The sequence below is a fragment of the Microbispora sp. NPDC004025 genome (assembly GCF_053604425.1).
The window spans coordinates 171450-228099 of the sequence record NZ_JBSGHN010000008.1; the positions used below are offsets into that span (position 1 = coordinate 171450).

The 56650-nt window shown below is 73.1% G+C and carries 52 protein-coding genes (1 of these 52 running past the window's edge); 24 read left to right on the forward strand and 28 right to left on the reverse strand.

What is annotated here, in order from left to right; translation table 11 throughout:
* Positions 1-126 precede the first annotated feature (126 nt).
* The gene (locus ACWEQG_RS21530) at positions 127-2352 is read left to right on the forward strand and encodes a M4 family metallopeptidase (protein ID WP_452287062.1); all 2226 of its coding nucleotides are present in this window, start codon (positions 127-129) and stop codon (positions 2350-2352) included.
* A gap of 61 nt (positions 2353-2413) precedes the next feature.
* On the opposite strand, the gene ACWEQG_RS21535 is transcribed toward ACWEQG_RS21530, so the two are convergent.
* Positions 2414-5308, reverse strand: coding sequence for a helix-turn-helix transcriptional regulator (locus ACWEQG_RS21535; protein WP_452287064.1), 2895 nt, complete (start codon positions 5306-5308; stop codon positions 2414-2416).
* 162 nt (positions 5309-5470) lie between these two features.
* Complete coding sequence (locus ACWEQG_RS21540) at positions 5471-6514, reverse strand: helix-turn-helix domain-containing protein (RefSeq protein ID WP_452287066.1); 1044 nt, start codon at positions 6512-6514, stop codon at positions 5471-5473.
* Positions 6515-6647: 133 nt separating this feature from the next.
* On the opposite strand from ACWEQG_RS21540, the gene ACWEQG_RS21545 reads away from it, so the two are divergent.
* On the forward strand, positions 6648-7544 hold the full coding sequence (locus ACWEQG_RS21545) for an alpha/beta hydrolase (RefSeq protein WP_452287068.1): 897 nt from the start codon (positions 6648-6650) through the stop codon (positions 7542-7544).
* 73 nt (positions 7545-7617) lie between these two features.
* Positions 7618-8658: an alpha/beta hydrolase gene (locus ACWEQG_RS21550; RefSeq protein WP_452287070.1), complete on the forward strand. Its 1041-nt coding sequence runs from the start codon at positions 7618-7620 to the stop codon at positions 8656-8658.
* 82 nt (positions 8659-8740) lie between these two features.
* Here ACWEQG_RS21550 and ACWEQG_RS21555 read toward each other — a convergent pair whose 3' ends face one another.
* The 3 genes from ACWEQG_RS21555 to ACWEQG_RS21565 form a co-directional block, all read right to left on the reverse strand.
* Positions 8741-9478, reverse strand: a complete 738-nt coding sequence (locus tag ACWEQG_RS21555; protein ID WP_452287071.1) for a lysophospholipid acyltransferase family protein — start codon at positions 9476-9478, stop codon at positions 8741-8743.
* Positions 9479-9546: 68 nt separating this feature from the next.
* Positions 9547-11289, reverse strand: coding sequence for a thiamine pyrophosphate-binding protein (locus tag ACWEQG_RS21560; RefSeq protein ID WP_452287073.1), 1743 nt, complete (start codon positions 11287-11289; stop codon positions 9547-9549).
* A complete protein-coding gene (locus ACWEQG_RS21565; RefSeq protein WP_452287075.1) occupies positions 11286-12059 on the reverse strand; it encodes a cyclase family protein in 774 nt (257 codons plus the stop codon). The genes ACWEQG_RS21560 and ACWEQG_RS21565 overlap by 4 nt, the downstream gene beginning before the upstream one ends.
* A 99-nt stretch (positions 12060-12158) precedes the next feature.
* On the opposite strand from ACWEQG_RS21565, the gene ACWEQG_RS21570 reads away from it, so the two are divergent.
* The 4 genes from ACWEQG_RS21570 to dhaM all read left to right on the forward strand — a co-directional run bounded on the left by ACWEQG_RS21570 (position 12159) and on the right by dhaM (position 15951).
* Complete coding sequence (locus ACWEQG_RS21570; RefSeq protein ID WP_452287077.1) at positions 12159-13748, forward strand: hypothetical protein; 1590 nt, start codon at positions 12159-12161, stop codon at positions 13746-13748.
* 148 nt (positions 13749-13896) lie between these two features.
* Positions 13897-14889 carry a dihydroxyacetone kinase subunit DhaK gene (gene dhaK / locus ACWEQG_RS21575; protein WP_452287079.1) on the forward strand — a complete coding sequence of 331 codons (993 nt, stop codon included), beginning with the start codon at positions 13897-13899 and terminating at the stop codon, positions 14887-14889.
* A gap of 28 nt (positions 14890-14917) precedes the next feature.
* Positions 14918-15544, forward strand: a complete 627-nt coding sequence (gene dhaL / locus ACWEQG_RS21580; protein ID WP_452287081.1) for a dihydroxyacetone kinase subunit DhaL — start codon at positions 14918-14920, stop codon at positions 15542-15544.
* Between the two features lie 32 nt (positions 15545-15576).
* Entirely contained in the window at positions 15577-15951 is a 375-nt protein-coding gene (dhaM, locus tag ACWEQG_RS21585) for a dihydroxyacetone kinase phosphoryl donor subunit DhaM (protein ID WP_452287082.1), read from the forward strand.
* A gap of 76 nt (positions 15952-16027) precedes the next feature.
* Here the strand turns inward: dhaM and ACWEQG_RS21590 are convergent, their stop codons facing one another.
* Positions 16028-16543 (reverse strand): MarR family winged helix-turn-helix transcriptional regulator, encoded by a 516-nt coding sequence (locus ACWEQG_RS21590; RefSeq protein ID WP_452287084.1) that lies wholly within the window; start codon positions 16541-16543, stop codon positions 16028-16030.
* A gap of 66 nt (positions 16544-16609) precedes the next feature.
* Here ACWEQG_RS21590 and ACWEQG_RS21595 point away from each other — a divergent pair, with 66 nt between their 5' ends.
* The 4 genes from ACWEQG_RS21595 (at position 16610) to ACWEQG_RS21610 (ending at position 19311) form a co-directional block, all read left to right on the forward strand.
* On the forward strand, positions 16610-17002 hold the full coding sequence (locus ACWEQG_RS21595) for an HGxxPAAW family protein (protein WP_452287087.1): 393 nt from the start codon (positions 16610-16612) through the stop codon (positions 17000-17002).
* Between the two features lie 26 nt (positions 17003-17028).
* The gene (locus ACWEQG_RS21600; RefSeq protein WP_452287089.1) at positions 17029-18099 is read left to right on the forward strand and encodes a hypothetical protein; all 1071 of its coding nucleotides are present in this window, start codon (positions 17029-17031) and stop codon (positions 18097-18099) included.
* A 56-nt stretch (positions 18100-18155) separates the two neighbouring features.
* On the forward strand, positions 18156-18737 hold the full coding sequence (locus ACWEQG_RS21605) for a hypothetical protein (protein ID WP_452287091.1): 582 nt from the start codon (positions 18156-18158) through the stop codon (positions 18735-18737).
* 94 nt (positions 18738-18831) lie between these two features.
* The gene (locus tag ACWEQG_RS21610; RefSeq protein WP_363463052.1) at positions 18832-19311 is read left to right on the forward strand and encodes a cupin domain-containing protein; all 480 of its coding nucleotides are present in this window, start codon (positions 18832-18834) and stop codon (positions 19309-19311) included.
* A 139-nt stretch (positions 19312-19450) separates the two neighbouring features.
* Here ACWEQG_RS21610 and ACWEQG_RS21615 read toward each other — a convergent pair whose 3' ends face one another.
* The gene (locus tag ACWEQG_RS21615; protein WP_452287093.1) at positions 19451-20908 is read right to left on the reverse strand and encodes an arabinofuranosidase catalytic domain-containing protein; all 1458 of its coding nucleotides are present in this window, start codon (positions 20906-20908) and stop codon (positions 19451-19453) included.
* 378 nt (positions 20909-21286) lie between these two features.
* A complete protein-coding gene (locus ACWEQG_RS21620; protein WP_452287095.1) occupies positions 21287-21640 on the reverse strand; it encodes a phosphotransferase in 354 nt (117 codons plus the stop codon).
* Between the two features lie 130 nt (positions 21641-21770).
* On the opposite strand from ACWEQG_RS21620, the gene ACWEQG_RS21625 reads away from it, so the two are divergent.
* Positions 21771-22241, forward strand: coding sequence for a hypothetical protein (locus tag ACWEQG_RS21625; RefSeq protein ID WP_452287097.1), 471 nt, complete (start codon positions 21771-21773; stop codon positions 22239-22241).
* A 191-nt stretch (positions 22242-22432) separates the two neighbouring features.
* On the opposite strand, the gene ACWEQG_RS21630 is transcribed toward ACWEQG_RS21625, so the two are convergent.
* A complete protein-coding gene (locus tag ACWEQG_RS21630) occupies positions 22433-22687 on the reverse strand; it encodes a Smr/MutS family protein (RefSeq protein ID WP_346227803.1) in 255 nt (84 codons plus the stop codon).
* A gap of 141 nt (positions 22688-22828) precedes the next feature.
* Positions 22829-23257, reverse strand: a complete 429-nt coding sequence (locus tag ACWEQG_RS21635; RefSeq protein WP_363463056.1) for a CBS domain-containing protein — start codon at positions 23255-23257, stop codon at positions 22829-22831.
* Between the two features lie 165 nt (positions 23258-23422).
* On the opposite strand from ACWEQG_RS21635, the gene ACWEQG_RS21640 reads away from it, so the two are divergent.
* Both ACWEQG_RS21640 and ACWEQG_RS21645 read left to right on the forward strand, forming a co-directional pair.
* Entirely contained in the window at positions 23423-24829 is a 1407-nt protein-coding gene (locus tag ACWEQG_RS21640) for an aminopeptidase P family protein (RefSeq protein WP_452287099.1), read from the forward strand.
* Positions 24830-24927: 98 nt separating this feature from the next.
* Positions 24928-25575 (forward strand): 4'-phosphopantetheinyl transferase family protein, encoded by a 648-nt coding sequence (locus tag ACWEQG_RS21645; RefSeq protein ID WP_452287101.1) that lies wholly within the window; start codon positions 24928-24930, stop codon positions 25573-25575.
* On the opposite strand, the gene ACWEQG_RS21650 is transcribed toward ACWEQG_RS21645, so the two are convergent.
* Positions 25555-26496: a cation diffusion facilitator family transporter gene (locus ACWEQG_RS21650; protein WP_452287103.1), complete on the reverse strand. Its 942-nt coding sequence runs from the start codon at positions 26494-26496 to the stop codon at positions 25555-25557. The genes ACWEQG_RS21645 and ACWEQG_RS21650 overlap by 21 nt on opposite strands.
* A gap of 38 nt (positions 26497-26534) precedes the next feature.
* Between ACWEQG_RS21650 and ACWEQG_RS21655 the strand changes: the two genes are divergently transcribed.
* The 3 genes from ACWEQG_RS21655 (at position 26535) to ACWEQG_RS21665 (ending at position 29358) form a co-directional block, all read left to right on the forward strand.
* On the forward strand, positions 26535-27002 hold the full coding sequence (locus ACWEQG_RS21655; RefSeq protein WP_363463060.1) for a MarR family winged helix-turn-helix transcriptional regulator: 468 nt from the start codon (positions 26535-26537) through the stop codon (positions 27000-27002).
* Positions 27003-27127: 125 nt separating this feature from the next.
* Positions 27128-27775: an LppX_LprAFG lipoprotein gene (locus ACWEQG_RS21660; protein WP_452287105.1), complete on the forward strand. Its 648-nt coding sequence runs from the start codon at positions 27128-27130 to the stop codon at positions 27773-27775.
* Entirely contained in the window at positions 27772-29358 is a 1587-nt protein-coding gene (locus ACWEQG_RS21665) for an MFS transporter (protein WP_452287107.1), read from the forward strand. The genes ACWEQG_RS21660 and ACWEQG_RS21665 overlap by 4 nt, the downstream gene beginning before the upstream one ends.
* A gap of 30 nt (positions 29359-29388) precedes the next feature.
* Here the strand turns inward: ACWEQG_RS21665 and ACWEQG_RS21670 are convergent, their stop codons facing one another.
* Positions 29389-29856, reverse strand: a complete 468-nt coding sequence (locus ACWEQG_RS21670) for a MarR family winged helix-turn-helix transcriptional regulator (RefSeq protein WP_452287110.1) — start codon at positions 29854-29856, stop codon at positions 29389-29391.
* Between the two features lie 62 nt (positions 29857-29918).
* Between ACWEQG_RS21670 and ACWEQG_RS21675 the strand changes: the two genes are divergently transcribed.
* From ACWEQG_RS21675 to ACWEQG_RS21690, 4 genes are all read left to right on the forward strand, one after another.
* On the forward strand, positions 29919-30296 hold the full coding sequence (locus ACWEQG_RS21675; protein ID WP_452287112.1) for a cupin domain-containing protein: 378 nt from the start codon (positions 29919-29921) through the stop codon (positions 30294-30296).
* A gap of 52 nt (positions 30297-30348) precedes the next feature.
* Positions 30349-30765, forward strand: a complete 417-nt coding sequence (locus tag ACWEQG_RS21680) for a cupin domain-containing protein (protein ID WP_452287114.1) — start codon at positions 30349-30351, stop codon at positions 30763-30765.
* A gap of 202 nt (positions 30766-30967) precedes the next feature.
* Positions 30968-31426: a DUF6220 domain-containing protein gene (locus ACWEQG_RS21685; RefSeq protein ID WP_363463066.1), complete on the forward strand. Its 459-nt coding sequence runs from the start codon at positions 30968-30970 to the stop codon at positions 31424-31426.
* Positions 31423-33354: a multicopper oxidase family protein gene (locus ACWEQG_RS21690; protein ID WP_452287116.1), complete on the forward strand. Its 1932-nt coding sequence runs from the start codon at positions 31423-31425 to the stop codon at positions 33352-33354. Before ACWEQG_RS21685 ends, ACWEQG_RS21690 begins: the two co-directional genes overlap by 4 nt.
* A gap of 9 nt (positions 33355-33363) precedes the next feature.
* Here ACWEQG_RS21690 and ACWEQG_RS21695 read toward each other — a convergent pair whose 3' ends face one another.
* From ACWEQG_RS21695 to ACWEQG_RS21705, 3 genes are all read right to left on the reverse strand, one after another.
* A complete protein-coding gene (locus ACWEQG_RS21695) occupies positions 33364-34011 on the reverse strand; it encodes a response regulator (RefSeq protein ID WP_452287118.1) in 648 nt (215 codons plus the stop codon).
* Positions 34002-35249, reverse strand: a complete 1248-nt coding sequence (locus tag ACWEQG_RS21700; RefSeq protein WP_452287120.1) for a sensor histidine kinase — start codon at positions 35247-35249, stop codon at positions 34002-34004. Before ACWEQG_RS21700 ends, ACWEQG_RS21695 begins: the two co-directional genes overlap by 10 nt.
* Positions 35250-35620: 371 nt before the next feature.
* On the reverse strand, positions 35621-36718 hold the full coding sequence (locus tag ACWEQG_RS21705) for a glycoside hydrolase family 11 protein (protein ID WP_452287122.1): 1098 nt from the start codon (positions 36716-36718) through the stop codon (positions 35621-35623).
* A gap of 493 nt (positions 36719-37211) precedes the next feature.
* On the opposite strand from ACWEQG_RS21705, the gene ACWEQG_RS21710 reads away from it, so the two are divergent.
* Complete coding sequence (locus ACWEQG_RS21710) at positions 37212-38525, forward strand: phosphatase PAP2 family protein (RefSeq protein ID WP_452287123.1); 1314 nt, start codon at positions 37212-37214, stop codon at positions 38523-38525.
* Between the two features lie 12 nt (positions 38526-38537).
* On the opposite strand, the gene ACWEQG_RS21715 is transcribed toward ACWEQG_RS21710, so the two are convergent.
* From ACWEQG_RS21715 to cmk, 4 genes are all read right to left on the reverse strand, one after another.
* Positions 38538-41753 carry a tetratricopeptide repeat protein gene (locus ACWEQG_RS21715; RefSeq protein ID WP_452287125.1) on the reverse strand — a complete coding sequence of 1072 codons (3216 nt, stop codon included), beginning with the start codon at positions 41751-41753 and terminating at the stop codon, positions 38538-38540.
* Positions 41754-41902: 149 nt separating this feature from the next.
* The gene (locus tag ACWEQG_RS21720; protein ID WP_452287127.1) at positions 41903-42313 is read right to left on the reverse strand and encodes a hypothetical protein; all 411 of its coding nucleotides are present in this window, start codon (positions 42311-42313) and stop codon (positions 41903-41905) included.
* Positions 42314-42390: 77 nt separating this feature from the next.
* Positions 42391-43821 carry a ribosome biogenesis GTPase Der gene (gene der, locus ACWEQG_RS21725; protein ID WP_452287129.1) on the reverse strand — a complete coding sequence of 477 codons (1431 nt, stop codon included), beginning with the start codon at positions 43819-43821 and terminating at the stop codon, positions 42391-42393.
* Positions 43822-43964: 143 nt separating this feature from the next.
* Entirely contained in the window at positions 43965-44612 is a 648-nt protein-coding gene (gene cmk / locus ACWEQG_RS21730) for a (d)CMP kinase (protein WP_452287281.1), read from the reverse strand.
* A gap of 214 nt (positions 44613-44826) precedes the next feature.
* On the opposite strand from cmk, the gene ACWEQG_RS21735 reads away from it, so the two are divergent.
* On the forward strand, positions 44827-45942 hold the full coding sequence (locus tag ACWEQG_RS21735; protein ID WP_452287131.1) for a MerR family transcriptional regulator: 1116 nt from the start codon (positions 44827-44829) through the stop codon (positions 45940-45942).
* Positions 45939-47312 carry an MFS transporter gene (locus tag ACWEQG_RS21740; RefSeq protein ID WP_452287132.1) on the forward strand — a complete coding sequence of 458 codons (1374 nt, stop codon included), beginning with the start codon at positions 45939-45941 and terminating at the stop codon, positions 47310-47312. The genes ACWEQG_RS21735 and ACWEQG_RS21740 overlap by 4 nt, the downstream gene beginning before the upstream one ends.
* On the opposite strand, the gene ACWEQG_RS21745 is transcribed toward ACWEQG_RS21740, so the two are convergent.
* From ACWEQG_RS21745 to ACWEQG_RS21785, 9 genes are all read right to left on the reverse strand, one after another.
* Positions 47269-48363, reverse strand: a complete 1095-nt coding sequence (locus ACWEQG_RS21745) for a prephenate dehydrogenase (RefSeq protein ID WP_452287134.1) — start codon at positions 48361-48363, stop codon at positions 47269-47271. The two genes, ACWEQG_RS21740 and ACWEQG_RS21745, sit on opposite strands and share 44 nt — an antisense overlap.
* Before the next feature lie 126 nt (positions 48364-48489).
* Positions 48490-48849 carry a chorismate mutase gene (gene aroH / locus ACWEQG_RS21750; RefSeq protein WP_452287136.1) on the reverse strand — a complete coding sequence of 120 codons (360 nt, stop codon included), beginning with the start codon at positions 48847-48849 and terminating at the stop codon, positions 48490-48492.
* 117 nt (positions 48850-48966) lie between these two features.
* Entirely contained in the window at positions 48967-50955 is a 1989-nt protein-coding gene (locus ACWEQG_RS21755; protein WP_452287138.1) for a pseudouridine synthase, read from the reverse strand.
* On the reverse strand, positions 50955-51608 hold the full coding sequence (gene scpB, locus ACWEQG_RS21760; RefSeq protein WP_363467860.1) for an SMC-Scp complex subunit ScpB: 654 nt from the start codon (positions 51606-51608) through the stop codon (positions 50955-50957). The genes ACWEQG_RS21755 and scpB overlap by 1 nt, the downstream gene beginning before the upstream one ends.
* A gap of 87 nt (positions 51609-51695) precedes the next feature.
* The gene (locus ACWEQG_RS21765) at positions 51696-52571 is read right to left on the reverse strand and encodes a segregation and condensation protein A (protein WP_452287140.1); all 876 of its coding nucleotides are present in this window, start codon (positions 52569-52571) and stop codon (positions 51696-51698) included.
* A 28-nt stretch (positions 52572-52599) separates the two neighbouring features.
* Positions 52600-53487, reverse strand: a complete 888-nt coding sequence (locus ACWEQG_RS21770) for a ParA family protein (protein ID WP_142557039.1) — start codon at positions 53485-53487, stop codon at positions 52600-52602.
* A gap of 99 nt (positions 53488-53586) precedes the next feature.
* Positions 53587-54525, reverse strand: coding sequence for a site-specific tyrosine recombinase XerD (locus tag ACWEQG_RS21775; RefSeq protein ID WP_452287142.1), 939 nt, complete (start codon positions 54523-54525; stop codon positions 53587-53589).
* Positions 54526-54560: 35 nt separating this feature from the next.
* Positions 54561-55172, reverse strand: a complete 612-nt coding sequence (locus ACWEQG_RS21780) for an NUDIX domain-containing protein (RefSeq protein ID WP_452287144.1) — start codon at positions 55170-55172, stop codon at positions 54561-54563.
* Between the two features lie 50 nt (positions 55173-55222).
* A protein-coding gene (locus ACWEQG_RS21785; RefSeq protein ID WP_346227772.1) for a CTP synthase crosses the window boundary here: on the reverse strand, positions 55223-56650 show its 3' portion. 243 nt of this gene lie beyond the right edge of the window; only the last 1428 of its 1671 coding nucleotides appear in the window; the start codon falls outside the window, past its right edge — the gene reads right to left on this strand; its stop codon occupies positions 55223-55225.

Sequence of the window (56650 nt, forward strand, 5' to 3'; positions counted from 1 at the left end):
CATTTCTCTCATCACCCCCCAGTTCCCACGGCGTCGGCCGCCCGGGCTCATCTCCCGGCCGCGCGACCGCCGGTGCCCGCCCATAAGGCGGGACGCCGCGTGGGAGGCAGAGAAAGGAAGACGCCCATGAGGCGCACAGCACTGCTCGCGGCGGCCGCCGCACTGGCCGTGACCGGCGTCGTGGCACCCCCCACCGCCGCCGCCGCGAAGCCCCCGCCCGGCAGCGAGACCGCGGTGAGGTCCCTCGCCGACGACCCGGCGCAGCGGGCCGCGGCCGCGGCCGACCAGGCCGTAGCGAGCGGCCTGGACGACCTGCGTGTGTCCCCCAGCGAGACCTACCGGCGCACCGCCGTGACGGCGGGCGGCGGCATGTTCTACGTCACCTACGAGCGCGCGTACAAGGGCCTGCCCGTGGTGGGCGGCGACGCGGTCGTGGTCACCGACGCCAACGGGCGGGTGCGCGACTCGGAGGCGGCCTCCGGCGCCCTCCCCCTGGGCGTGCCGACCTCGCCGACGGTAGCCGCCGAGACCGCCACGGCGACGGCGAAGACCGTGCTGTCGCGCGTCGACGACAGCGCCGCACCGCGCCTGGTGGTCCTGGCATGGGGCGCCCAGCCCCGCCTGGCGTGGGAGGCCGTGGTCTCCGGCATCGCCGACGGCAAGCCGAGCATCCAGCACGTCTTCGTCGACGCGACGACCGGTGAGATCGCCGACTCCTACGACCAGGTGAGGGCCGGCACCGGCAACGGCTACTACTACGGCACGGTCACCATCAACACCAGCGGCTCCGGCACGTCGTACTCGATGACCGACTCCACCCGCAGCGGCCTCAGATGCGGCGGGCAGAACGGCTCGGCCTACACCGGCACCGACGACTCCTGGGGCAACGGCGGCGGAACCAACCTGGAGACCGCCTGCGTGGACGCGCTCTACGGCGTGCAGCGCGAGTGGGACATGCTGCGCGACTGGCTCGGCCGCAACGGCATCAACGGCAACGGCGGCGGCTTCCCCGCCCGCGTCGGCCTCAACCAGGTCAACGCGTACTGGAACGGCAGCTACACCAACTTCGGCCACTCGCAGGACAACGCCCGCCAGGCCACTCCGATCGACGTCGTGGCGCACGAGTTCGGCCACGCCATCTTCCAGACGACCCCCGGAAGCGCCGGCTCGGGCAACGAGAACGGCGGCCTGAACGAGGCCACAGGCGACATCTTCGGAGCGCTCACCGAGGCGTACGCCAACAACCCGAACGACCCGCCGGACTACCAGGTGGGCGAGGAGGTCGACCTCGTCGGCGACGGGCCGATCCGCTACATGTACAACCCGTCCCTCGCCGGCGATCCCAACTGCTACTCCTCCTCGATCCCGAGCACGGAGGTCCACTCCGCGGCCGGTCCGCTGAACCACTGGTTCTACCTGCTCGCCGAGGGCTCGTCCCCGGGCGGCGGCAAGCCGAGCAGCCCGATCTGCTCCGGCGGCTCCTCGGTGACCGGCATCGGCATCCAGAAGGCCGGCAAGATCTACATGGGCGCGCTGATGCGCAAGACCTCGACCTGGAAGTACGTCAACGTCAGGACCGCGTCGCTGGCGGCGGCGGTCGAGCTGTACGGCGCGAGCAGCGCCGAGTGCGCGGCCACCAAGGCGGCGTGGAGCGCCGCCGGCGTGCCGGCGCAGTCGGGCGAGCCGAGCTGCAGCTCCTCCGGCAGCGACTTCTCCCTGTCGCTCAGCCCCACCGCGGGCACGGTGACGCCCGGTCAGTCGGCGACCGCCACGGTCGCGACGGCCACCACCTCGGGCAGCGCGCAGACGGTGAGCCTCAGCGCCTCCGGGCTTCCGTCCGGCGCCGGCGCGAGCTTCAGCCCGTCGTCGGTGAGCTCGGGCGGGTCCTCCACGCTGACCGTCTCCACCAGCGCCTCGACCCCGCCCGGCACCTACACCGTCACCGTCACGGGCAGCGGATCGTCGGGCAGCCACACCGCGGCGTACACGCTGACGGTGTCGGGCACTTCCGGCGGGCGCACGTTCACCAACGGCACCGACTACACGATCAGCGACCTGACCACGATCAACAGCTCGATCACCTCGACCGCCACGGGGACGGCGGTCTCCCCGGTGCAGCTGAGCATCACGATCTCGCACACCTGCGCCGAGGACCTGCGGATCAGGCTCCGCGGCCCGAACGGCACCTACTACACGGTCAAGTCCAGCGGCGGACTGAGCTGCACGTCGTTCGGCACCCGCGCCTACTCCGTCCCGGTCACCCAGACGGCGGCGGGCACCTGGACCCTCGAGGTCCGTGACCAGTACACCTACGACACCGGCTACCTCGACTCCTGGAGCATCACGCTCTGAGTGACGGCGGCGCGGCCCCCGGGACCACGCGGTCCCGGGGGTTTCCGCGTCCGGGGGCCGGTCAGGAGGGCGGCGCGATCTGGGTCCGCGACCGGACGCCGAGCTTGCGCAGCACGGTGGCGACGTGGGTCTCGACCGTGCGCGTGGACAGGAAGAGCACGTCGGCGATCTCCCGGTTGGTCCGGCCGAGCGCGACGAGCCGGGCCACCTCCCGCTCCCGCTGCGACAGCGCGCCGGCGCCCCGCCGCCCGCCGCGCGGCAGCGGGACGTCCACCCCGATGTCGCGCAGGGCCCGCCGACACCGGGCGGCGTCGTGGGTCGCGCCGAGCCGGCCGTACCACTGCGCGGCCTCCCGGAACCCCGCCGCCGCGGCCCCGTCCCCCAGCGCGAGCCCGGCCCGCGCCTCAGCCTCGGCCGCCCGCGCCGCCGCGTACGGCTGCGGCAGCGCGGCGTACGCCTCGCGGGCCCGGGCGAAGAAGGCGGCGGCGTCGGCATGCCGCAGCTCGGCGGCGGCGAGCGCGCCCCGGGCGGCGTGCAGCGCGGCGTGCGCCGCGGGCGCCACCCGGTCCGCGATCCCGGCGGCGTACTCGTCCACCAGCTCGGCCGCCGTCCCCGGCCGTCCGGCCCGGGCGAACGCGGCGACGGCGGCCGGGACCAGGCTCGCCCCCCACACCCACACGCCCTTGCGGCGCAGCCGGGCGACCGCCCGCCCGGCCTCCGCGGCCGCCTCGTCCACCGCCCCGCGGGCGAGAAGCAGATCGACGAGCCCTCCGGCGGCGGCCGTCACGACCGGGACGTTGCGGGCGTCCGGGGCGTCCAGCCCGGCGCGGTGGAGCTGCCTGACCGCCTCCTCCCATTCGCCCCTGGCCAGGGCCAGCGATCCGAGCACCAGCCAGAGGTCCACCGCGATCAGCGGCGTCTCCGTGGCCGACTCCCCCAGGGACGCCGCCCGGTCGCGGAGCCCGTCCCACCGCCCGGTGAGCCACTCCCTGCGGATCACGGAGGCGTCGAGGAGGAAGGCGGGATACTGCGCGCCGGTTTCCATTGCGAGCCGCCGGCCCTCCCGGGCGAACCGCTCGGCCGCCGCGTAGAGCCCCACGGTGGTCGCCGAGTCGTGGAGGTTGCAGTACGCCCTGGCGACCTCCCGCCGGACCGCCGGACGCGGATCGGCGACCGGCAGCCGCGCGGCGACGTCGAACGCGCCGGGAGAACCGGTCGTCATCTCGAAGGAGGCCCGGTTGGCCAGGACCGCGGCCGACAGCTCCGGGTTGTCGGCGGTGGCGACGAGCGCCTCGGCGCGGGCCATCCACTCCGCGTGCTCCGCCAGCGACTCGACGCCCCATTCGGGCATCGCGATGCTGGCCCAGCCGCGGGCGGCCAGCGTCGGCCGGTCGCCCAGCTCGGCCAGGGCGGCCAGGATCTCCGGACGCCCCGCGGCGGCGTCGCCCGCCTGGTTGGACAGGACGACGCCCAGGTTGAGGCGCACCTCGCCGCGCACGTCCCGGGACAGGAAGTCACCCCGCAGCACCTGGCGCAGCAGCCGCACCACCCGCTGGTGCGACAGGCCCGTCGCCGCCAGGCGGCTCAGCATCAGCACCAGCGGACCGCGGCCGGTGGCCGGGAGATCGGGGTCGTCGAGCATGCCCTCGATCACCTCGACGGCGAGGGCGGTGTCGCCCAGCGCGGCGGCCTGCCGGGCGGCGGCGGTCCCGTGGCGCACCCAGGCGGCGGTGTCCCCGGCACGCCGGGCGTGGAAGGCCAGCTGCACCAGCGGCGGCGCGTCCGTGGCGGCGAGCGCGGCCATCGCCCTGACGTGCGCCGACCGGCGCTCCGGACCCGGGACGGCGTCGTAGACGGCCTGCTGGGCGAGCGCGTGGCGGAAGCCGTACCGGCCGCCCGGGTGCTCGTGCAGGACCCCGGCGCGCAGCGCCTCGGCCAAGCCGGCGGAGCCCGGCCCGAGCGTGCTCAGCCCGGCGGAGCCCGGCCCAGAGGTGCCCGGCCCGGTGGAACCCCCGGCGACCGCGGTGATCGTCTCCTCGTCCGCGGGCAGCCGCAGCACCGCCGCCGCCCGGACCGCGCTCGCCGCCGCCGGGGACAGCCCCGCCATCCGCTCGGCCATCGCCTCGCGCAGCAGCAGCGGGACGCCGGCGCGGTCGACGGCACGGTCGAGCGAGTCAGGGTCGTCCGCGCCGGGCAGTCCGGCGGGCAGCGATCGGACCAGCTCCTCCACCACGAACGGGATGCCCGCCGTGCGCTCGTGCAGCCGCGCGACGAACCCGGGGGCCAGGTCGGACCGCTCCAGCAGCGCGCCGACCAGGCTTGCCACAGCCGGCACGTCCAGGGGCGCCAGCCGTACGACCACGTTGGCCGTGTCCGGCTGGTGCCGGTAGGCCCGGCCGAGCGGCGGCCCGGCCGTGCCGTCCCGCCGGCAGGTCGCGACCACCGCCAGCCCCTGCGGCGGCTGACCGGCCAGGAAGCGCAGCAGGTCGAGCGTGCCGTCGTCGGCCCAGTGCAGGTCCTCGACGACGAGCACGGCCGGTCCGACGGCCGCCAGCAGGGCGCGTATGGCGCGGAACACCCGGTGGCGCTCGGCCCGCGGGTCGTCCAGGGGCTGGGGCGGCGGCGGCAGCGCGCCGGCCAGCTCGGGAAGGTGGCCGCGGAGCGCACCGGCGACCGGGTTGAGCCGGTGCGCCGCAGGAAGCCGTCCTCTGATGTCCCGCAGCGCCTCGAAGACCGGCCCGTACGGGAACGGCTCGCGGATCTGGTGGCAGTAGCCGAGCAGGACGGCCCTGTCGCCGGACGGCAGGCGGTCGAGCGCGGCGCGTACGAGCCGGGTCTTGCCGATGCCCGCCTCGCCCTCCACCAGCACGACCGCGGGCGGCCGGGTCACCGCGTCGATGAGGGTCCGCAGTTCAGCGGCGCGTCCGACCAGCGGGGGCGAGGGCACGATGCTCATCCACGGCTCCAACCTACGGATTGCGGCCCCCGTATCGGCTACGGCTCAGTTATCCCCGCCCCTTGACCCGTGGTCAACCCTCCGGCGTAACGGCCGTGTTGCGGAAGCGGACAGACGTCACGGGCACTGCTCGCGGACGCGGGGTGGCGAGGCGGAGCGGGCTCAGCCGGTCAGCAGCCGCCAGGTGGTAAGGGCGATCCCGGCCCGGGTCAGTCCGGCCGGTTCGGTGAGGTCGATGCCGAGGGTCCGCCCGATCCGGCCGAGGCGCCGGGCGACGCTGCTGTGGTGCAGGTGGAGAAGGTCGGCGGCACGGCGCAGGGAGCCGGTGCCGCAGCAGACGTCCAGGGTCTCCAGATCCTCCGGGTCGGCGGCCAGCCGGGCGATCGCGGCCACGTCGGGATTGCCGAGCGCGGCGTCCCGGGGGATGTCGGCCAGGAGCGCCAGCGCGCCCAGGTCGTCGTAGTGGACGACCGGCCGCCGCGCAGTGGTGAAGCGGAGCGCCGTACGGGCCCGTGACCAGGAACAAACCGGGCTCTCGGCGGCGCCGACGCCCGCGCGTACGCCTGCCGGAAAGCGAGCCGTGTCCACGGTGGCGGCCACAATGACGCCCACGTCGGCGAGTGACGCCGCCTTCACCGGGTGATCCGGGCAGATCAGGCCGCCGACCCGGTCGAGCGGGAGCTGCGAGCGGACGGCGACGACGAGGACGGGCACCCCGGCGGGGAATCCCAGGAGCCGCAGGGCCCGGGCGCGGGCCGCCTCGTCACTGCCCGCGCTGATCGCGAGCTCGACGAGGGCGGGATCGGCCATGGTGGTGCGGGCCGGGCCGTACCGCTCGGCGACCGCCGCGGCGGCGATGGCGAGCCGGTTCAGCAGCACCTCGTCCAGAGGGCCGGGCGGGCCGGGGCGCTCCAGCCACACCGCGCCGATCTCCTCCTCGTCGAGCACGATCGGCGCCGTGCTCGACGGCGGTGCCGGCGGCGACGGCGGTTCGGGCGCCCGCCTGCCGTCGGGCGCCATGCGGACGGCCGGCCCCGCGCCCTGGAGCCTGATCCCGGCCACGCACTCGGCCAGGCCCGCCGAGGCCCGGGCGAGCGCCGGCAGATCCACCCGCCGTCGCATCAGCGTGTCGTAGAACGCGACGACGCGGGCCACTCCTTGGACGTGCGGATCCAGCTGTGACAGCCGGTCGGCCAGAGCCTCCATGCCCCAAGGCTAGGTCGTGTCTCCCTGGAGCCGCCCTCGACCGGGAGATCGCGCCGGTCGGCGCGCGATCCGGGTGGGATGCGCGACGACCGGCGGATGATCCCCGGAGGCGGCGACCGCGAGGATGGCCGGCATGGATCCCGAGCTGGAAGCCTTCATCCCCTTTCTCGCGCCCGTCGACCTGGACGACCCCGTCGCCACGCGGGAGAGCCTCGCCGAGCGGGCCGCCGCGCGACCGGTGCCGGACGTCGCGGGCATGGAGATCGAGGACCGCACGGTGCCCGCCGCCCCGGACGTGCCGGTGCGGATCTACCGCCCGCGCGAGGCCCGGGGCGCGGTCGTCTGGATGCGCGGCGGCGGATGGGTCTTCGGCGATCTGGACACCGAGCACCTGTGGGCCACCCTCATCGCCGGCGCCTCGGGTGCGGTGGTGATCTCGGTGGACTACCGCCGCGCCCCCGAACACCGCTTCCCCGCGGCCCTGGACGACGCCTACGCCGTGCTGACCTGGACCGCCCGGAACGCCGCGTGGCTCGGCGTCGACCCGGCGCGGATCGCGGTCGGAGGGCACAGCTCCGGCGCGAACCTCGCCGCCGCGCTGGCGTTGCGGGCACGCGACGAGCAGGGGCCGCCGATCCGCTTCCAGCTGCTCAACGAGGCCACGCTGGACGACCGGCAGCGGACGTGGTCGCGGCGCACCTTCACCGGCACACCGTGGTCGACACGCGATCGCGTGGCCGCGGCCTGGCGGTACTACCTGGGCTCCGCGCCCGCCACGCCGTACGCCGCGCCGGCGCGGGCCACGGACCTGTCGGGCCTGCCGCCCGCCTACATCGCGACCGCGGAGTTCGACCCGAACCGCGACGAGGACATCGACTACGCGCTGCGCCTGCTGCGGGCGGGGGTGCCGGTCGAGCTGCACCAGTGGCCCGGCACCTTCCACGGCTCGCTGGCGATCCTGTCCGCCGAGGTGTCGCAGCGGCAGATCGCCGAGCTCGGCGCCGCGCTGCGCCGCGCTCTGGCCGCATGAGGCCGGCCGCCGGCCGGGCTGACGCACGTACGGACCGGCCGTGAGCGGAACCAACCGATCGAGAGGACCTTCGATGAGCGAAGTCACCGGCACCGAACGGCCGCCCCTGGGCATCCGGTTGCTGCACGCCCTGGGCACTGAGCCCGACTGGACGGCGATGACGGCCGAGGAGCTGGCCGCCCTGCGCGAGGCCGTCAACCGCAAGCGGGCGTCCCGTCTGGCGCGGCTGGTCACCGGGTTCCCGGACCGCGATGCCGAGATCCGGTGGCAGGAGGTGGCACTGCCCGGCCGCGGGCTCCGGGTCCGGGTGTACCGGCCCTCGGCCGGGCCCGGAGGCGGACGCGGCGGTGAGGGCGGTGGTGGGGGCGGCGTCGGAAGCGGTGGGGGCGCGGACCCGACCGCCCTGCCGCTCGTGCTGCACGTGCACGGCGGTGGCTTCGTGGGCACGGCCGTGCAGAGCGACTGGGTGAACAGTCATCTCGCCGCCCGGCTGCCCGCGGTCGTCGTCTCGGTCGAGCACCGTCTCCTCGACGAGCGGACCCCGCTGGCGGCGGCCGTGGACGACGGCTGGGACGCGCTCCGGCACGTGGTGGCGCACGCCGCGCGGTGGGGAGTCGACCCGGCGCGGATCGCGGTCTTCGGCGAGAGCACCGGCGCGCTGGTCACCGCCCTGGCCGCGATCCGGGCCAGGCGGTCGGGGCCGGCTCTGCGGGCGCAGGTGCTGGTCAACCCCGCCGTCGACCTGACCCCGGAGGGGTTCGAGCACCCCTCGATGAGGGAGCACGCCGACAGCCCGGGCCTCACCATGCCGCAGATGCGGCTGTTCCGGCGGCTCGCCGTGCGGCCGGGAGCCGACCCTCGTGCGGTGTCGCCGCTGCACGCCGACGATTTGCGCGGCCTGGCCCCGGCGCTCGTGGTGGTGCCGACCATCGATCCGGTGGCCGACCAGGGCCGCTGTTACGCCGGACGGCTGCGGGCGGCCGGGACGCCCGCGCGGCTCATCGAATACCCCGGAGCGACACACGCCTTCCTCAGCATGCCGGGCGTGGTGCCGCACGCGAAGGCCGCGCGGGCGGAGATCGCCGAGTTCCTCCGCGAGACCCTGGCCGCGTGACGGGCGCCTGACGGTCGTCGTACAGGCACCTGACAGCGTGGCCGCCGCCGGTCCCGGGCGACGGCGCGAGGGCGGGCGGCGGCTACGCGCGGCGCGGCCGGGCGGCGGCGTCCAGGGCGGCGGCCTCCTCGGGGGTGGGCGCCGTGCCGCCGAGGTGCGCGGGCTGCCACCACACGCCCCGCGGCTGGTCGGGATAGGTCCGCTGGGCCTCGTCGAGCAGGTCCGACATCCGCCGCCGCAGGTCGTCGGTGAGCGCGGCGATGTCGTCGCCCGGCATCGGGCGCATGGGCTCGCCGACCAGGATCGTGATCGGGACGTGCCGCTGGAGCAGTTTGCGGGGGCGGCCCTTGGTCCACAGCCGCTGGCCGCCCCACAGGGCGACCGGGATCACGGGCACCCCGGCCTCGGCCGCCATCCGGATCGGGCCGTTCTTGATCTCCTTGATCGTGAACGACCTGCTGATCGTCGCCTCGGCGAAGTTGCCGACGATCTCGCCGTCCTTGAGGGCCCGTACGGCGGCGTCGTAGGCTCCCGCCCCGGCCGACCGGTCCACCGGGATGTGGTGCATGCCGCGCATCAACGGGCCCGACACCGGATGGTCGAAGACCTCCTTCTTGGCCATGAACCGGACCAGCCGTCCGGCGGGGTGGGCGGCGAAGCCGGCGAAGATGAAGTCGAGGTAGCTGACGTGGTTGCTCACCAGGACCGCGCCGCCGCTGCGGGGTATCCGCTCCGTGCCCTCCAGGTGGAACCTCAGGTCGAGCAGTTTGAAGGCGGTCAGCGCGGTCCTCAGGACCGGCGGGTACACGATCTCAGCCATGCTGAAACCGTAACCTACTCACGCGTAACCTAACCGGGGCCGAAGGTCCTCTTCGCACGACCGGGCCGTCAGTGGCCGCGGAAGGCCTCCTCCAGCCACCACGACGGGCGGTCGGCGGTGACCTTCGCGTGGACGAGCAGGGGCTTGTCGCGCGGCCCCTTCAGCCACTCGGCGACGCCGGACAGGTCCTCCTCCCCCCGTACGGTCACCGCCTCGAAGCCGAAGCCCCGGGCGATCGCCGCGATGTCGGCGGGCGGGAAGGTGACCGTGCCGAGCGGGAACCCGCCGGGGCCGAAGTGGTGGACCTCCGCGCCGTACCCGTCGTCGTCGTAGACCACGACCACCATGGGCAGGCCGAGCCGTACGACCGTCTCCAGCTCGGCGACGCCCATCAGGGCCCCGCCGTCGCCGAGCGCGGCGACGGCCAGCCGGTCGGGCCGCGCGACGGCCGCGCCGATCGCGGTGGCCAGGCCCAGCCCGATCGACTGGAACGCCTGGGTGAAGCAGAACGCGCCGCCGTCCGGGACCGTGAGGAACATCGACGGATATCCCATGAAGTTGCCGGAGTCCACGGCGACCAGTCGCTCCTGCGGGAGCAGGTCGTCGAGCCCGATGGTCAGCGTGCGGGGGTCGATGCGTCCCCCGGCGCTCAGGTCCTCGTACGGCACGTCGCGCCAACGCCCCTCGCGGACGATGCGCTCGGCGATCTCCGGGGCGCGGTATCCGCGCCTGCCCGCTTCGCCGTCGGCTACGCCCTCGCCGAGCAGGGCGGCGACCGCCCGCGCGGTCTCGCGTACGTCGCCGACCACGCCGAGGTCGATCTCGCGGTGCACGCCCAGCGCGTCGGGGTCGAGGTCCACCTGGACGACCTTGGTCTCCGGCCCGATCAGCGCGCCGTGCCGGGTGGTCCACATGGTGAACGAGCAGCCCCAGCCGACGACGAGGTCGGCATCGCGGATCAGCTCGGCCGCGAGCGGGGTGGCGAACCCGCCGCTCACGTCGAGGTCCCAGGGACTGCCGTGGAAGTTGCCCTTGGCGACGGCCGATGTGGCGAACAGCGCCCCCACCCGCTCGCCGAGCGCCTCCAGCTCCCGCCGCGCGCCCCGGGCTCCCCGGCCGGCCACGAAGACCGGGCGCCGCGCCTCGGCCAGCAGCCGGGTGAACCGCGTCAAGGCGTCGGACGGCTCCGCCGGGAGCCCCTCCACCTCCTCGTCGTCCCCTGAATCGACGGGGAACGTCAGCCCCCACGCCGCCGGCACGCGGCTCGCCACGTCGCGGTGCCCGCGGCCGGCCAGCAGTTCGCGCACGGCCTCGGCGGCCTCCTCGGGCAGCGTCTCGGCCTGCACGTCCAGCGGCAGGTTGAGCACCACGGTCCGGCGCCCGAGCAGGGCGGCGAGGAAGGCCATCACGGTGTCGTCCACGACCGTCTCCGCCGACCCGACCCGGGCGCAGTGCGCGCCCACGGCCTCGGCGAGCGCGGTCTGGTCGACGCGGAAGTTGGAGGTGGGCGAGGTCACCTCCGGGGCGAGCACCAGCAGCGGGGTACGGCTCTTGGCCGCCTCGGTGACGCCGGTCAGCGCGTTGGTCAGGCCGGGCCCCTGGTGGACGGTGAGCACGGCGACCGTGCCGCTCATCCGGGCGTAGGCGTCGGCCATCGTCGCGGCCCCGCCCTCGTGCCGCGCCGCGACGTACCGCACGCCGTGCTCGACGAGGGCGTTGGTGACGTGGAAGTTGCCGCTGCCGACGACGCCGAAGGCCGCCCGTACGCCGAGGGCGGCGAGGGCCGCGCCGACGGCCTCCGCGACGTTCACCGCTCCACCAGCGCGAGCACGCGCACCGGGCTGCCGGAGCCGCCGACGATCGGCAGCGGGCCGGCGACCACGACCGCGCCCGTCGCCGGTAGCCGGTCGAGGTTGCGCAGCTGCGTCAGGCCGTACTTCCCCGCGCCGAGCAGGTACGAGTGGCACGGGAACGCGGGGTCGAAGGAGTGGGCGGCGCCCGCGTCGGTGCCCACGGTCTCCACGCCGATGCCCGCGATCGGGGTCTCCTCGGCCAGGAAGCGGGCGCAGGCGGGCGACATGCCGGGCGTGTGCGGCCCCGTCTCGTCGGCGTTGAGGAATTCCGCCTGGTCGTGGGCGCGCACGTCCCAGCCGGTGCGGTACAGCAGCCAGCCGCCGTCCGGCAGCGGCCCGTGCTCGGCTTCCCACGCCTTCACGTGGTCGATCTCCAGCAGGAAGTCGGGGTTCGCGGCCGACTCGGCGCTGAAGTCGAGCACCACGGCGGGGGCGATCAGCTTGGCGGGGGCCACCTGCGACACGTCCTCGCCGTCACGCGCGGTCACCCAGTGGACGGGCGCGTCGAAGTGCGTGCCGGTGTGCTCGCCCGTGGTGAAGTTGTTCCAGTACCAGCCCGGTCCGCGGTCGTCGTACCGGCTGATCTCCTGCAGCGAGAACGGCACCGTCTGCCCGAACGGCTCCGGCAGCAACAGGATCGGTGTCTTGTCGCTCAGCGGCGCGGTGAGGTCGAGCACCTCGATCCCCCCGCTCCGGATGCCGTCCACCAAATCCCGCAACACCGACACTGCGCCTCCCAACAGTCAGGACACCCCTGCGATACTCCTACACCTCCGCCCCCGAACGCCATATCCCGGTGAAATGCAACGCCCGCACCCGCCCGCGCGATGAACCGTACAGGGGGCCTGATCACCGATCCACGCGGGAGGACGCGGATGGCGCGGGCGGCCTATCGGATCCGCACGACAGCCGGGGCGTGGCTCGGCCATCCCGCGACGCTTGCCGCGATCGCCGTGCTCCTCGTCAACGACCACCTGCTCAAACGCCTGTGGCCGGGCGTGGTCACCGGCAAGCTGAGCGACGTCGCGGGCATGCTGGTCGCCCCGCCGCTGCTCGCGCTCGCCGCGGCCCTCGCCGTCCGGCGCCCCGTCGCCGCCGCCCGGGGCGGCGTCTCGCGGAGCGGTGCCGGCGCGCCCGGCGAGGCGGACAGGCGGGCCGCCCTGGCCGCGATCCTGCTGACCGCCGTGCTCTTCACGGTCGTCAAGACCACGGCGGCGGGGGCCCGGGCGGCCGAGGACGTCTGGGCGCTTTTCACCCCCTCCGCCCGCGTCGTCGCGGACCCCTCCGACCTGCTCGCCCTGCCCGCTCTCGGCCTCGCGTGGCTGGTCCGGCTGCGCGCCGTGGAGACCGCCGACCGTCTGCGGCGCGCCGTACGCCGGGCCCGGCTGCTGGTCGCCCTGCCCGCGGCCGTCCTCGCGGTCACGGCCACGGCCGCGCCCTACGACCCGCCGTCCGCCGGGCACGTGGAGGCGCACGACGCCGTGATCGTCGTGTACACCAACGGCTACAGCCGTCTGGGAGTCGCGACGAGCGACCAGGGCCGGACCTGGCATCGCTGGACCAGCCCGCCCTCGGAGAAGTCATCGCGGACCACGGCCTGCGTCCCCGGCGAGCCGAGGCGCTGCTACCGGGTGGTCCCGCCTCTGCTCCTGGTCGAGCAGTCCGACGACGCGGGAGCCACCTGGACGACGGCCTGGCAGGTCCCCGCCGCCCGGCAGCACTACCTGTACCGGAACCTCGACCCGTACGAGGGCGACCGCACCGACAGGGCGCAGTCCATGGCCGTCGCGGTCCTGCCGGTGCCCGGGGGGCACCTCGTCGCCGTGGCCAACGGCCGCGACGGCGTAGCGCTGCGCGACGTCGCCGGACGATGGCACCGGCTCGGCCTCCGGGGATACGAGGACCTGTCCGAGCAGGCGGCCATCCCCCTGTCGGCGCCCGGAGAGCGTATCGAGGCGGAGACGGGGACGGCTTACCTCGTCGCGCTCACCGTGTTGCTGGCCGCGCTCTGGTTCGCCGGCGGCTGGCGCAGGTCGCCGATCGGGTTCGCGATCTCCGGGGTCCTCGCCTGGGTGGGCCTCTACATGACGGTGAAGGGCCCGCCGGGACTCTACGGGCTGCCGTTCGCGCTCCTCGGCCTGCCGCTCGTGATAATCGGGTGCACCGCGCTGGCCTGCATCGCCGCGTACTCCCGCACCCGGGGACTGGCGTCGATCGCCGCGGCACCGCTGACCTACGCCGCGGTCTACCTGCCGTATCGGGGCTGGAGCGCCGGCTGGCCCGCCGACTACGGCACCGCCACGCTGCTGGCGGCCGTGCTGTGCTGCGCAGCCGTCGCCCTCGGCGCCTATCCCGTGGTCCGGGCCCGAGGCGGCTACCGCGCGGTCGCGCAGACCCTGCGTTCCCGCATGCGCTGACCCTGGGCTCCCGCGCTGACCCTGTGCTTCCGCGTGCGCTGATCCTGCCCCGGGCTCGGGCGACCTCCGGTAGGGCCCGCACGGCGCTTGCGGCTTCGCGAGGAAAGGGCAAGCTGGAGAGCACGACAACGGCAGTAGGGACCGCATCGTGAAGAAGCTCATCAACGGCGCCGACTCCATCGTCACCGACGCGCTGCGCGGCATCGCCGCGGCGCACCCCTCACTCCGCGTGGACCTCGAGAACAGGATCGTCTTCCGCGCGGACGCCCCCACGCCCGGCAAGGTCGGCCTGGTCTCCGGCGGCGGATCGGGCCACGAACCGCTGCACGGCGGATTCGTCGGGTACGGCATGCTCGACGCGGCCTGCCCCGGGGAGGTCTTCACCTCCCCCGTGCCCGACCAGATCATCGAGGCCACCAAGGGCGTCGACGGCGGCGCGGGCGTGCTGCACATCGTGAAGAACTACACCGGCGACGTGCTGAACTTCGAGATGGCCGCCGAGCTCGGCGGCGACGAGGGCGTCGAGGTGGCGACCGTGCTCGTCGACGACGACGTGGCCGTGCAGGACTCGCTGTTCACGGCCGGCCGCCGGGGCACCGGGGCCACGCTGTTCGTGGAGAAGATCGCCGGAGCGCTGGCCGAGACCGGTGCGCCCCTCGCCGAGGTGGCGCGCGCCGCCCGGGAGGTCAACGAGCGCAGCCGCTCCTTCGGGGTGGCGTTGAGCGCCTGCACGGTCCCGGCCGCGGGCAAGCCCACCTTCGAGCTGAGCGACGCGGAGATCGAGCTCGGCATCGGCATCCACGGCGAGCCCGGCCGCGCGCGGGCCCCGATGGGCGAGGCCCGCGAGATCGTCCGTACGGCCATGGACGCGATCCACGCCGACCTCCCGCTGTCCGGGGAGACGCTCGTCATGGTCAACGGCATGGGCGGGACCCCGCTCATCGAGCTGTACATCGTCTTCGCCGAGGTGGAGGCATACCTGCGGGAGAAGGGCGCGACGGCCGTGCGCAGCCTCGTCGGCAACTACGTGACCAGCCTCGACATGCAGGGCTTCTCGGTGACGACGTGCTCGCTGACCGGGGAGCTCACCCGGCTCTGGGACGCGCCCGTGGAGACGCCGGCGCTGCGCTGGGGCCGCTGACCGCCATCGGAACCTCTGGAGCCCACTCGTGAACACCGAGTTCTTCGCCGCGTGGATCGACGAGATCGCCGCCGCCGTGCGGGCGCGGCGCGACCACCTCACCCAGCTGGACGCCGCGATCGGCGACGCCGACCACGGCGCCAACCTCGACCGCGGGTTCACCGCCGTGCGGGAGGCTCTGGCCGGCGCCTCCCCGCCAACCCCGGGCGCGCTCCTCGTCCTCGCCGGCTCCACGCTCATCCGCAAGGTCGGCGGGGCGTCCGGCCCTCTGTACGGCACCGCCTTCCGTGAGATGGGCAAGGCGTTCGGCGAGGCCGCCGAGGTCTCGCCGGCCGAGCTGAGCACCGCGCTGGACGCGGCCCTGTCCGGGGTGCGGCGCCTCGGAGCCGCCGCCGAAGGCGACAAGACCATGGTCGACGCCCTCGCCCCGGCCGCCAGGGCGCTGGCTCAGGCCGTACGGGACGGGCTGAAGGTGGAGGAGGCGCTGGAGGCGGCGGCCGCCGCGGCCGAGCAGGGGGCCGGGGCGACGGTCCCGTTGCAGGCGCGCAAGGGGCGGGCCAGCTACCTGGGGCCGCGCAGCGTCGGGCACGAGGATCCGGGCGCGGCCTCGACGGCTCTCCTGTTCGGCGCGCTCAGGGCCGCCGCCTCCCGATGACGGGGGTGGCGAACACGTCTCGGGGAAGGCGAATGGTCGGCATCGTACTCATCTCACACAGCAGCGGCCTCGCCGAGGAGGTGGCCGCGCTGGCCAGGCAGATCGGCGGCGCGCAGGTCCCGCTGGCGGCGGCGGGCGGCACCGAGGACGGCGGCCTCGGCACCAGTCCCGACCGGGTGACCGCCGCAATCGAGGAGGTGAACCGGGGGGACGGCGTCGTGCTGATCCCCGACCTCGGCAGCTCGGTGCTCACCGCCCGGCTGCTGGAGTCGCCGGGTGACGTCGTGGTCGCCGACGTGCCGTTCGTGGAGGGCGCCATCTCCGCGGTCGTCGCGGCGGGCGGCGGGGCCTCGCTGGACGGTGTGCTGGCGGCGGCGGAGGAGGCGTGGCAGGTCCGCAAGCTCTGAACGCGACCCCGGTACGCCTTCACGGGCGAACGGCACGGCGTGGCGCGTCTCCTGAGACCAGGCGCGAGGGCCGGCCTCAACGGCTCCGCGTGCGCCGGGTGCGGGGCATGGCGGCGAGCTGGTCGTGCCGGATCTCCTCCAGGTAGGCCCGCATGAGGTCGCCCGCGCGGGTGAACCAGTCGGACAGCACGGCGATCTCGGCGGGCGTGTAGTCGGCGAACAGCTCGTTCAACCGCCGGTAGAACGGCTCGTAGACGGCCGCCGCGGTGGTGACCGCTGCCTCGTCGGCGACGACGCGCACGCGGCGGCGGTCGGCGGGGTCGGGTTGCCGGTGCGCGTATCCGGCGCGTTCGAGGCGGTTCAGCACGCCGGTCACCGCGCCCGTGGTCAGGCCGGCCTGCTCGGCGAGCGCGCCCGCGCTGATCGGGTCGTCCCCCGCCGCCAGGATGAAGCCCAGGCAGGTGACGTCGGTGACGTTCAGCCCGAGCCGCTGGGCGATGTCGTGCTGCCCGACCAGGCTGAGCGCGATCAGCTGATCCATGCCGGTCAGGGCCTGCTCGGGCGTCGCCTCCGGACGCGGCTTGCCGTCCATCCCCAATCTCCTTAGTATCTAAGATGTTTAGTTCGTGAGATAAGTTTCTCGCCGTCAAGGAGAATCATGAGCGCGATCCACGACGACGTCGATCTCGGGCACACGGTCGCCGGCTGGGCCGGCTGCGTCGTCGTGCTGTGCGGCTGCGCGACGGCGGGGGCGGCGATGTGCGCCGCCTCGCCCCTCGGCGTACGGCTCGGCATCGGCGTGATCGCCCTGGGCGGCCTGATCACCTGGGCCCTGCACCTCGCGGGCTGGGGCAAGCCCAGCGGCCCCCGGCCTCCGGAGCAGTGGAACTGGCGGACGAGGGACCCGATGACGGGCCACGGCGACTGCCTCGCCTGCCGTCTCGCGGGCGGCGCCGGCCGCCGCGAGCTGGTCCCCGCCGTCAGTCCGGACACCCCCGTCGCGTCGCCTGCTCCGGAGAAGCCGCTCTCCCCCGCGCTCGCCGACCGATGAGCGGCCCCCTGTCGTAGCATCATGCGGTGCTCGACCAGGTTATCGACCGACAGTGCGACGACCTCTTCCGCGCCGCGCGGGCGCAGGACCCTCCCGGTTTCCTGGCGACCCTACAGGAGCTGTGGGAGGGAACCGAGGACTGCGACCCGGCCACCGCGGACGCCGTCCTCGTCCGCCTGTGCGGTCTGTTCGGTCAGCTGAATCCCGGGCTCGGCGCGCGGCTGGCCGTCATGGGCGGTGCGATGGTCGAGAGCGGGGCCGATCCCGCCCCGCTGATCGACCCCGTGGTCGAGGGACTGTGCGACGCGCTGGAGCGGAGCGCCGAGTTCGCCCGCGCCTGGCGCGCGGTCACCGACCGGCGCCTCCCGGAGCCGGGTCCGGAGGACCACGTGCTCCTCGGCGCGGCGCGCGTGCTCTCCGGCCCCTTCGGCCTGCCCGGACGGCTCGGGCTCGGCCGCCGCCTGCCTTTTCCTCGTGCCCTCGATCTGTCCGTCGGCTGGTCGATCGCCGAGGACTGGAGCACTGCCGCGACCACCCTGCTCCAGCGGTCGCCGGCCGTCCGCGCGGAGCTCTCCCGGCGTCCGCGTCTCACCGCGGCGGTCGCCGCCGTGGAGGACGACCGCCCCGACCTGTGGTGCCTGCCGAGGCTCCTGGCCGTGCTCGACGACGAGCCGCTGATCGTCCTGCACCGGCCGGCCGGGCGCGCGTACGCGATGACCATCGGCGGGATCGGGGACAACTTCCAACTTTCCACGCTGCTGGCGCACGTCCTGAAAGAGCACGTGCCGGTGACCATCCCCCATCCCTCGTGGGTCGAGGCCGCCACGGACGGGCCCGTCCGGCCCGAGGCCGGGCCGATCGTGGATCGGTTCGACGTGCGCGACGCGACGGGCGAGCTGATCCGCAACGCCGGGCGTCCCGCCGAGATCCCGCTCCTCGACGGACATCGTGTGGTGGTCCTCGGCAGGCCGTCGTTCCGGCGGACGTGGAACATCGGCCGTACCTTTCCGATGATGCGGCCGTCGATCACCCTCGACCGCGTGCTGTCCGAGGAGGAGACCCGCGTGTGGTCGTCCCGGCTGGTCCCCGTCCCATGACCCTCCCCCGCGGGCGGGCCGTCTAGCGCGGCGCCGCCGGGGTAGTGAGTGCCGTCATGCGTGTGCTCACCCGCCGGATACTGCCGCTCGTCCTGGCACCTGCCCTGACCTCCGGCTGCGGAGCCTTCGACCCCCGCCTGGTCGTCGGCGGGGACTCCGGCGCGGACGGGCCCGTCGGGGTCGTCGTGCTTGACGACACCGTCGCCCACAGGCCGTACTCCCTGGGCGGCTGGGACATGTGCCTGGACCGGCCCGGTTCCGTGACCATCACCAGGGTCGAGCCGATCAGGCCGTACAACGACATCGTGGTTCAGGCGTTCTCGTCCCGGCCGCACACCGGCCCCATGCTCGGCAACGCCGACAGGCCGCTGACCGAGCTCAGCTTCCCCGCGCGCAGTCCCGCCGTCACCACCGTCTGCGAGGAGAGCGACCTCCACACGGAACTCGCCCTGCAGTACGGGAAGACCCGCGACGACAGCGCCGGAGCCGAGGGCGTCCGCATCACCTACACGTCGAAGGGCCGCCGGCACACGGTCGACTTCAACCTCCGCGTACTGCTGTGCGCACCCGGCGCGCCCGCCGAACGATGCGAGAAGACGTATGAGGAACTCCTCGCACCGGGCGACGACGGCGATTAGCCTTCACCGCGTCGGCGACACACCGCTCGTCCGGCCGCCGTCGAACGACGCGGTCCGCCCGACGAGCGACTCGAACCCGGGGAGAGGAAGACCTTTGACCTATCCGCCGCCGTCCTACCACGGGGACACCGGCGAGCTGACGGCGTCGTACCGGCGCCCGGACGCGACGCCCGAGCTGGACTACCCGAGCGGCACCACGGTGCACTACCTGGCGACAGGCGCGACGACCAACGGGCAGTTCGGGCTCTACCGTTGGGACATGGGACCGGAGCCGAGCGGACCGGCGGAGCACTTCCACCGGTCGATCTCCGAATCGTTCTACATCCTCTCCGGCACGGTCCGGATCTACGACGGGCGGCGCTGGATCGACACCGGTCCCGGCGACTTCGTGCACGTCCCGGAGGGCGGCGTACACGCGTTCCGCAACGAGTCGGGAGAGCCGGCGTCGATGCTGCTGCACTTCGCGCCCGGCGCGCCGCGCGAGGGGTACTTCGAGGGACTGCTCACGCTCGCGACCATGAGCGAAGAGGAGAAGGCGGAGTTCTACCTCCGCCACGACACCTTCTGGCTCTGAGGAGCCTTCCCGCGCGATGTGCCGGGCCGGGCCCTGGTTGCGCCTTACGACTATGTCGCGCCTTCGGGCGGAGGCCCGTTCCGGGGAGCCGCAGCCCCATCCAAGGTGTCCGGATCTCCGCCCGAGGCGTCTCACAGAATCAGCTACGCAGGCTCCACTGCTGGTTGGCCTGTCCGTTGCAGGACCACAGGATGAGTTTCGTGCCGTTGGCGGTACCGGCCGCGTTGGCGTCGAGGCACAGCCCGGACTGCACGCCGGTGATGGTGCCGTTGGTGTTGACGTTCCACTGCTGGTTGGCCTGGCCGTTACAGTCCCAGATGATCACCTGGGTGCCGTTGGCGTTGCCCTGCCCGTAGGCGTCCAGGCACTTGTTGCCGTACACCTGCAGCTGCTTGCCGGAGGTGTAGGTCCAGCGCTGCATCGTGCCGCCCCAGCAGTCCCAGAGCTGCACCTGCGTGCCGTTGGCGGTGCTGGAGTTCGGCACGTCGACGCACCGGCCGGACTGGCCGCCCACGATCTGGACGTTCTGCTGCGGATCGCCGCCGCCCGCCGGCGCGTAGCCGGCGGCGGCGATGTTGGCCTGTACGGCGTTCTCGGTGGCCTCCGACGGGTAGCCGGAGGTCAATACGCCCTCGAAGAAAGTGCCGCGGCCGGAGACGCTGTTGTCGCCGCCGATGCCGAGCAGGATGGCGCCTTCCTTCTTCATCGGGTGGTAGCCGTTGGGGCGCCGTCCGTCGAAATAGGTCGTCAGGCCGCCCGACTGCGCGTTGCCGCCCCGGATCGCCCAGTGGTTCGGCTCGCCCTTGACCATGGCGGTGACGAAACGGTGATTGATCGAGGGAAGGTTGTTGTAGCCCGCGTTCACCCCGGAGAACAGCCCCCACTCCAGGTCGGCCATGATCCAGGGGCCGGCTCCGGCCCCGTAGCCCCACTGCTTGTTGGCGCCGAAGTAGACGGTCTCCATGATGGCGGGGGCGTCGGCCTGGCCATCCGTCTGCGCGTTGCCGTAGTCGAAGCAGCACCACTGGTTGTAGTGCGTGCCGTCGACGACGGCGTAGATGCCCTCGGGCTGGTCGCCGGTCGCGACGCCGTTGGTGTTGTTGTTGCGGTAGCCGGTGCCGGGCTCCACGCGGACACCGTACGCCTTCTGGCCGCCGATGGTGATCGGGGCCGCCTTCGCGTCGGCGAGATTGTCCCATCCGCCCGGAGCGGGGCCCTTCCAATACCCGGGAGGCGCCTGGGTGAGGCGGTTGTTGCGGCCGGACTGGTCGTAAATGATCGTGATGACGCAGTTCGTGCCGGCGCAGAACGAGTCCTGGGCGGCGGCGTTGACGACTCCGCCCGCGCTCAGCACGCCGATGTCGCGGGTGGTGTTGTCCGAGGCGCGCCGGACCTGGTACAGCGGGCCGTTGTACGCGCCGTACAGAGCACGGGTCGTGCTGTGCGCCGCCACACACGGCGTCCCGCCTGCGGCGTAGATGTCACACGGCTGCGACGCCGCGGCCTGGGCCGTACCACCGCCGACCAGGCAGACGGCGGCGATCAACACGCTCGCCCCCGCCGCGAGCGCCCTTCTCCGGCTTGCGAAAAGCATCATGCCCTCTTCCCTCGATCAGGAGTCACGATCGGACGGCACCGATACGGCAGGCCTCGCCGGGCGGTGTTAGCGCTAACATTTGTGAGCGTCCGAATCGATTCGACGGTTGACGGTGATCCGGAGTCAATTCGAATGAAGGTCCCGGCGTCAAGTACGCGGATCAAACCTCTCGGACGCCCGGATGCCCTCGGCCCACCGTCTGCGCCTTACCGTGACGCGTTCGCATCGGTTCGACGAGGTGGCGTGAAACTTTCATCCCCGAGGCCGCGCCGGTGCTGCGCCCGGGGCGCCGGCCCTCGACGCGTACCCGGACATCACCCGGCTGCGGGAGGACACCGGCTTCACGCCCGAGTACGACCCGGACCGGGCGGTGGCCGACTACGCCGGCTGGCTGCGTGCCGGGCATCCCCGCTGACCGCCCGCAAGCGCATTCCGTCCGCGGAAGCGGCAGCGAGGTCGTAGGCCTGGTCGCTTGCGAAGAGGGCCGCCGAAGTCGATCACGCCACGGATGGTGCCGTCCGCGGTGAGGATGTCGGCCGGATGCAGGTCGCCGTGCAGCCACAGAGCCGGGCCGGCCCAGCCGGGCGCGGCAGCGGCGTCTTCCCACAACGCCCGGACGGCGTCCGGGTCGGGGATGAGCCCCAGCTCGGCGACCGAGGCGAGCCGCCTGGCGCAAAGCAGTAGGAGAAAGAGTTCCCACAGCGTCGAGACCTGTATTCGGTCGTCCGGCACTGCGAAATTTCGATAACCTAAATTGGCTGAAATTCAATTGGACAGGGCCGGTCCAAGCGACCCGCAAGCCATTTCCAACCGGACTTCGGAAATCTCGGCCGCGACCGATCGGACGAGAAAAGGGGAAACCATGCTCGTGCGTGCCAAGTCCGGTTTCGTTGTCTCACTGGCAGGCTTTCTCGGGTCGCTGGCCCTCGCCGGCGCGACCCCGGCGCACGCCGCGGCCGAAGCCACACTCAGCCTCTCCCTGTACGTCCGGGACGTGGACGAGGAGGGGACCTTCAGCAACGGCGACGAGGTGTTCATCAACGTCGTGCGCGACGGCTATGCCCAGCGCTTCGCCCCGGTCGAGGGCACCATCGACGTCGACGAATCCGATGAGGGCCAGCAGGTCGGCCTCGGGTCGACGAACCCTCTCACGTTCCCGGTGGGGAGCACGGTGACCATTCAGGTGTGGGAGGACGACGTCTCGGGGGACGATCTCCTCGTCGAGGTCAAGGACGTCCCCGTCCAGTGCAACCGCGCATTCGCCGCGGTGACCGCGATCAACAAGCAGAAGTATTACAACTACTCGGTGGAGGGCAATGTGGTGTGCCCGTGAGCGTGGCCCCGGTTCACGGCAGGTGACGTGAGGCCCGGCCGCCGGGCGTGTGATGTCCCGTTCATGCGGGAGACGACGTCAAGACCGAGAGCCGCACCGCGCCCTTCCGGGGCGGGCTCTCGGTCGGTCTCCGCGACCCCCTCCGTATGCCGCCCGGCGGAAGCGGAAAAGACGCCTCGTAAGCGCTCAGCTCATTTCCACTGGAAGTAGACGAACAGGCGGCCGTGGTTCTTGGCGTCCTTGTCGATCCGGTGGTAGAGCGCCTTGATCTCCTTCTGCTCGAGGAAGCGCAACACCTTCTTCTTGAGCTGGCCGGACCCCTTGCCCGGAATGATCTCCACCTGGGTCGCCTTCTTGCGTACGGCCTCCTGGATGATGCCGTGCAGCGCCTTGTCGATCTCGCTGCCCTTGTTGTAGATGTCGTGGAGGTCCAGCTTCAGCTTCACGCCAGCGAGTCTAAATCGCCGCTCGCCGTGGAGCGCGGGGCTCAGAGTACCGGAGCGCGGGGCTCAGAGTACCGGGGCGCGGGGCGCAGAGGGCCGGGGCGCGGGGCGAGACGGTGACCGCGCCCCACGCCGGCGCCCTCCTCAGCCGTTGATGTAGCCGACCAGGGCCTCCTTCTCGCTCTCCAGCTCCTGGATGGAAGTCTTGACGACGTCGCCGATGCTGACGATGCCGGCCAGTTTGCCGTCGCGGACCACCGGCACGTGCCTGATCCTGTGATTGGTCATCGTGCGGCGCAGGTCCTCGACGTTGGCGTCGGGGCCGCAGGTACGCACCTCCGCGGTCATGATCGATGAGACGGGCATGGTGAGCAGCGCGGCGCCGTGCTCGTTGAGCCGCCGCACGACGTCGCGTTCCGACACGATGCCCGCGATGGACAGGCCGTCCTCCGAGACCACGACCGCGCCGATGTTCAGCTCGGCCAGCCGGGCGAGGAGCTCGGACACCGTGGCGTGCGGAGGAACGGTCGCCACGCCTGTTCCCTTACTCTGCAAGATCGTCCCGATGAGCATCGGCACCGCCTCTCAGGGGCATCCGGGGGACATGTCCCCACTTCCGCTCCCGCCGGCCGGCCGGAGCGGCCAATCCTGTTTCCCCAGGCAACAGCGGCCGTCCTACGTCGTCAAGAGTCCCCACCCCTACGATGGCGAAATATCACCGCACCCTGGGGGCACTGGATGGCCGAGAAGCTCAACACCGGGAGCCACGACCTCCCGATCTCAGACGCGCTCGCGGAGTTCATGCGCGGCGGCTGGGCCGACGGCCACGAGGACGTGGCCCCGCTGCCGGTCGCCGCGTACGCGGCCAAGCGGCGGGCGCGGCTCGCCGAACGGCTGCCCGGCGAGCGGCTCGTCATCCCCTCGGGCACGCTGCGGGCCCGCAGCAACGACGACGACCACCGGTTCCGTACGCACAGCGCCTTCGCGTACCTGACCGGCGGCCAGCAGCCCGACGACGTCCTGGTGATCGAGCCGTCGGGCGCCGCGCGGCTGTTCCTGCATCCCCGGCCGTCCCGCGCCGGATCGCAGGAGTTCTACCGCGACCGGAGGTACGGCGAGTTCTGGGTGGGCCGCCGCTTCGACCTCGCCGAGGCCGAGTCGGCGTACCAGATCGAGTGCGCGCACATCGACACGCTGCCGGCGGCGCTGAGCGGACCGGCCCGCGTGCTGCGCGGGGTGGACGCCTCGGTCGACGCGCTCGTGTCCGCCGCGGGGGACGACCGCTACGCCGACCGTGACGCCGAACTGGCCGCGGTCCTGTCGGAGCTGCGGCTGGTCAAGGACGAGTGGGAGATCGCGGAGCTGCAGCAGGCGGTGGACGCGACCGCGCGCGGGTTCGAGGACGTCGTGCGCGCGCTGCCCGCGGCCCTCGCGCACCCGCGCGGCGAGCGGTACGTCGAGGGCGTCTTCGGCCTGCGCTCCCGGCTGGAGGGCAACGCGGTGGGCTACCAGTCCATCGTGGCCTCCGGGGCGCACGCGTGCGTGCTGCACTGGATCCGCAACGACGGGCGGCTCGACCCCGCCGAGATGCTCCTGCTGGACGCCGGGGTCGAGGGCGACAACCTCTACACGGCCGACGTCACCCGCACGCTGCCGCTGTCGGGCCGGTTCAGCCCCGTCCAGCGGCAGGTGTACGAGCTGGTCTACGAGGCGCAGACGGCCGCCATCGCGGTGCTGCGGCCGGGGGCGCGCTTCCGCGAGTTCCACGAGACCGCGATGCGGGTGATCTCCGACGGGCTGCGCGAGTGGGGCCTGCTGACGCGGGCTCAGGCGGACGCGGGCCTGCACCGGCGCTACACCCTGTGCAGCAGCGGCCACATGCTGGGCCTGGACGTGCACGACTGCGCCCGGGCGCGGGCGGAAGCCTACCTGGACGGCGTGCTGGAGGAGGGCCAGGTGCTGACGGTGGAGCCGGGGCTCTACCTCCAGCCCGACGACCTGACGCTGCCGCCGGAGCTGCGCGGGATCGGCGTCCGCATCGAGGACGACCTCGTCATCACCGCCGGCGGCGCGCGGCTGATGTCGGCCGCGCTGCCCCGCCGGCCGGACGAGGTCGAGTCGTGGATGGCCGCCCTGGCCGGCTGAGCACCCCCCGGTCCGGGCCGCGCGGCCCGGACCGGATCCGCCGCAGGCGGAGCGCCCCAGTTCACTTGATCGTCACATCGCTTCCCTACAGTTGCCTTGTGCGCCCTCCACTGGCCGTGGCCGGCCACACCGACGACGTGCTGGACATGGTCGCCGGCACCTTGAGCGAGGCCGAGCGCGAGCGCGCCGCTCGATTCACGCGCAAGCGGGACCGCCTCGACTTCGTCGCCGCCCATCTGCTCGTACGGCACTGCGCGGCGGAGCTGCTCGGCACCCGCGCCTGCATGCTGACCGTGGTGCAGCGTTGCGAGGGCTGCGGCCAGGCCCACGGACGGCCATGGCTGGCCGAGGCCCCCGAGGTGTCGATCAGCCTGGCGCACACCTCGGGCTACGTCTGCGCGGTGGCCGGGCTGGGGCGGGTGGGTGTGGACGCCGAGCACGCCACGGACGGACCGGCCGACGAGAGGCTGGTGGCGCTCGCGCTGACTCCCGCGGAGGCCACGCTGGTCGGCGACGACAACCGCGGGCTGATCCGCCAGTGGGTGCGCAAGGAGGCGCTGGTCAAGCGGGGCGAGCTCAGTCTCGACCGGCTGCGCGAGGCCGACCTGTCGGCCCTGCCGCTCGACGACGGGCCGTCGATCGCGCTGGAGTGGCGGGGCCGCCACTTCCTCGAGTGGACGGCCGGCACGGTGATCGCCTCAGCGGTCACCGACGAGCCCGCCAAGCTACGCCTCCTTGGCGGCTGACCGGCCCGGGGTGGGGTCGAGGAAGACCTGCCTGATCTCCGGGAACCGCTCGGTGAGCCGGCGCTCCACCTGGTCGGAGGCGAGCTCGAGCCGCTTCCCGGACGTCTCGTCGAGGAAGTCCACCTTGGCGGCGACCATGACCTGGCCGGGGCCCATCATGACGGTGACCAGCTCGACGACGGCCTCGACCTCCGGCTGGGCGGCCAGCTCGCCGCGGATCTTCTCCTGCAGCCCCGGTGGCGCGGCCTGGCCGATCAGCAGCGAGGCGTTGGTCCTGATCAGGGTCAGCGCCACGCCGAGCAGCAGCAGCCCGATGACGATCGACGCGACGCCGTCCCACGCGGCCGAGCCGGTGAGCTGCGACAGCAGCAGGCCGAGGCCGGCGGTCGCGATGCCGATCAGCGCGGCGGAGTCCTCCAGCACGACGGCATTGAGCACGGTGTCGGAGGTGCGCTTGAACAGCCGCCCGGGGCTCACCCGCCAGCGGCGGGCCTCGCCGCGCAGCTGGTGCAGGGCCCGCCACAGGGAGACCGACTCGATCGCGAAGGACACCGCGAGCACGAGGTACGACACGCGGATGTCGCCCAGGCTCTCCCCCTCGGTGATCGTGTGCCAGCCGTGCGTCAGGGAGAACCCCGCCCCCACGACGAGCGTGAAGCAGGCCGCCACGATCGCCCACAAATAGGCGGCCCGCCCGTGGCCGAGCGGATGGCGAGCGTCGGCGGGCCGTTCGCCGTGCCGGATCGCGGCGAACAGCACGACCTCGGTGGCCGTGTCGGCCGCCGAGTGCGCGGCCTCCGACAGCATCGCCGAGGACGAACTGATCAGGCCGGCCACCAGCTTGGCCAGCGCGATGGCGAGGTTGGCCGCACCCGCGACCACGACGGTGCCGATGCTCTCGCCGTTCTCGCTGTCAGGCATGCCGCTCCGTCCGTGCAACTGATCTTATGCTGGTCGTCATGGACGCCCCCCAATGGCTCACCCCGCAGGAGCAACGCGCCTGGCGGGCTCATCTGGCCGCCCACCGCCTGCTCTTCCTCCAGCTCGACCGCGAGTTGCAGGGCACCGGGCTGTCGCTGAACGACTACGAGATCCTCGTGAACCTCTCCGAGAGTCCCGGCCGCCGCATGCGCATGAGCGAGCTGGCCGACGCCACCATCCAGTCGCGCAGCCGGCTGTCGCACCAGATCTCCCGGATGGAGGCCGCCGGTCTGGTGACCCGACAGGACTGCGAGGACGACCGGCGCGGCACGTTCGCCGTGCTGACCGACCACGGCTGGGACACGATCCAGCGGGTGGCGCCGGACCACGTCGCGAGCGTCCGACGGCACTTCGTCGACCTGATGACGCCCGAGCAGGTGTCCGCCCTGGAGCAGATCTACGCCCCGATCATCGACCACCTCCAGGCGGTCCGCGGCGCCCGGTGAGAGGACACCGCAGGCGGCGGGACGGCGCGGGTTGAGCACCGGTCCCGACTTCCCCCGGCGGGCGGCGCCAAACCGAATCCCTCGGCGGGCGCGTGTGTTCCCCGCCCGCTCGCTACGATCCGGCTGTGCGAACAATCCTCGGGCTCGTCGTGGCCGGCCTGCTGCTCGTGACCGCCTGCAGCGCGAAGAGCGAGACGGCCCTGCCGGACGGCCCCGCGCTGCTGAAGCGCTCGGCCGAGGCCATGCGGACGGTCAAGACGGTCGCCTTCACGATCGAGACCAAGGACAAGCCGGCCGTGCCGGTCCGGCACGCCGAGGGCAGCCTCACCAGGGAGGGCGACGCCAAGGGCACCCTGCAGATCGAGATCGTGGGGCTGCAGGAGATCGAGTTCGTGCTCGTCGGCGACAAGGTCTACTTCAAGGGACCCACCGGCGGCTTCCAGACGATGACCCGGCAGCAGCTCATGGCGCTCTACGACCCCTCCGCCGTGCTGACCGGCGTGCCCGACCTGCTGGCCACCGCCCAGGACGCGCGGACACAGGCGGAGGAGAAGGTCGGCGACGCGGCCGCCTACCGGATGACGGCCACGCTGACGCAGCAGGCGCTGGCCAAGCTGGTCCCCGGCGTCCAGCAGAACGTCACCGGCACGCTCTGGATCGACAAGGCCGCCGGCCGCCTGCTCAAGCTCGACCTGCCGCTCACCGGCGGCTCCGTGGCCGTGACCCTGGGCGACTACGACGCCCCCGTGACCATCGCCCCGCCCGCGTCGTGACCGGCGCCACCGATCCCTCCACCGATCCCTCCACCGAGGCCGCCGGCGCGACCGGGACCACCGGGCCCTTCCCGCGGCACCGGCGTCTCGCGCTCGGCGTCGGCGGGGCCGCCGTGCTGCTCGCCGCGCTCGACGCGTACGTCGTCGTCACCGTGCTCGTGGACGTGGCCGCCGACGTCGGCGTGCCGCTGAACCGCCTGGAGCGGGCGACCCCGATCGTGACCGGGTTCCTGCTCGGCTACGTCGCGGCGATGCCGCTGCTCGGCCGGCTGTCCGACCGGTACGGCAGGCGCGCGCTGATCCACACGTGTCTGGCCGGCTTCGCCGCCGGTTCCCTCGTCACCGCCCTCGCCGGGGGCGTGCCCGCCCTGGTCGCCGGCCGTACGCTCCAGGGCGTCGCGGGCGGCGCGCTGCTGCCGATCACCATGGCCCTCATCGGCGACCTGTGGGACGAGCGCGCCCGGCCGGTGGCGCTCGGCGCGGTCGGCGCGGCGCAGGAGCTCGGCAGCGTGCTCGGCCCGTTGTACGGCGCCGGGCTGGCCGCGCTCGCCGGGTGGCGCGGCATCTTCTGGGTCAACCTCCCGCTCACGCTGCTGGCCGCCGTGGCGGTGCACGTGGCCGTCCCCGCCGGGCGCGAGCCGTACGGCCGGCGCTCCGGCGAGGCGGGCCCGGGGAAGGCAGATGCGGGGAAGGCGGGCACCGGGAAGGTGGACGCGGGCGGCGGCGTCCTGCTCGCGCTGGCGCTCGGCCTGCTGGTCGCCGGGCTCTACAACCCCTCCCCCGACACGTCCGTGCTGCCGCCGTGGGGACTGCCGTGCGTGGTCGCGGGGGCGGTCACGCTGGTGCTGTTCGTGCTGTGGGAGATCCGCTCGCCGGTCCGCCTGCTCGACCTGACGGGCGTGCGCCGGCGGCCGCTGCTCGCCACGCTGGCGGTGAGCCTGCTGGCCGGAGCGGCGCTGCTGGTCACGCTGGTCGACGTGCAGCTCGCCGCGCAGACGCTGCTCGGCAGGGACGCGGTGGGCGGCGCCCTGGTGCTCACCCGTTTCCTCGCCGCGCTGGCGGTCGCCGCCTTCCTCGGCGGGATCCTGGTGCGGCGGTTCGGCGAGCGCCCGGTGGCCGTGGCGGGGATGGCGGTGGCCGCCGCCGGCTACTGGATGATCTCCCGGTGGCCGCTCGACCTGGCCTCGGCCGGGATGCGGATGGACGTCGACCTCGTGGTGGCCGGCCTCGGCCTCGGGGTGGTGATCGCCCCGGTCTCGTCGGCGGTGCTGCGCCTGGTGCCGGCGGCGCGGCACGGCGTGGCGTCGGCGGCGGTCGTGGTGGCCAGGATGATGGGCATGCTGCTGGGCGTGGCCGCGCTGTCGGCCTGGGGCTTCCACCGGTTCCAGTCGCTCACCGCGCACCTGGACACGCCGCTGCCGTTCGGCGTGGACGCGGCCGAGTACGCCCGCAGGCTCGCGGACTACACGGCGAAGGTCCAGGCGGCGCTGCACGCGGAGTACACGGAGATCTTCCTGATCACCTGCGGGCTGTGCGTGCTCGGCGCCGCCGCGTCCCTCGCCCTGCCCGGCCGCCGCGCCTGATCCGGCGCCTGATCCCGCATCGGCGGCCGGTCAGGCGCCGAACCAGCCGGGCACGTCGAGGCGGAAGACGTCGGGCGGCGTGACCTTCCGCAGGTCGGTCTCCAGCTCCCTGAGCCGCTCGTCGCCGATGACGGCGGCCCAGCGCGCCCGCAGGTCGTCGAAGATGCGGGCCGAGCGCAGCAGCATGTCCAGACCCGACGGCGTGAGCCGTACGATCTTGCGGCGCGTGTCGCGGGGGTCGCGGGCGCGCTCCACGTAGCCGATGCGCTCCAGCGTCTCGATGGTCTTGCCCGCCGCCTGTTTGCTGACGCCCAGCGTGCGGCCCAGGTCCACCGCGGTGGTGCCCTCGGTGCCGATCGCCTGCATGACGAACCCGTGCATGGGACGGGCGTGCGGGTGCCCCTGACGGGCGAGCTCGGCGTGCAGTTCGTCGATCAGGACGCGGAAGCCCAGGAAGAGCCGCAGGGGCAGCTCGAAGCCGGGCGGGTCGTTTGACACAGATAGACAACCAGGTTCACTATTAACGACAACGACGTTGTCTATCTTAGGAGACGCCGGCGATGCCTGTCATCCGTCATGCCCAATGCCGCAGATCCGAGACCCCCGCCGGGGTCATGACCACCCTCGCCTCCCCCACTCTCGGTGACGCCGCCCGAGCCGTCTGGCGCGTCGAGGCGACCCCCGCGACGAGCGGGCCGCTGCACGACTTCGACGCCGAGCAGGTGTGGACGTTCCTCTCCGGCGCCGCCACGGTCGAGCTCGGCGGCGAGACGTTCGCGGTCGCGCCCGGCGACACCGTGGTCATGCCGCCCTCGACCCCGCGCCGCGTCACCGCGGGCGCCGATGAGGGCTTCACCGCCGTCGTCACGGCCCCCGCGGGGGCCAAGGCCGTCCTGCCCGACGGCACCGTGCACGGCGTCCCGCCGTGGATCGCCTGAACCCGGTCCATCCTCCTCTCTCCCCGCCCTGCCCTCTCGCAAGGAGTCACCCATGCCCCTCGTCCGTTCCGCCGACAGCCGCGTCAGCACCACGCCCAACGGCGTCATGACCACCCTCGCCTCGCCCACCCAGGGAGGCGCCGCCCAGGCCGTGTGGCGCGTGGACATGCCGGCCGGAAACAGCGGCCCGTACCACGCCTGCGACGGCGAGCAAGTGTGGACCCTCGTCGCCGGCGCGGCGACAGTGGAACTCGACGGCGAGACCCTCGGCGTCGAGGCCGGGGACACCCTCGTCATGCCCGCCGACGTGGGCCGTCAGGTGCACGCCGGCACCGGGTCGGGCTTCAGCGCGATCGTGGTCGCGCCGGCCGGATGCGAGGTCTACAACCCCGGGGGCGTCTCCGCCCCGGACGCGTGCGATCTCGCCCCCCGGGGCAGCGACCGGCTCGTGCCGCCCTGGGTCCGCTGACGAGTCCGCACACCTCCCCGCGAAGCGGGCGCGAGCCGTACGCGCGGACTTCCCCGGGCGGTGAACTTCCCGGTGGACAGGGGCGGATGTCCCGGGCGCCCGGGACACCGCACGGTCCACCATTGCGGGCGTACCGTTCCGGCTCTCGCCGCCGCCCCGCAGAACCCCCGGGGCTCGTCCCTTCCTATTGAGGAGGCCCCACATGCGCAAGGTGTTCTTCGGGTTCGCCGTTCTGCAGCTCGTCGCCGTGCTCGCCCAGTTCTACCTCTCCACGTTCGGCGCGTTCGAGACGCCGCACCCGGCGCCGGGCGACCCGAACGCCGCCATCGGCTACCACGCCATGAACGGCACGATGATCATGCCGCTGCTGTCGCTCCTGACGACGGTCGTGGCCCTGATCGCCCGTGCGGGCGGCAAGCTGGTGGGCCTGTCGATCCTGCCGTTCGTGCTGGTCGCGGTGCAGCTGTTCGTCATCTTCTCGCTGGCGGAGATCGCGGGGTGGACCGAGAACTCGACCACGACCGGCAGCCTCGTGGTCCTCGGCTTCCACGCCCTCGACGGCGTGGCCATCCTCGCCGTCGCCGTCATCCTGGTCCAGCGGGCCCGCGCCCTGATGAAGGGCACGGCCGCGTCCCCGGCCGCGGAACGCGTCGCGGCGTGACCACCGCACGGCTGATCGCTCTCGATCAGATCCTGTTCGTCCTGGTCGCGGCCGCCTGGGCCGCGACCGCCGGGGTCGCCCTGGCCGGTCTGCGGCAGCCGCCCGCGGACGGGCGGCGGACCCGCCTGATCGCCGCGGCGCTGTGCGCCGCGGCGATCGTCGTGACCGCGCTCCGGGTCGCCGTCACGCTCGGTCTCGCCCGGGCGGGCTGGTGGTTCGTGGCGGAGAAGGTCACCCTGGCCCTGCCCCTGGTCGTCCTTCCCGCGCTCGCCTCGGCCGTCGTCAGCCTGCCCCGGCTGCTGCGCGTGCCGCCCGGCGACGCCCCCGTCCCCTCCCCCCGGCTCGTCGCGTTCCCACTGCTGATCACCGCGTACGGCGCGGTGGCCGGGGTCGCCTGCGGGGTGGTCGTCTCCTACCCGGTCACGGCCGGCGGGGCGGCGGCGGTGCTCGCGCTGTTCGCCGCGGCGGCCGGCGTGTCATGGCGGCTGCTCGGCCCGGTCCGCGCGCCGCATCACCGCTGGCAGACCGCGGGGACCGGCGTGCTCGCCCTCGCCGTCGCCCTGGCGGTGGGAGGCGGCCGGCCGGGCGGCACCCCGCACTCCGGTCACGACGGCGGCGCGACCGCCCCGGGCCTGTCCGTCGACCTGCTGCGCGGCCCGGCGGGCTCGGCCGCGGGCGGGCCGGCCGGGGCGAGGCCGCGGGTCCGCCGGTTCACGCTCACCGCACAGCCGGCCACCGTACGGCTCGCCTCCGGCACCGTGGACGCGTGGTCGTTCGACGGCCAGGTGCCCGGGCCGGTGCTGCGGGTGCGGCAGGGCGACCTGGTGGAGGTCGTCCTGCGCAACCGGATGACGGACGGGCAGGCGGTCACGATCCACTGGCACGGGTACGACGTGCCGTCCGGCGAGGACGGGGTGCCTGGCGTCACCCAGGACGCCGTGGCCCCCGGGCAGACCCACGTCTACCGCTTCCGCGCCGAGGACGCCGGGACGTACTGGTACCACAGCCACCAGGACTCCAGCGTCGCCGTGCCGCGCGGGCTGTTCGGCCTGCTGGTCGTCGACCCCGCGGTCCCGCTCCCGGAGAGCGAGGACCACCTCCTCGCGCTGCACACGTTCGGCACGCGGCCCACGCTGTCGGTGGACGGCGCCGCGCCGGTCGACGGGCTCGCCCGTCTCGCGCTGCCGCCGAGGGCCCGGGCGCGGCTGCGCGTGGTGAACACCGACACGCGGCCCGTGGTCCTCGGGCTGGCCGGGGCGCCGTACCGGATCGCGGCGGTGGACGGCGGCGACGTGCCGGGGGCGACCGACTTGGACGGCGCCCGCCTGCACCTCGCCGCGGGCGGCCGCTACGACCTGACCTTCACGGTGCCGGCCGGCGCGGTGCTGCTGACGGCGGGGGACCGCCCCGCCCTGCTCGTCAACGGACCGGCGACGCCCCCGGCGGCGGCCGGGCCCATCGTGGACATCACCCGGTACGGCGCGGCCACCGCCCCGCCGGTCCGGTTCGACCAGGAGATCACCTGGGTGCTGGACAAGACCCTCGCCTTGGCGGACGGCCTGCCGAGGCTCGCGCAGACGGTGAACGGCAAGGCCTGGCCGAACATCCCGGCCCCCGTCGTACGGCGGGGTCAGACCGTCAGGATCACGGTGGTGAACCGGGGCACGGACACCCACCCCATGCACCCGCACGGCCACCACGTGCGGATCCTGTCCCGCAACGGCGTGCCCGCGACCGGGCTGCCGATGGACACCTTCGACGTGGCTCCCGGCGAGGTCTGGCAGGTCGCCCTGACGGCCGACAACCCCGGCATGTGGATGTCCCACTGCCACGACCTGGCCCACGCCGCTCAGGGGATGGAGTTCCACCTCGCCTACGAGGGGATCACCACGCCGTACGAGATGGGCGGCCGCAACCGCCCGGCCTGACGCGTACGGTCAGGAGCGCAGGTAGGTCAGCACCGCGAGGACGCGGCGGTGCTGGTCGCCGTCCTCGGCGTGCAGGCCGAGCTTGGCGAAGATGCCGCGGATGTGCTTTTCCACCGCGCCCTCGGTCACGACGAGGCGGCGGGCGATCGCGGGGTTCGACCTGCCCTCGGCCATCAGCTCCAGGACTTCGCGTTCGCGCGGCGTCAGCGAGGCCAGCGGGTCGTCGCGCCGCCGCCGCACCATCAGCTGGGCGACGACCTGGGGGTCGAAGACCGTCCCCCCGGCGGCGACGCGCCGCAGGCCGTCCATGAACTCCTCGACGTCGACCACGCGGTCCTTCAGCAGGTAGCCGACCGCACCCCGCGCGTCGGCCAGCAGGTCGTCGGCGTAGGACACCTCGACATACTGCGAAAGGATCAGCACGGGCGTGCCCGGCACCTTCTCGCGCGCCTCGACGGCGGCGCGCAGGCCTTCGTCGGTGAACGTCGGCGGCATCCGCACGTCGACCACCGACACGTCGGGCCGGTGGGCGGCCACGGCCTCGACCAGGCCCTCCCCCGTGCCCGCGGTCTCGACGACCTCGCAGCCGAACTCCTCCAGCAGGCGGACGAGCCCCTCCCTGATGAGGACGGCGTCGTCGGCCACCACTACGCGCACGGAACCTCCGCCGTGATCAGTGTCGGCCCGCCCGCCGGCGACCGCACCGACAGCTCTCCGTCGACGGCCCGCAGCCGGTCGGCCAGGCCGGACAGACCGTGTCCCTTGGCGACGTGGGCGCCGCCGACCCCATCATCCCCGATCGTGAGGATGAGCGTGTCGCCGATCCTGGTCAGCCCGACCGAGCAGGACGTCGCCCTGCTGTGCTTGGCCACGTTGGTGAGCGTCTCGGCGGTCACGAAGTAGATCGTGTTCTCGACGAGCGCGGGATACCGCTCGGCCGTCTGGACGTCCAGCTCCACGGGGACGGTGCAGCGACCGGCCAGGGCGGCGAGCGCCGGGGCGAGACCGCGGTCGGCGAGGATCGGCGGGGCGATGCCGCGCGACAGCGCCCGCAGCTCGTCGAGGGTCTCCCGGGTGGCGCTGATGGCCTTGCCGATCGTGTCGTGCGCGGCGGTGGCGTCCTTCTGTAGTTCCCGCTGGGCCCGCGACAGCTCCATCGCCAGGTGGACCAGGCGCTGCTGGGGACCGTCGTGGATGTCGCGCTCCAGGCGGCGCAGCGCGTTCGCCTCCGCGTGGGCGGCGGCCTGGCGGCCCTCGGTGAGGTCGTCGATGCGCTCCTGCAGTGCGGCGACGCCGGTCAGCAGCGCCCGGCCCAGCGAGGCCTTGATCAGCGCGCAGGAGCGGACGACCGGGTAGAGCGTGAGCGCGGCGACCGCCCCCATGACGACGTAGAAGACGCTGTTGACGACGTAGCCGCGCCCGAGGCCGAGCAGTTCGGGGAGCTCGTGGTTGTCCGGGAAGTTCGAGAAGATCCACCCGAACAGCGGGTAGGTCAGCCCGAAGACCGTCACGGCCCACCAGGTGACGGTCACGCAGAACGCGACGACCGCGACGGGGAAGGCCAGCAGCGCGTGCAGCGCGTCGAGCCAGGGCTGCCCCCCGGCGAGCGGGGTCACGGTCCTGCGGAACACCCCGGCTCCGGGCGGGGACGTGGGGTACCGCGGCCGGGGCAGCTCCTGGCCCAGCACCGGGCGCATGCGGAGCCGTTCGACGTCACCCATCCCCCGGGCCATGAGGAGGGTGAGGGCGAGGACGGGCACGCCGAGCCAGACCACCAGGAGCCCGGCGCCGGCCGACAGGCCGGCCACCGTGAGGCAGAAAGTGATCGTCGCGAGGGGGAAGCCGACGAGGATGTATATCGTGTCGCCGCCGAGGCGGGAGAGGAGTCTGCGCATGTCTCCAACGCTATTGAGCCGCCCGCCGAAGATCGATCCGGCGGACGGCAGTCCCGGGGGTAGGGCATTCCCTACCAAGAGGCCCCGGCGGCCTCGATGAGTCGAAGTCTGGCAGACGGTTCGGATCCGCGAGCAGTCGCGGTGGCGTATCCGAATCGGACGACTCGGGGCCCATGAGCTGCTCGCTCAGGCAGGCCGGAAGGCGCTCGTGGTGCTCGTCCCCGTCGACGTCGCCGTCACGCCGGGCGTCGTCGCGGATCCTCTCCACCGCTCGCGGCAAGCGGACGCGGGCCGCCTGCGGCGAGGGAGCGGGGCCCGTGGGCGCCCGCTCCCCGCGCGCGTCGCCGTGCCGTGACGCACGGCCGTATCGGTCAGCCGGTGGCGCAGGCCGAGCCGTTGAGGCTGAAGGCCGAGGGGTTGGGGTTGCCGCCGGAGTAGGTGCCCTGGAAGCCGAACGAGGTGGTGGCGCCGGGGGCCAGGGAGCCGTTGTAGGACACGTTGCGAGCGGTCACCGACGAGCCGCTCTGGCTCACCGTGGCGTTCCAGGAGTTGGTGACCTGCTGGCCGCCCGAGAAGGACCAGGCCAGCGTCCAGCCGTTGATCGTGCCGCTGCCGGTGTTGGTGACGGCCACTTCGGCGGTGAACCCGTTGTTCCACTCGTTCTTCGTGTAGGACACGCGGCACGCGCCGGTGCCTCCCGGCGAGAGCGAGGGCGAGGGGCGGGGCGAGAGCGAGAGCGAGGGGCGGGGGGAGGGCGAGGGCGAGGGCGACGGATCGGTCGTGCCGCCGATGGTGATGTTGGAGCTGCCGCTGCTCTGGTAGCCCTCGGTGGCGAGGATCTGGTAGTCGTGGTTGCCCAGGGGCATGCCGTTGCGGGCCCACGCGTCGAAGTGGTTGCCGATGGTGATGGTGCCGCCGGTCCTCTTCTGCTGGCGGACGCTCCAGTACTGGTTGAAGGTCTGGTTGCCGTCGATCGAGGGCGCGTTGTAGCGGGTGGTCTGGTAGATGTCGTAGGTGCCGCCGTCGGAGGTGACGGTGCCCTTGTACGTCCCGGTGGGCCGCCAGGTGCCCCAGTTGTCGACGATGTAGTACTCCACCAGCGGGCTCCGCGTCCAGCCGTACAACGCGAGGTAGGCGTTGCCCGAGGGGTTGAAACTGCCCGAGTAGGTCACGGTCCTGCGGGTGCCGGGCTTCCAGCCCTTGCCGGCGACGAAGTTGTTCGTGTTGCGCCAGGACGTGCTGTAGTTGCCGCCGGAGCCCAGCTCCATGGAGACCGTGCCCTGGCTGTCGGTCCAGAACGAGAAGAAGTATCCGTTGTTGGTGCCGGTCTGGTTCGTGGTGACTGCGGCGTGGGCGACGCCGGGCAGCAGCGCCACGGCCGCGGCCAGCGCCACGGCGCAGACACGGCCGATCAACAACCGCACACCGCCGCGCCCGCGGCTTCTCGTCCGAATGGGAATCTGAGTCATGTACGTACTTCCTCCTCAACGGGCCCACGGCGACCGGGTTGTGATGCCGGCGGCCGGGGTGACGGCCACCGTGCGGCGGAGGTCGGCCATCGTCACGCGGTCGCCGGCCTGAGGACCATGTCGCGGCTCGTGACCCGGATCGACGGTGGTCGAGGCCCTTCGTGCGGGCGAAATTATCGGAAAGACGCCGAAAGTGTCAGCCCGACCCCGCCTGGCTGTCAACGACACACGTAAAGCCGAACTCGCCCGGAAGGGCGTCTCGGCGCAACGACCCTGGTCACGGGTGGTCGTCGACGAGGCGGGAGTCCCCGGACGCGGTGAAAGTTACGCGGCGGCCGCGGCGTGGCCGTACGGCGCGCCCCGGCGAGCAGCGAGAGGTGTACGAGAATGGAAATGGCGCACAGTTGCCGGAGTTCATTTCCGGTCGGGTCGATATCGGTTTTCCGCGCATTTGCCTCTGTAGCGTTTTTCAGCGGCATAGTAGTTTGCGTTCATGTTCAGCCCACTTGCCGCATGCCGCGCGGCCGCCCTGCGACCCCCTGTCGTCTGGGCGGCCGTCGCCGGGGTCATCGCCGCCGGGTCGCCGATCGCACTTGGCCCGTCCCCGGCGTACGCGAGGGATTCGGACTCCTCCGCCAACGCCGTCGTCGTCTGGGACCGTAACGCTCAGAGCGCGATCTGGGACATCGCCGGTCAGCAGCCGCAGGTCCAGGCGCGCAGCTTCGCGATGGTGCACGGAGCGGTCTACGACGCGGTGAACGCGATCGCCGGTGCTCCCTATCAGCCATACCTGGTCGCACCGGCCGCCAACGGCACCGAATCGACGGACGCGGCCGTCGCGACCGCGGGTTACCTGGTGCTGAACGCGCTGTTTCCCGACCAGCAGGCGAGGTTGAAGACCCAGTACGACGAGTCGCTGGGCGAAATACCCGAGGGCGCCGCGAAACGGCGTGGAATCGCCGTGGGCACTCAGGCGGCCGATGCGATGATCGCCGCGCGACAAAACGACGGGGCGTTCGGCGACCAGACCTGGCCCGTGGGCACCCGCCCTGGTCAGTGGCGGCCGACGCCGCCGACGTTCGCCTCGGACGGGGCATGGGTCGGTCACCTCAAGCCATTCCTCATCCCCAGGGCGTCCATGTTCCGTACGGCCGGCCCGCCGGCCCTCACCAGCCGCCGGTACGCCCGGGACTTCAACGAGCTCAAGGCGGTCGGCTCGGCCACCAGCACGGTCAGGACGGCCGACCAGACGCAGGCCGCGATCTGGTGGCACGACCGGCATCTGGCCGAATGGGAGATCAAGCGTCAGCTCGCGACGCGGCAGCGGCTGAACACCCTTCAGACGGCGCGGATGTTCGCGATGGTCGACCTGGCCGAAGCCGATGCCACGATCGCCTGTTACAACGAGAAGGCGGCGTGGAACTTCTGGCGGCCGGTCACCGCGATCCGGCTGGCCGACACGGACGGCAACCCGGAGACGTCCGCCGACCCCGAATGGACGCCGTTGCTCGTCACGCCGCCGCACCCCGACTACACGTCCGGGCACACCTGTTTCACCGCCGCGAGCATGTCGGCGTTGCGACACTTCTTCGGCCGGGACGACATCCCCTTCAGCGGCTACAGCGCCGGCTCGGGTACCACCAGGTATTTCCGCGGTTTCTCCCAGGCACTCGCCGAGGTCGTCGAGGCCCGGGTATGGGGCGGCATCCACACCCGCACGGCGGACGTGCAGGGCGCGAAGATCGGCGCGCAGGTCACCGCCTACATGGTCGCGCACTACTTCAAGCCGAGGCCGAGGAGCCGGTAGAGGCGGCGGGGGTCATTCCTTCATCCACGCCGGGAACTCCTCGCCGGTGAGAACGAGATACTCGTCGGCCACCGCGGCGGCGTCCTCCGCATAGGCACGACGCAGCAGGTCGGCGGCCGCGCGGACGATGCTCTGGGCGACGTACTCGGGCAGTGCCCGCGACACCACCAACGCCTCGATCAGCGGGGTGATACCGGCACGGAACTGGCGGTCTTCGATCAGCACATATCCTCGGACGACGAGGCTTTGCAGGTAGTCGGGCAGGTAGGCGTCCCGGTTCAGCTCGACCAGCTCCCGGCGCAGACGGACGGCCTCCTCACTGACCGGCACCGCCTCGGCCCGCCGCCCGACCTCCGCCAGCAAGGCGGCGTAATTGTGCAACGACATCGCCAGGTCGGGCAGGTGGGCGTCCCGGCCGAGCTCGATCAGTTCGCCGTAGAGGCGGACGGCCTCCTCACTGACCGGCACCGCCTCGGTTCGCCGCCCGGCCTCCGCCAGCCGCAGAGAGTGGTTGTACAACGCGGCCGCCAGGCCGGGCAGGTAGGCGTCCCGGTTCAGCTCGGCCAGCTCGCCGTGCAGACGGACGGCCTCCTCACTGACCGGCACCGCCTCGGCCCGCCGCCCGACCTCCGCCAGCAAGGCGGCGTAATTGTTCAACGAGATGGCCAGGCTGGGCAAGTAGGCGTCCCGGTTCAGCTCGGCCAATTCCCGGCGCAGACGGACGGACTCCTCACTGAAGGGAACCGCCTCGGCCCGCCGCCGCATGCCCACCAGCAAGGCGGCGTGGTTGTTCATCGAGGTCGCCAGGCCGGGCAGGTAGGCGTCCCGGTTCAGCTCGGCCAGCTCGCCGTGCAGACGGACGGACTCCTCACTCAAGGGAACCGCCTCGGCCCGCCGCCCGACGTCCGCCAGCCGGTTCGCGTGGTTGGTCAACGACATCGCCAGGCCGGGCAGGTAGGCGTCCCGGTTCAGCTCGGCCAGCTCCCGGCGCAGACGGACGCCCTCCTCGCTGACCGGCACCGCCTCGGCCCGCCGCCCGGCCTCCGCCAGCCGCACAGCGTGATTGGTCAACGACAACGCCAGGCTGGGCAGGTAGGCGTCCCGGTTGAGCTCGGCCAGCTCGGCGCTGAGGCGGACGGCCTCCGCACTGACCGGCACCGCCTCGGCCCGCCGCCCGACCTCCGCCAGCCGCACAGCGTGATTGTTCAACGAGCCCGCCAGATCGGGCAGGTAAGCGTTGCGGTTGAGCTCGGCCAGCTCGCCGTAGAGGCGGACGGCCTCCGCACTGACCGGCACCGCCTCGGCCCGCCGCCCGACCTCCGCCAGCCGCAGAGCGTAGTTGTTCAACGACAAGGCCAGGGCGGGCAGGTAGGCGCCCGGGTCGCGGTCGGTCAGCTCGAAGTAGAGGCGGACGGCCTGCTCACTCACCGGCACCGCCTCGGCCCGCCGCCCGACATCCGCCAGCCGGCCGGCGTGGTTGTCCAGCGACATCGCCAGGCCGGGCAGGTAGGCGTCCCGGTCCAGCTCGGCCAGCTCGAGGTAGAGGCGGACGGCCTCCTCGCTGACCGGCACCGCCTCGGCCCGCCGCCCGACATCCGCCAGCTGATGCGCGTGGTTGTGCAACGACATCGCCAGGCCGATCAGGTGTGCGTCCCGGTCCAGTGCGGCGAGCCGGCGCCAGAGCCGGACGGCCTGGTCGCCTTCGGCCAAGGCGCGTCCGTGCAACCCCGCGTAGATCAGACGGACAGCCAGGTCGTCGTGGATGTGGGCGCGGGCGGCCAGATCGGTGGCGGCGGCCAGCCGGTGCTCGGCCAGGCGGGAGGCTATCGCGGCGGCCCCGATGTCGAGATCGATATGCCGATGACCGGGCAGCATCGCCTCGATGGCCGCCAGCAGCCCCACATCGATGTCCTCCAGGGCTGCCAGCCTGGCCAAAGCGGCGCCCCCGGCGTGCACCGCCAGATGAGGGGCATCGGCCAGCAGCGGATACAACTGCCGCCGCGCCAGGTGGGGCCACCGGTGCGCGGCCTCGATCAGCGTGGTCACCGCATGCCGCGCCCACACCGGCACCCCGCCCTCCTCACCCGGTCCGCCATCGGCGCCGGCGGGCGGAGCCAGCAGCCGGGCAGGCGCCGCCTGCGCCCACAGGTCGACGGGAAAATCACAGGAATGACCAGGGACGGACAAGGCGATGAAATCCTCACCCAGCCGATCGGGATACAACGGCTCCAGCACCGTAGCGCTTGAATGAGGAGCCGAAACCCCCTCCGGCGAGGCCGGCCCGGCGGGCGGGTAGCACACCGCATGGTCCTTCAACAGCTGCCCGATCGCCTGCGTCGACTCGACCTCGGCGCGCGCCAGGGCGGCTTTGCCATCCTCATAGCCGAGCCGACCGGTCAGCGTCGCGACATAGACGACCTGCCCCATCGCCTCCGGCGAAGTCGCCAACGGTTTCTCCCGCCGCGCGGAGGCCATCGCCTCCCAGTGATCCCGCTCACGCGCCAGCAGGAACTCCGAAACCCGCACCGGATCACCAGGCGCCACCTGACCACGCTCGACGGCCAGCACCGCCGCCAACGCGGCCATGTGCACACTCAGCACCAGCCGGTAGGCCTCATGCCGCTCCAGCGCGGGCGGCGCGGCCACCCCGCCGGCCCCCGGCACCCCCAGCAGCTCGGCGAACCGATCACGAGCCGCGGCGAACAACCCCGCCCGCGTGATCCCGCTCTCCTGTTCCAGCGGCTCCAGCTCCCCCCGGCTGGGCACCAGACCCAGATCCCGCCGCATCCGCCCCTTCAGGCTGTCCCACCAGGTGCCGGCCGGGCGGGCCAGCAACAACACCCGCACCGGCAACCGCCCCGACGCATGCGCATCACGCAACAGGGTGAGCAGATCGGCGATGTCCCACCGCTCGGCATAGTCCACCACCACCAACACCCCGGCCGCCCCGTCGAAGGCGGGAACCTCGAACTCGAGCGCGGTGGAGCGATCACGCCGGTGATGGGCCGCCAGCACCACCCACCCCTGCCGCGCCCACAGCTGCGCCACATGCCCGGCCAGCCGGCTCTTGCCCTGCCCACCCGGCCCATGGATCAGACGCACCGCCACCTTCTGCCGGGCATCCCGCCAGTCCGCCAGCTCCGCCAGCAGACCGCCGCGGCCGGTGAAGGCGATCAGCCCATGACAGGCCCGCAACAACTCACTCGGCTGCGCCCGCGCCTCCCCCACCGACGGAGGCGACACCGGTACGGGCCACGGGGCCCACCGATACGGCTCCTGGCCCCCATACACGATCAGGTCCCCGGCCGCCTGATAGATCCGGGCCAGCCCCGAGCCCTCCGCATGCTGGATCACCTTGCGGGACCCACGCGACGGCCTCACCGCGTGCCGACGTCGCGGCCGGCCTGATCCACCCGGCCGTCCTCGGCGGCCGTGGCCTGCTGCCGCACCGGGTGCGCTCCCCCGGCGGCGGCGCCACCCGCCACGGCATCGTCGTCGCTTCCGCCAGTCCGCCGCGGCAGCCCGGTGTCGATGTCCCGGCCGGCCTGAAGGACGCGGCCACGCCCGGTGGCGATGGCTCGCTGCCGCACACCGCCGCCACCGCTGCTCCGCTCGGCGATCAGCCCGTATACCGCCACCCCCAGCCCGGCCAGGGCGACGAACAGCCCGATCACGCTGGCAAGCTTGTCCGCCTTGTCCAGCCCCACCCGCGACAAGTAGACGCCCAGCGCCGCCAGGGCCGCCACCGCGACCCCGGCTCCACCCCATACCGGTCCCCATCCGCGCATACCGGCATCATCAAGCAACCACCAAGGTCACGCCATACCCTGGCCGCCACCCGTCCGCTCCGCGCGTCCGGCCGGGGTCACTTCTTCTTGCGCTTCTCCCGGATCTTCATCGTCACGTCGATGGGGGAGCCCGCGAAGCCGAATTCCTCGCGGATGCGGCGCTCGAGGAAGCGGCGGTAGGTCTCCTCCAGGAACGCCGAGGTGAACAGCACGAACTTCGGCGGCTCGGTGGACGCCTGGGTGGCGAACAGGATCTTGGGCTGCCGGCCCCCGCGCACCGGCGGCGGGGTGGCCTGCACCAGCTCGGTGAGGAACTGGTTGAGCCGGGCCGTCGGCACCCGCGTGCCCCACGAGTCCAGGGCACGTTCGATGGCCGGTGCCAGCTTCTCGACGTGGCGGCCGGTCTTCGCCGAGATGTTCACCCGCAGCGCCCAGGGCGTGCGGACGAGCTGCCGGTCGATCTCCTTCTCCAGGTAGTAGCGCCGGTCCTCGTCGACCAGGTCCCACTTGTTGAACGCGACCACCATCGCCCGGCCCGACTCGATGACCAGGCCGATGATCCGCAGGTCCTGCTCGGTCAGCACCTCGGAGGCGTCGATCAGCACGACCGCGACCTCCGCCCGCTCCAGCGCGGCCCGCGTGCGCATGGCCGCGTAGAAGTCGGCGCCCTTCAGCTCGCGGTCGCGCCGCCGGATGCCCGCGGTGTCGATGAACCGGTACGTCGTGCCGCCCAGCTCGACCAGCTCGTCCACCGGGTCACGGGTGGTGCCGGCCATCGGGTCGACCAGCACCCGCTCCTCCCCGGCGAGCTTGTTGAGCAGCGACGACTTGCCCACGTTGGGCTTGCCCAGCAGCGCGATCCTGCGCGGGCCCCGCTGCGCGCCGAACGTCTGCGGCGGCGTCTCCGGCAGCGCGTCGAGCACGACGTCGAGCAGGTCGCCGCTGGCGCGGCCGTGCAGGGCCGAGACGGGGTGCGGCTCGCCCAGGCCAAGCGACCAGAGCCCGCTCGCCTCCAGCTCCATCTGCTGGTTGTCGACCTTGTTGGCGGCCAGCACGACCGGCTTGCCCGACCGGCGCAGGACCGCGCCGACGGCCTCGTCGGAGTCGGTGACCCCGACACTGGCGTCCACCACGAAGAGGATCACGTCGGCCAGCTCGGCCGCGATCTGCGCCTGCTCGGCGATGCGCAGGGCCATGCCGGTCGCGTCCGGGTCCCAGCCGCCGGTGTCGACCAGCGTGAAGCGCCGGCCCCGCCAGGTCGCCTCATAGGTGACCCGGTCGCGGGTCACGCCCGGCACGTCCTCGACGACCGCCTCACGACGGCCGATGATGCGGTTGACCATCGTCGACTTGCCGACGTTGGGGCGCCCCACCACGGCGACGACCGGCAGTGGGCCCGCGTCGGGCTCCCCTTCTGCCTCCTCGGCGGAAAGCTCGGCGAGCTCGGCCTCGATCCAGCCGCCCTCGTCCTCGTCGTACTCCCCCGTCACGTCCATACCCTGCCTCATCGGCTGCTCTTCCGTTCTCCCCGGCCACCCCGGACCTTCTACGGGGCCGGGCTCGTTCGTATGTCGCACCGCGTGGCCTGCCCCGGCTTCCTTCAGGAACGCGGCGCGCGGCGCCGGGGGCGGTCAGGCGGGGCGTGCGGGCGTCAGACCCGCTCCTTGACCAGCCGGAGCACCTCGGCGATCACCTCGTCCAGGTCCAGCGGCGTCGTGTCCAGTTCCACCGCGTCCGCGGCCTTCGCCAGCGGATCGGCCTTGCGCGTCGAGTCGAGGGTGTCGCGCCGGGCCATCGCGGCCTTCTGCGCCTCCACGGTCGTCCCGTCCAGCTCGGCCGTACGGCGCAGGGCGCGGGCCTCGGCGCTCGCCGTCAGGTAGATCTTGACGGGCGCGTCCGGCGCGACGACCGTGCCGATGTCGCGGCCCTCGACCACGATTCCCCCGCCGGGGAGGGACTCGGCGATGATCTCCCGCTGCAGGGCCACCAGGCGGCGGCGGACCTCGGGCACGGCGCTCACGGCCGACACCGCGCCGGTCACCTCGGCGCCGCGGATCGGCCCGCTGACGTCGGCGCCGTCCACGGTGACGCCCGGCGCGTCGGGGTCGGTGCCCATCACCAGCGCGGGCTCGGCGGCCCTCGCCGCGATCCCGGCGGCGTCCTCCAGGTTCACGCCCCGCTGGAGCATCCACCAGGTGACCGCGCGGTACATGGCGCCCGTGTCGAGGTACCGCAGGCCCAGCGCCCGCGCGACGCCCCGCGAGGCACTCGACTTGCCCGATCCCGAGGGACCGTCCATGGCGACGACCAGACCCGACACCGGCTCTCCTTCTCCCCTTCGAATCGTCGTCCCCGAGGCTACCGGGATACGGCCGGAAAGCGTGCATCGGCGGCCGGACAGGGCTTCCGGCGCGCGATCGACCCACGCCCGGGCCCGGCGCGTGTTGACTCTGCCCCTGGGTGAAGCCCCAGCATCGTCGCACCGGCCATGGCGGCCGGGACGAGGAGGAGTCGTGGGGGAGCTGCTGACCATCGGGACGTTCGCGCGGGCCGCCCGGCTGTCGCCCAAGGCGCTGCGGCTGTACGACGAGCTCGGGCTGCTGCGCCCGGCCGCGGTGGACGGCGAGTCGGGATACCGCTACTACGACCCCGGCCAGTTGGAGCAGGCCCGTCTGATCGCCTGGTTGCGACGGCTCGGCATGCCGCTGGCGCGCATCCGGCAGGTGTGCGACCTGCCCGCGCCGGACGCGGCCGAAGCGGTGGCGGCCTATTGGCGGCAGGTCACCGCCGAGACCGCGGCCCGCGGCCGGCTCGCCGCCTTCCTCGTCGATCACCTGTCTGGAACGGGGAGGGGCGGCGCCGTGGAGGACACCACGACCACGCTGGGGATCCGGTACGCCGCCCGGTCGGAGCCGGGGCGGGTGCGGACGAGCAACGAGGACGTCGCGTACGCCGGCGAGGGGTTGCTGGCGGTGGCCGACGGAATGCGCGGCCCGGGGGGCGACCGCGCCGCCGCGGCGGCCGTCGACGCGCTCAAGCGCCTGCGGGCCGTGTCCCCGTCCCCCGAGGACCTGCTCGGCGCGCTCGCCGACGCCGTCGGCGACGCCGAGCGCGCGATCCGGGACGTCGCCGCCTCGACCCCGTCGGGGCAGGCGGTCACCACTCTGACCGCGCTCGTGTGGTCCGGGGCGCGGCTCGGACTGGTGCACATCGGCGACACCCGGGCGTACCTGCTGCGCGACGGTGGCCTGTTCCAGCTGACCCACGATCACACGTACGTGCAGTCGCTGATCGACCAGGGCCGGCTCACCCCCGAGGAGGCCGTCTCCCACCCCCGGCGCTCGCTGCTGGTGCGCGCGCTGACCGGCACGGGAGCCTCCCCGGCCGACCTGTCGGCGCACGACGCGGCCTCCGGCGACCGGTACCTGCTCTGCTCGGACGGACTGCCGGGAGTCGTGCCGGCCCGCGTGCTGCGCGAGACGCTCACCGGTCCCGGCGGCCCGCGGCAGGCGGTCGACGAGCTGATCGACCTCGCGTACGCCTCCGGAGCCCCCGACAACCTCGCCTGCGTGGTCGCCGACGTGGTGGCGGAGGAGGAATCCACGGCGGCCGAGGAGACCCCGTGGTGAGCCCCACGACGGTGCGGCCGCCCCGTTCCCGGACTCTCGGCGTCGATCGCCGGCCGCTGGCCGTCCCGGCGTTCCGGCGAATGTGGATCGCCTCGGTGATCTGCGCCGTGGGCGGGTCCTTCAGCGTGGTCGCGGTGCCGACGCAGCTGTTCACGGTCTCCGGCTCGTCGGCGGCCGTGGGAGCCGCCGCGGGGGTGTCGTTCGCCGCGCTGGTCGCGGCGGCGCTGGGGAGCGGCGCGCTCGCCGACGTGATGGACCGGCGGACGATCCTGCTGGCCGCCGATCTCAGCCTGGCGCTGACGTACGCGGCGCTGTGGGCGCAGGCGTCACTGGGCGGCCGCTCCGTCCCCGTCCTGCTGGTGGCGGTGGCCTTCCAGGGGCTGGCCTATGGGACGGTCATGACGACGACGGGGGCCGTCGTGCCCCGCCTCGTCCCGGCCGAGCTGCTGCCGGCGGCCAACAGCCTCAGCTCGCTGGTCCGCTACGGCGGGTCCGTCCTGGGGCCGATGCTCGCCGGGGTGCTGGTCCCGGTCGTCGGGCTCGGCATGCTGTACCTGTTCGACGCCGTCGCGCTGCTCGCCGTGGTGTGGGCCGTCGCCATGCTGCCGCCGCTCCCTCCTGAGAGCGCGGCGGACGGCGGGCGAGGCTCCTCGGCCCGCCGGACGTCGGCCGGGTTCCGCCACCTGGCGGCCGACCGGCTGCTGGTGGCGGTGCTGGCCGTGGACCTCGCGGCCATGGTCTTCGGCATGCCCTCGGCGTTGTTTCCCGAGCTGGCCCGTCACGTCTTCGGCGGCACGGCCGGGGGCCCGGAGACGGGGCTGCTGTACGCGGCCTATCCGGCCGGGGTCTTCGCGGCCGGGCTGCTGTCGGGCACGTTCACCCGCGCGCGGCGCCACGGCGCCCTCGTGGCGGGCGCCGCCGTCGCGTGGGGACTCGCCGTCGTGCTCGCCGGCCTGGCCGCCGAGCTGTGGATCGCGCTGGCGGCGCTCACGCTCGGTGGCGCGGTCAACTTCGTGCTCAGCACCTTCCGCACCACGATCGTGCAGACGCACACCGGCGACGCCGTGCGCGGACGGGTGCAGGGCGCGCTCACCGTGGTGCTGGTGGGAGGGCCGCAGATCGCGAATCTGCTGCACGGCGCCGCCGGAGCGGTGTACGGCCCGCGCGTCGTGATCTGCGCGGGCGGGCTGCTCACCGTGGCCACCGTGGCGGCGATCGCCTGGGCGATCCCCCGCCTGCGCCATTACACCGCCCCCGAGCCCGGCCCCGCCCCCGTCTCAGGGCCGGTGGCCGCCCTGACCTCACCGGCAGCGCCGGGAGACCGCGTCAGGCCGGCACCTGCCAGCCGCGCTCGCGCAGGCCTTCGGTGAGGGTCTCCGCCGCCTCCGGCCGGACGTACAGCTCGGCCGCGCCGAGCTCGAGCCCGGTGGCGTGCTCCAGGCGGATGTCCTCGATGTTGACCCCCGTCTCGCCGGCGGCCTGGACCAGGCGGGCCAGCTCGCCGGGGCGGTCGCCGATGAGCACCTGGACCACGGCGTACGTCCGCGCCGGGCCGCCGTGCTTGCCGGGGATCCTGCCGGTCCCCCGCACGCCGCGCGACAGGAGGTCGGTGACCTGCTCCATGGCCGCGCCGTCGCCCGCCAGCGCGCGCAGCGACCGGGCGGCGGCGCTCAGGTCGGCCACGAGCGCCTCCAGCACCTCGGCGACGGGCAGCGCGTTGCCCTCGAGGATGCCGGTCCACAGCGACGGGTCGCTGGCGGCGATGCGGGTCACATCCCGCACTCCCTGCCCCGACAGCCCGAGCGCCGTCTCCGACGCCTCGGCCAGCCGGGCCGCCACCGCCGCGGCCGTCACGTGCGGGGCGTGCGAGACGACCGCGACGGCGCGGTCGTGCTCGGCCGCGTCCACCCGCACGGCGTTGCCGCCGCACAACGAGATCAGCCCCTCCACCGCGGCCACCGCCCGCGGGGACGCCTCGTCCGTCGGGCAGTACGCCCACGGACGGCCGAGGAACAGGTCCGCGCGAGCCGCCGCCGGGCCGGACCGCTCGCGGCCCGCGAGCGGATGCCCCGCGACGTACGACGACAGGTCGCAGCCCAGCTGGGCGGCCTGGGCCAGCGGCAGCGCCTTCACGCTCGCCACGTCGGTGTAGAAGCGGGCGCTGTCGCGCTTTTGCAGGTCGAGCAGTTGCTGGGCGACGAACTGGGGCGGAACCGCGACGACCGCGAGGTCCGCCCGCCGCTCACCGGTCCAGTCCTCCCCCGCGCCCAGCTCACGCGCCAGCCGTACGGCTCCCGCGTCCCGGTCGGCCAGGAAGACCCGCACGTCCCGCTGCCGCAGCGCCAGTGCGATCGACGTGCCGATGAGGCCCGTCCCGACAACGACCACACTGCCGATCCCGGCGTCCTCGATGGGAGTCATCGTGCTCTTCCTGCCGTCGCCGTCCTCGGACACGCTGTCCTGCGACGGATGTGTCGTGGGTGGATGGTGATGGTGCGCGGGCCCCCCGGTCCGGGCCGGGTCCCGGCCCGGTCCCGCCGGGGACGCCTACTGGGCGATGTCCACGCGCAGCGCGACGGCGCCGCGCAGGTACACGTGCTGGATCTCCTGCCGGGGGCGGTCGGTCTGCACATGGGCCATCAGCCGCACCACGCGCGGGAGCGCGCCCGGCACGTTGATCTCGGTCGCGCACAGCAGGGGCACATCGTGGAACCCGAGCTTGCGCGCGGCCAGCGCGGGGAACTCGGCGGTGAGGTCGGGCGTGCACGTGAAAATCACGCTGATGACGTCGTCGGTCGTGAGGTTGTTGCGCCCCATCACCTCGGTCACCAGCTCGGTCGTCCCGGCGAGGATCGCGTCGCGATCGTTGCCGTCGACCTGGATGGCTCCGCGAATCGCCCGCACCATGTCGTTCCCCTCTCGCTGGGACGGGCCGGTCTCTTCCCCGGGGGATGAGTCCGGCCCATCTACATGCCTTTAGCCAATTCTGCCCGACTTGCGGCTTTCGCCCGCCGCGGCGAAAGGCTACAGTCCGACCGCCGCGTACAGCTCACCGATCTCCTGCACGGTGAGCGCGCGCACGGTTCCCGGCTTGAGCCGGCCGAGCTTGACCGGGCCGAACTCGATACGGGCCAGATCGATCACCCGGTGCCCGACCGTCTCCATGAGCCGCCGGACGATGTGCTTGCGGCCCTCGTGCAGGACGACCTCGACCAGCGCCTGCTGACCGTGCTCCTGCACCACCCGGAACTCGTCCACCTTGGCGAGCCCGTCCTCCAGCTCCACGCCCTTGCGCAGCACCTTGTGCAGGTCGCGCGCGACAGGACCCGGCACCTTGGCCCAGTACTTCTTCTGCACGCCGTAGCTCGGGTGGGTCAGCCGGTGGGCGAGCTCCCCGTCGTTGGTCAGCAGCAGCAGGCCCTCGGTCTCGGTGTCGAGCCGCCCCACGTGGAACAGCCGGGGCGCGAGGTCCTGTACGTAGTCGTTCAGGCACGGCCGGCCCTCGGGGTCGTCCATCGTGCTCACCACGCCGATCGGCTTGTTGATCGCGTAGTAGACGGTGTCGGAGGACGTCGGGATGCGCTTGCCGTCGACCCGGATGACCTGCTTGGCGGGGTCGACGCGGGCGCCGAAGCGGCGCACGGTCTGGCCGTCCACGCTCACCCGGCCGTCGCCGATCATCTCCTCGCAGGCCCGGCGGCTGGCCACCCCGGCCTGGGCGAGCACCTTCTGCAGCCGCTCGCCGCCGGGCACCTCGGTCGTGTCGCGCTCGTCGGTGTAGTTCTCGTCGTAGAAGTCCGGGTCGCGCAGCGGCTGCCTGGCGGTCTTGAACGGGTTGCCGGCCGGGCCGCCCGCGCCGGCGCGCCTGGGACCGCCGGCGGGCCGGGCCGCGCTCCGCGAGCCGGCGCCCGCTCCCGCGCCGCCGGAACGGCCACGCGTGCCGCCGCCCAGGCGGCCGATCGTCTGCACCTCGTCGCGGCTCGCCCGGCCCCTGCCGCCGTCACGCCCCGCGCGGTAGTCGCCGCGCCCGGGCCGCGCGGCGCGCGCCTCACGGTCGCCGCCCGCCTCGCGGTCGTCACGGCGGCTCCGGCCGTCGCGGTCGTCACGCCGGGGCGCGCGGTCGCCGCCGAAGCTCCGGCTGCCGTACCTGTCGTTGTCACCGGTCCTGCCGCCGCCGCGCTCCTCGTCGCGGAAGGCGGGCCGCCCGGTCACGCGCCCCTCACGGGACGTCTCGTAGCCGCCGTCGCGGTCGCGCAGCCGATCCCGGCCGGCCTCGGGCCTGCCGTAACGGCCACGGGAACCGGCCCCCTCCGTGCGGAACGGGGGCCGCTCGGCGGAGTAGCCGTCCCGCGCGCCGCGATCACGGTCGAAGCCGCGCTCGAAGCCACGGCCGCGATCACGGTCGAAGCCGCGCTCGGAACCACGGCCGCCCTCACGGTCGAAGCCGCGCTCGGAACCACGGCCGCCCTCACGGTCGAAGCCGCGCTCGGAACCACGCTCGAAGCCACGGCCGCTGTCGCGGTCGAAGCCACGGTCGCCGGAACGGCCGCCCTCGGGCTTGCCGTAACGGCCACGGGAACCACCCCGCTCGGCCCTGAAGGGGGCGCGGGTGTCGTCGCGATACCGCTCGCCGCCGGACCGCGCGTCGCGCCGGCCGCTGTCGCCCTGACGACCGGAGTCACCCGTACGGCCGCGGGGACGGTCGTCGCGTGCGTCGCCGGCGCGGCGATCGCCGTACCGGCCGCCGCGCGGGGCCTCCTCGTCGCGGAACCTCCGCGAGTCGGGCCCGTCGAACCTGTCCGACCTGTCGGACCTGTCGGGCCTGTCCGACCTGGAGTCGAAACCGTACCCGGACCGGGAACCAGGGACGCGGGAACCGCCGCGCCGGTCGCCCTGGGGACGGAAGCCGCCGCCGGATCCGCCGCGGGATCCACGTGAGCTCGCGCCCTGCTGACCGGTGCTCCGGCTCCGACCGCGTCCCTCACCGGACGGGGTGCCACGCCTGTTGTTCACTACTTCTGCTCCTCAAGAATTTCCACGTCGTCCGGGAGGAACGGGGCGAGTTCGGGTAGCTCGTCGAGGCTCCGCAGCCCCAGTCTCTCCAGGAAGTAACTCGTCGTCCGGTAGAGCACGGCCTGGCTCTCCGGGTCGGTTCCGGCCTCTTCCACGAGGCCGCGTGCAACCAGCGTCCGCATGACGCCGTCGCTGCTCACGCCGCGCACCGCCGCCACCCGGGCCCGGCTGACCGGCTGCCGGTAGGCGACCACGGCGAGGGTCTCCAGCGCGGCCTGCGTCAGCCGCGCCTGCTGGCCGTCCCTGACGAACCTCTCCACCAGCGCGGCGCATTCCGCACGGGTGTAGAAGCGCCAGCCTCCGGCCACCTCCCGCAGGTCGAAACCCCGGCCGGAGGCCGTGTATTCCTCGGACAGCGCGCGAAGGGCGGCGGCGACCTCCACCGTCGGGCGTTCGAGCACCTGCGCGAGGGTCACCTCGGCGACCGGCTCGTCCACCACCATCAGGATCGCTTCGAGCGCCGCGGTGAGCGAGAGCCCCTCCACCGTCCCGGTCGCGTCGGACTCCGCGGCACCGGGTGCCTGATCCCGCTGCCCGGCGGGCGTACCGGCTCCGGGGTCGTCGCCGGAACGGGGGATGTCGCTCGCTTCCATCGCTCCTCGCTCGTCGTGCGGTGGTTCCGTCTCTGCCGCCGCCGGCCCGGCGCCGCCTCGGCGTCCGTGTGGCGGGCAGGCCCCGCCTCACTCGCCTCGTGCCGCGTCCGCCTCGGCGGGCCGCTCCTCGCGCCGGCCCTCGTCGTAGTCGTCGCCGACCGTGACGTCGCCGTCGTCGGTGCCCGTCCAGGTGACGTACAGGTCGCCGAGCGGTTCGACCTGCTCGAAGGAGACCGCGGACTCCCGGAACAGCTCCAGGACGGCCAGGAAGCGGGCGACGACCTCGAACGTCCCCGCGCAGTCGGCGGTCAGCGCCCGGAAGGTCGCCGTGTGCAGCCGCCTCAGCCGCTCGACAAGGATAGCGGCTTGCTCCCGGACGCTCGCCAGCGGTTGATAGATGTGCGAGACCGACACCGACGGCGGAGCCTTCGGCGTGAAGGCCCGTGCCGCGATCTTGGCGAGCTGCTCGGGCCCGATGCCGAGCACGAGTTCCGGCAGCAGGTCGGCGAAGCGCTTCTCCATCGGCACGGCGCGCGGGAAGCGCAGCGCCTCCTCGGCCATCCGGCCCGCGAAGATCTTCGCGACCTCCTTGTACGCCCGATACTGCAGCAGCCGCGCGAACAGCAGGTCGCGGGCCTCCAGCAGGGCGAGGTCCTCCTCGTCCTCCACCTCTCCGGTGGGCAGCAGCCGCGCCGCCTTGAGGTCGAGCAGGGTCGCCGCGACGAGCAGGAAGTGGCTGGTCTGGTCGAGGTCCCATTCCGGCCCCCGCGACCGGATGTACGCGATGAACTCGTCGGTGACCTTGTGCAGGGACACCTCGGTGATGTCCAGCTTGTGCTTGGAGATCAACCCGAGCAGCAGGTCGAACGGCCCTTCGAAGACGTCCAGGTGCACCTGGAAACCGCTCGGCGCGCTCTCCTCGCTCCCCTGGTCGATCTCCTGGCCGGTCGTCACGCCTGCCATTGTCCCCTACCGTCGCGGCCCGGCGGGATCAGACGCGGGCGGGCCACCTGGCCAGCAGCTCACGGGCCAGCTCGCGGTAGGCGGTGGCGCCCATCGAGCCGGGGTCGAACTGCGTGATCGGCTCCCCCGCCAGGGTGGCGTCGGGGAAGCGGACCGTCCGGTTGATGACGGTATGGAACACCTTGTCGCCGAAGCCCTGCATGATCGTCTGCAGCACCTCGCGGGCGTGCAGCGTCCGGGGGTCGTACATGGTGGCGAGCAGGCCGTCGATCTCCAGGTTCTTGTTGAGCCGCTCCTGGACCTTGCCGATCGACTCCATCAGCAGCGCGACGCCGCGCAGCGCGAAGAACTCGCACTCCAGCGGGATCATCACACTGTGCGCGCAGGTCAGCGCGTTGACCGTGAGCAGGCCGAGGGACGGCTGGCAGTCGATCAGGCAGATGTCGTAGTGCGGCAGCAGGGGCTCGAGCGCCCGCTGGAGGGCGTACTCCCGCGCGACCTCGTTGACGAGCCGGATCTCCGCGCCGGACAGGAAGATGTTGCTCGGCAGGAGCTGCATGCCCTCGACGGTCGTGTCGATCAGCACGTCCTCGACCGTGACGTCGGGCTCCTCCATGATGAGGTCGTAGACCGTCGCCTCGAGCGGACGGGGGTCGATGCCGAGACCGACCGACAGCGCGCCCTGCGGGTCGAAGTCGACGAGCAGCACCCGCTGGCCGACCTCGGCGAGCGCGGCACCCAGGTTGATCGTGGTCGTCGTCTTGCCGACGCCGCCCTTCTGGTTGACCATCGCGACGATGCGCGCGGGCCCGTGGGACTCCGGCGGCGTCGGCTCGGGGAACACCGGACGGGGACGACCGGTGGGCCCGATCGCGCCGGGAGCCCCCACCCACGTCCCCTCTGTGGTCGCAGTCACCTGTTGGTCCTCCCTGACGGCCCTCGAACCTGATCGAATCTAAAGGGTCGGCACGTGGTCGGCAAGGCGGCGCGCCAACGGCTGCCGAGATGCACCCGTTCAGTGCAGGGCGCGGGGATGCGCCGCCGCGTACACCTCCCGGAGCTTGTCGACCGTCACCAGCGTGTACACCTGGGTGGTGGTCACCGAGGCGTGGCCGAGCAACTCCTGGACAACCCTAACGTCGGCGCCTCCGTCCAGGAGGTGGGTTGCGAACGAATGCCGCAACATATGCGGCGATACACCGGACAGTCCGGCTCGTTCCGCCGCCGCCTGCAGCACCTCCCAGGCGCCCTGCCGCGTGAGCCGTCCGCCCCGCGCGTTGAGGAACAGCGCGGGCGTCCCCCGGCCGTGCGCCGCCAGCCTGGGTCTCGCCCTGACCAGGTACGCGTCGAGCGCCTGGCGGGCGAAACGGCCGAGGGGCACGATCCTGGTCCGGCCGCCCTTGCCGCGCAGCCGCACCTGGTCCTGGTCGCCGTCCTCGTAACGGTCCTCCTCGTGAACCGGACCCGTGGGCACGTCGTCCACCGCCAGCCCGACCGCCTCGGAGATCCGGGCGCCCGTGCCGTACAGGACCTCCAGCAGCGCGCGGTTGCGCAGGGCGAGCGGCGAGTCCTCCGGACCGCAGGCGGCGATCAGCCGCTCGACCTCCGCGACGGTGATCGCCTTGGGCAGCCGCCGGAGCTGGCGCGGCGGCCGCACCTCGTGCGCGGGGTCGTGGCCCGCCACGCCCTCGCGCAGGGCGAAGCGGTGCAACCCGCGTACGGCCGACACGGCGCGGGCGGCGGAGCTCGCGACCAGCGCCGGATGGTCCTCGTCGCCCTCCCGGAGCGCGGCGAGGAAGGAGACCACGTCCGCCTCCGCGACCTGCGCGAACGTCTCGAGCCCGCGCGCCCGCAGGTGCTCGAGGTACCGGCGCAGGTCGCGACGGTAGGACGCGAGCGTGTTGGCAGACAGCCCCCGCTCCACCGCCAGATGGGCGAGGTAGCTGGACAGCACCGCCTCGGGCTCGCTCAGGACGTCTCCCTACGGACTCATGCCTCCGGCGCGTCGGCGGGACGAAGGCCCTTGAATCCGTCGGCGGAAGCAGCGTATGCGGCGAGGATACCGGCGACCGCAGGAGAATTGTGGATCATTCCGTTCAGGGCCTTGTCGACCGCCGCACCCAGCGGAATCCAGACCGCCGGCATGTCGGTCTCCTCGTGGTGGCGCACGTACGTGTTCTCCTCGTCGGGGATCGGCTCCAGGTCGCGGGCCAGGAAGACGCGGATCCGCTCGTCCGACATGCCCGGGGAGGTGCGCAGGTCGACCAGCGTGTGCCACGTACGCGCCCGGTAGGCGGCCTCCTCGGCGAGCTCCCGCGCCGCGCACTCCACCAGCGGCTCGCCCGGCACGTCGCGGATGCCGGCCGGCAGCTCCCACAGCAGGCGCCGCGCCGGATGCCGATACTGGCGGATCAGCAGCACGCGGTCCTCGCCGTCGAGGGCGAGCACCGCGACCGAACCGGGGTGGACGACATAGTCGCGGTCGGCGGTCACCCCGCCGGGCATATCCACCGCGTCGGTACGCACCGTGATGATCCGCCCGGCGAAATGCTCGGTGGAGGCGACGACGTTCCAGGACTCCTCGACGTCTTCGACGTTCACCGTGTTCTCCGCCGTGTTTTCCGCCGTGTTCTCCGCCGTGTTCTCCGCCGTCACTTGGCCCGGCCCGCCTTAGCTACGTTCTCGCGCCGGCCCGCGTACTCGAGGGCGGCCTGGACCAGCCCCTTGAACAGGGGGTGCGACCGGGTCGGGCGGGAGCGGAACTCCGGATGGGCCTGCGTGCCGATGAAGAACGGGTGCTGGTCGGTGGCCAGCTCGGCGTACTCGACGAGGCGGCCGTCGGGCGACAGGCCGGAGAACACCATGCCGACCTTCTCCAGACGCTCCCGGTAGGCGTTGTTCACCTCGTAGCGGTGCCGGTGGCGCTCCTCCACCTTGGCCTTGCCGTACAGGCGGCGGGCCAGCGAGCCCTCCACGAGCTTGGCCGGGTAGAGGCCGAGCCGCATGGTGCCGCCCATGTCGCGCTCACCGGCGACGACGTCCTTCTGGTCGGCCATGGTGGAGATGACCGGGTTGATCGTCTCGGGGTCGAACTCGGTGCTGTCGGCGTCCTCGATCCCGGCCAGGTTGCGGGCCGCGTCGATGACGATGCACTGCATGCCGAGGCAGATGCCGAGCAGGGGGACGCGCTGCTCGCGGGCGTGCCGTACGGCGCCGACCTTGCCCTCGATGCCGCGCACCCCGAAGCCGCCGGGGATCAGCACGCCGTCGACGCCGTCCAGCTCGCGGGCCGCGCCCTCGGGGGTCTCGCAGTCGTCGCTCTTGACCCAGCGGATGTTGACGCGCGCGTCGTTGGCGAAGCCGCCCGCGCGCAGCGCCTCGGTGACCGACAGGTACGCGTCGGGCAGGTCGATGTACTTGCCGACCAGCGCGATCGTGACCTCCTTGGCCGGGCGGTGCACCCGGCGCAGGAGCTGGTCCCACTCGGTCCACTCCACGTCGCGGAACGGCAGGCCCAGCCGGCGCACCACGTACGCGTCGAGCCCCTCGCCGTGCAGGACCTTGGGGATGTCGTAGATCGAGGCGGCGTCGATCGCCGAGACGACGGCGTCCTCGTCCACGTCGCACATCAGGCTGATCTTCCGCTTGACCGCGTTGGTCACCGCGCGGTCGGAGCGGAGCACGATCGCGTCGGGCTGGATGCCGATGCTGCGCAGCGCCGCGACCGAGTGCTGCGTGGGCTTGGTCTTCAGCTCCCCGCTCGGGCCGATGTACGGCAGGAGCGAGACGTGCAGGAAGAAGACGTTGTCGCGGCCGACCTCGTGCCGGACCTGCCGGACGGCCTCCAGGAACGGCAGCGACTCGATGTCGCCGACGGTGCCGCCGACCTCGGTGATGACCACGTCGACGTCCGGGCCGGCCATGCCCCGGATGCGGTCCTTGATCTCGTTGGTGATGTGCGGGATGACCTGGACGGTGTCGCCCAGGTACTCGCCGCGGCGCTCCTTGGCGATCACGTTCGAGTAGACCTGGCCGGTCGTCACGTTGGCGGAACCGTGCAGCTCGGTGTCGAGGAAGCG

Coding starts and splice junctions, on each gene's coding strand:
- dhaM (WP_452287082.1), top strand. CDS start 15,577: ATGGTCGGCATCGTACTCATCTCACACAGCAGCGGCCTCGCCGAGGAG.
- ACWEQG_RS21550 (WP_452287070.1), top strand. CDS start 7,618: ATGAGCGAAGTCACCGGCACCGAACGGCCGCCCCTGGGCATCCGGTTG.
- ACWEQG_RS21700 (WP_452287120.1), bottom strand. CDS start 35,249: ATGCGCAGACTCCTCTCCCGCCTCGGCGGCGACACGATATACATCCTC.
- ACWEQG_RS21640 (WP_452287099.1), top strand. CDS start 23,423: ATGGCCGAGAAGCTCAACACCGGGAGCCACGACCTCCCGATCTCAGAC.
- ACWEQG_RS21710 (WP_452287123.1), top strand. CDS start 37,212: ATGTTCAGCCCACTTGCCGCATGCCGCGCGGCCGCCCTGCGACCCCCT.
- ACWEQG_RS21595 (WP_452287087.1), top strand. CDS start 16,610: ATGAGCGCGATCCACGACGACGTCGATCTCGGGCACACGGTCGCCGGC.
- ACWEQG_RS21540 (WP_452287066.1), bottom strand. CDS start 6,514: ATGGAGGCTCTGGCCGACCGGCTGTCACAGCTGGATCCGCACGTCCAA.
- der (WP_452287129.1), bottom strand. CDS start 43,821: ATGAGGCAGGGTATGGACGTGACGGGGGAGTACGACGAGGACGAGGGC.
- aroH (WP_452287136.1), bottom strand. CDS start 48,849: ATGGTGCGGGCGATTCGCGGAGCCATCCAGGTCGACGGCAACGATCGC.
- ACWEQG_RS21675 (WP_452287112.1), top strand. CDS start 29,919: ATGCCTGTCATCCGTCATGCCCAATGCCGCAGATCCGAGACCCCCGCC.
- ACWEQG_RS21685 (WP_363463066.1), top strand. CDS start 30,968: ATGCGCAAGGTGTTCTTCGGGTTCGCCGTTCTGCAGCTCGTCGCCGTG.
- ACWEQG_RS21655 (WP_363463060.1), top strand. CDS start 26,535: ATGGACGCCCCCCAATGGCTCACCCCGCAGGAGCAACGCGCCTGGCGG.
- scpB (WP_363467860.1), bottom strand. CDS start 51,608: ATGGAAGCGAGCGACATCCCCCGTTCCGGCGACGACCCCGGAGCCGGT.
- ACWEQG_RS21590 (WP_452287084.1), bottom strand. CDS start 16,543: ATGGACGGCAAGCCGCGTCCGGAGGCGACGCCCGAGCAGGCCCTGACC.
- ACWEQG_RS21545 (WP_452287068.1), top strand. CDS start 6,648: ATGGATCCCGAGCTGGAAGCCTTCATCCCCTTTCTCGCGCCCGTCGAC.
- cmk (WP_452287281.1), bottom strand. CDS start 44,612: ATGGACGGTCCCTCGGGATCGGGCAAGTCGAGTGCCTCGCGGGGCGTC.
- ACWEQG_RS21745 (WP_452287134.1), bottom strand. CDS start 48,363: ATGACTCCCATCGAGGACGCCGGGATCGGCAGTGTGGTCGTTGTCGGG.
- ACWEQG_RS21535 (WP_452287064.1), bottom strand. CDS start 5,308: ATGAGCATCGTGCCCTCGCCCCCGCTGGTCGGACGCGCCGCTGAACTG.
- ACWEQG_RS21680 (WP_452287114.1), top strand. CDS start 30,349: ATGCCCCTCGTCCGTTCCGCCGACAGCCGCGTCAGCACCACGCCCAAC.
- ACWEQG_RS21625 (WP_452287097.1), top strand. CDS start 21,771: ATGCTCGTGCGTGCCAAGTCCGGTTTCGTTGTCTCACTGGCAGGCTTT.
- ACWEQG_RS21765 (WP_452287140.1), bottom strand. CDS start 52,571: ATGGCAGGCGTGACGACCGGCCAGGAGATCGACCAGGGGAGCGAGGAG.
- ACWEQG_RS21650 (WP_452287103.1), bottom strand. CDS start 26,496: ATGCCTGACAGCGAGAACGGCGAGAGCATCGGCACCGTCGTGGTCGCG.
- ACWEQG_RS21720 (WP_452287127.1), bottom strand. CDS start 42,313: ATGCGCGGATGGGGACCGGTATGGGGTGGAGCCGGGGTCGCGGTGGCG.
- ACWEQG_RS21705 (WP_452287122.1), bottom strand. CDS start 36,718: ATGACTCAGATTCCCATTCGGACGAGAAGCCGCGGGCGCGGCGGTGTG.
- ACWEQG_RS21615 (WP_452287093.1), bottom strand. CDS start 20,908: ATGATGCTTTTCGCAAGCCGGAGAAGGGCGCTCGCGGCGGGGGCGAGC.
- ACWEQG_RS21605 (WP_452287091.1), top strand. CDS start 18,156: ATGCGTGTGCTCACCCGCCGGATACTGCCGCTCGTCCTGGCACCTGCC.
- ACWEQG_RS21570 (WP_452287077.1), top strand. CDS start 12,159: ATGAACCGTACAGGGGGCCTGATCACCGATCCACGCGGGAGGACGCGG.
- ACWEQG_RS21635 (WP_363463056.1), bottom strand. CDS start 23,257: ATGCTCATCGGGACGATCTTGCAGAGTAAGGGAACAGGCGTGGCGACC.
- ACWEQG_RS21530 (WP_452287062.1), top strand. CDS start 127: ATGAGGCGCACAGCACTGCTCGCGGCGGCCGCCGCACTGGCCGTGACC.
- ACWEQG_RS21555 (WP_452287071.1), bottom strand. CDS start 9,478: ATGGCTGAGATCGTGTACCCGCCGGTCCTGAGGACCGCGCTGACCGCC.